This is a genomic window from Pseudomonas sp. BW16M2, from assembly GCF_014268865.1.
GTDB lineage: Bacteria > Pseudomonadota > Gammaproteobacteria > Pseudomonadales > Pseudomonadaceae > Aquipseudomonas > Aquipseudomonas peradeniyensis.
In genome coordinates, this window is record NZ_JABWRI010000006.1 from 170,659 (window position 1) to 227,102 (window position 56,444).

Here is a 56,444-nt window from a genome sequence, read left to right on the forward strand (position 1 = left end):
GGTCGAAGCTGTCCGGCAACAGCAGCCAGCGGCCGATCAGGCCGTCCACATAGGCAAACATGGCCACCGCCGCCCGGTCGATATCGAGCTCGGCAGGCAACTGGCCACGACGTACCGCATTGCCCAAGGCCAGGGCAACGCTCTGATGGCAGTCCAGCACCGCGCCCTGGCGTTGCTGGCGAATCTCACACATGTCGTCGGTGAACTCGCACTTGTGATGCAGGATTTCATTGATACGCCGGGTACGGGCATCGAGCACCAGCTCGTTGAACACTTGCAGCAACAGCTTGCGCATGCAGCCGAGCGGGTCGAGTTCGTCCTCGCTTTCACTGGCCCGGGCCAGGTGATCATGGGTCTCGTGCAAGCTGTCGAGCAGCGCCTGCACCAGCTCCGCCTTGTTGCTGAAATGCCAATAGATCGCACCGCGGGTCACCCCCGCGAGCTCGGCGATGTCGGCCAGGGTGGTACGCGCGACCCCGCGCTTGTAGAAGGCCTTTTCCGCCGCCTCGATGATCTGGGCACGGGTTTCCTGGGCTTCTTCTTTGGTTCGACGGACCATGGCAGTACAACCTCATCAGGCCCCGCCCGCTCAGCTGGCGGACGGGAATCGGGCCGGGGCGAGCGCTTCATGGGCCACTCCCGGGTGCATGTGGACGATCCGCGGCGACTCACCGACGGTATTTACAAACAACCATGAATGTAAGTATATTCCTTAGCAAGCTATTTATCCACCGGATAGCGTTTTTCTCTTAAGACTCTTCCACTATATTCTTGAGCTCCCTTGCTCCTGCGACCCGAGGATCCTCATGCAATTCAAGCCAGCCGTAACCGCCCTGGTTTCCGCCGTGGCCCTGGCAACCCTGCTCAGTGGCTGTAAGAAAGAGGAAGCAGCGCCTGCGCCGCAGGCTCCTCAGGTCGGCGTCGTGACCGTGCAACCGCAAGCCTTCACCCTGACCTCGGAACTGCCGGGGCGCACCAGCGCCTACCGTGTGGCCGAGGTTCGCCCGCAGGTGAACGGCATCATTCTCAAGCGCCTGTTCAAGGAAGGCACCGACGTCAAGGAAGGGCAGCAGCTCTACCAGATCGACCCGGCCGTCTACGAGGCGACCCTGGCCAACGCCCAGGCCAACCTGCAGGCTACCCGCTCGCTGGCCGAACGCTACAAGCAACTGATCGACGAGCAGGCCGTCTCCAAGCAGGAATACGACGACGCCAATGCCAAACGATTGCAGGCCGAGGCATCGCTCAAGAGCGCCCAGATCGACCTGCGCTACACCAAGGTGCTGGCGCCGATCAGTGGCCGCATCGGTCGATCCTCGGTCACCGAAGGCGCCCTGGTGAACAACGGCCAGACCAACGCCATGGCCACCATCCAGCAGCTCGACCCGATCTATGTCGACGTCACCCAGTCCACCGCCGAGCTGCTCAAGCTGCGCCGTGACCTGGAAGGCGGCCAACTGCAGAAGGCCGGCGACAACGCCGCCCAGGTGCAGCTGGTGCTGGAAGACGGCAGCCTGTTCAAGCAACAGGGTCGCCTGGAGTTCTCCGAAGTCGCGGTCGACGAGACCACAGGCTCCGTCACCCTGCGCGCGATCTTCCCCAACCCCGACCACACCCTGCTGCCCGGCATGTTCGTCCATGCGCGGCTCAAGGCCGGGATCAACGCCAACGCCATCCTGGCCCCGCAACAGGGCGTGACCCGCGACCTCAAGGGCGCGCCGACCGCATTGGTGGTCAACCAGGAGAACAAGGTCGAACTGCGCCAGCTCAAGGCCAGCCGCACCCTGGGCAGTGACTGGCTGATCGAGGAAGGCCTGAACCCGGGCGACCGTCTGATCACCGAAGGGCTGCAGTTCGTGCGCCCGGGTGTCGAGGTCAAGGTCAGCGAAGCCACCAACGTCAAGAAGCCGGCCGGCCCTGCTCAGGCCAACACGGCCAAAGCCGACGCCAAAGCGGAGTAAACCATGTCGAAGTTCTTTATCGATCGCCCGATCTTCGCCTGGGTGATCGCCCTGGTGATCATGCTGGTCGGCGCCCTGTCGATCCTGAAGCTGCCGATCAACCAGTATCCGAGCATCGCCCCGCCGGCCATCGCCATCTCCGTGACCTACCCGGGCGCCTCGGCGCAGACCGTGCAGGACACCGTGGTGCAGGTGATCGAGCAGCAGCTCAACGGTATCGACAACCTGCGTTATGTGTCGTCGGAAAGTAACTCCGACGGCAGCATGACCATCACCGCCACCTTCGAGCAGGGCACCAACTCCGACACCGCGCAGGTCCAGGTACAGAACAAGCTGAACCTGGCCACCCCGCTGTTGCCGCAGGAAGTGCAACAGCAAGGTATCCGCGTCACCAAGGCAGTGAAGAACTTCCTGCTGGTGATCGGCCTGGTGTCCGAAGACGGCAGCATGACCAAGGACGACCTGGCCAACTACATCGTCTCCAACATGCAGGACCCGATCTCGCGGACCGCGGGCGTCGGTGACTTCCAGGTGTTCGGTGCGCAGTACGCCATGCGCATCTGGCTGGATCCAGCCAAGCTGAACAAGTTCCAGCTGACCCCGGTCGATGTGCGCACCGCCGTGGCCGCGCAGAACGTCCAGGTCTCGTCCGGCCAGCTCGGCGGCCTGCCGGCACTGCCGGGTACCCAGCTCAACGCCACCATCATCGGCAAGACCCGCCTGCAGACCGCCGAGCAGTTCGAAAAGATCCTGCTCAAGGTCAACAACGACGGTTCCCAGGTACGCCTGGGCGACGTCGCCACGGTCGGCCTGGGCGGCGAGAACTACGCCATCAGCGCCCAGTACAACGGCATGCCGGCCTCGGGCCTGGCGGTAAAGCTGGCCACCGGTGCCAACGCCCTGGATACCGCCAAGGCGCTACGCACCACCATCAGCGACCTGGAGCCGTTCTTCCCGCCTGGCGTGAAGGCCGTGTTCCCGTATGACACCACCCCGGTGGTCACCGAATCGATCAGCGGCGTGATCCACACCCTGATCGAGGCCGTGGTCCTGGTGTTCCTGGTGATGTACCTGTTCCTGCAGAACTTCCGCGCCACCATCATCACCACCATGACCGTGCCGGTGGTGTTGCTGGGTACCTTCGGCATCCTTGCCGCCGCCGGTTTCAGCATCAACACCCTGACCATGTTCGCCATGGTCCTGGCCATCGGCCTGCTGGTGGACGATGCCATCGTCGTGGTGGAGAACGTCGAGCGGGTGATGTCCGAGGAAGGGTTGCCGCCCAAGGAGGCAACCAAACGCTCCATGGAGCAGATCCAGGGCGCCCTGGTGGGTATCGCCCTGGTCCTGTCGGCGGTACTGCTGCCGATGGCCTTCTTCGGCGGTTCCACCGGTGTGATCTATCGCCAGTTCTCCATCACCATCGTCTCGGCCATGGGCCTGTCGGTGCTGGTGGCGCTGATCTTCACCCCGGCCCTGTGCGCCACCATGCTCAAGCCGCTGAAGAAGGGCGAGCACCATGTGGCCAAGCGCGGCTTCTTCGGCTGGTTCAACCGCAACTTCGACCGCAGCGTCGTCGGCTACGAGCGCAGCGTCGGCACCATCCTGCGCAACAAGATCCCGTTCCTGCTGGCCTACGCCCTGATCGTGGTCGGCATGATCTGGCTGTTTGCCCGTATCCCCACCGCGTTCCTGCCGGAAGAAGACCAGGGCGTGCTGTTCGCCCAGGTGCAGACCCCGGCCGGCTCCAGTGCCGAGCGCACCCAGGTGGTGGTCGACCAGATGCGTGAGTACCTGCTCGACAAGGAAGCCGACACCGTGGCATCGGTGTTCACCGTCAACGGTTTCAACTTCGCCGGCCGTGGCCAGAGCTCGGGCATGGCGTTCATCATGCTCAAGCCGTGGGACGAGCGTTCGAAGGAGAACAGCGTGTTCGCCCTCGCCCAGCGCGCGCAGATGCACTTCTTCAGCTTCCGCGACGCGATGGTGTTCGCCTTCGCCCCGCCGGCGGTACTCGAACTGGGTAACGCCACCGGCTTCGACGTGTTCCTCCAGGACCGCGCCGGCGTCGGCCACGCGAAACTGATGGAAGCGCGCAACCAGTTCCTGGCCAAGGCCGCGCAGAGCAAGATCCTCAGCGCCGTGCGTCCGAACGGCCTGAACGACGAGCCGCAGTACCAGCTGACCATCGACGACGAACGCGCCAGTGCCTTGGGCGTGACCATCGCCGACATCAACAACACCCTGTCGATCGCCCTGGGCGGTAGCTACGTCAACGACTTCATCGACCGCGGTCGGGTCAAGAAGGTCTACATCCAGGGCGAGCCGAACTCGCGGATGAGCCCGGAAGACCTGCAGAAGTGGTACGTGCGCAACGGCAAGGGCGAGATGGTGCCGTTCTCCTCCTTCGCCAAGGGCGAATGGAGCTACGGCTCGCCGAAGCTGTCGCGCTACAACGGCGTGGAAGCGGTCGAGATCCTCGGTACCCCGGCCCCGGGCTACAGTACCGGTGAGGCCATGGCCGAAGTCGAGCGCATCGCTGGCGAACTGCCAACCGGTATCGGCTACTCCTGGACCGGAATGTCCTACGAGGAAAAACTCTCCGGCTCGCAGATGCCGGCGCTGTTCGCCCTCTCGGTACTGTTCGTGTTCCTGTGCCTGGCGGCGCTGTACGAAAGCTGGTCGATCCCGATCGCGGTCGTGCTCGTGGTACCGCTGGGCATCATCGGTGCCCTGCTCGCCACCAGCCTGCGCGGGTTGTCCAACGACGTGTACTTCCTGGTCGGCCTGCTGACCACGATCGGCCTGGCGGCGAAGAACGCCATCCTGATCGTCGAGTTCGCCAAGGAGCTGCACGAGCAAGGCCGCAGCCTGTACGACGCTGCGATCGAGGCGTGCCGCATGCGTCTGCGCCCGATCATCATGACCTCGCTGGCGTTCATCCTCGGCGTGGTACCGTTGACCATCGCCAGCGGCGCCGGCGCCGGCAGCCAGCACGCCATCGGTACCGGCGTGATCGGCGGCATGATCAGTGCGACCGTGCTGGCCATCTTCTGGGTACCGCTATTCTTCGTCGCAGTGTCGTCGCTGTTCGGCAGCAAAGAGCCGAAAGAACACGCCACCCCTGAAACTCCACGTTATGAGGCTGGGCAATGACCAAGTCTTTGTTGTCCCTGGCGGTAACCGCCTTCATCCTCGGCGGCTGCTCGCTGATCCCCGACTACCAGACGCCCGAGGCGCCGGTGGCCGCGCAGTGGCCGCAAGGTCCTGCGTACTCGCCGACCGAGTCGGCCAACGTTGCCGCGGCCGAGCAGGGTTGGCGCCAGTTCTTCCACGATCCGGCACTGCAGCAACTGATCCAGACCTCGCTGGAAAACAACCGCGACCTGCGCGTCGCGGCGTTGAACATCGACGCCTACCGCGCCCAGTACCGTATCCAGCGCGCCGACCTGCTGCCGGCCGTGTCGGCCAATGGCAGCGGCAGCCGCCAGCGGATGCCGGCGAACATGTCGCAGACCGGCGAATCCACCATCAGCAGCCAGTACTCGGCCACCCTGGGTGTCAGCTCCTATGAGCTGGACCTGTTCGGTCGCGTGCGCAGCCTGACCGAGCAGGCCCTGGAAACCTACCTGTCCAGCGAGCAGGCGCGTCGCTCCACGCAGATCAGCCTGGTGGCCAGCGTGGCCAACGCCTACTACACCTGGCAGGCCGACCAGGCGCTGCTGAAGCTGACCGAAGAAACGCTCAAGACGTACGAAGAGAGCTACAACCTGACCCGCCGCAGCAATGAGGTGGGCGTGGCTTCGGCACTGGATCTGAGCCAGGCCCGCACCGCCGTCGAAGGCGCGCGGGTCAAGCTGTCGCAGTACCAGCGCCTGGTCGCCCAGGACCTGAACAGCCTGACTGTGCTGGTGGGTACCGGCGTGCCGGCCACCCTGCCCAAGCCGCTGGAGCTCAATGCCGACCAGCTGGCCGAAGTGCCGGCGGGCCTGCCGTCCGACATCCTGCAGCGCCGTCCGGACATCCAGGAAGCCGAGCACCTGCTCAAGGCCGCCAACGCCAACATCGGCGCCGCCCGCGCCGCGTTCTTCCCGAGCATCAGCCTGACCGCCAACGCCGGTACCCTGAGCCCGGACATGGGCGGGCTGTTCAAGGGTGGCTCGGGCACCTGGCTGTTCCAGCCGCAGATCAACCTGCCGATCTTCAATGCCGGTAGCCTCAAAGCCAGCCTGGACTACTCGAAGATCCAGAAGGACATCAACGTCGCCAAGTACGAAAAGACCATCCAGACCGCCTTCCAGGAAGTCGCCGATGGCCTGGCCGCACGCAAGACGTTCGAAGAGCAGCTGCAGGCGCAACGCGACCTGGTGGCGGCGAACCAGGACTACTACCGCCTGGCCGAGCGCCGCTACCGCATCGGTATCGACAGCAACCTGACCTTCCTCGACGCCCAGCGCAACCTGTTCAGCGCCCAGCAGTCGCTGATCGGCGATCGCCTGTCGCAGCTGGTCAGCGAGGTCAACCTGTACAAGGCCCTTGGTGGCGGCTGGTACGAGCAGACCCAGCAGCAGGCCTCGATCCAGACGCCGAAAGGCTGATTGGAGCGGTAACGCATCAAGCCCACCCTTGCGGTGGGCTTTTTGTTGCCGGTACGGGCCTCATCGCGGGGCAAGCCCGCGATACCGGTCGGCCAACATTACGTTCGATAATCGCCCCATTCCGCGTTCCACGAATTGCCTCGCCCCCACCCTCCCCCGCACCATCGCCCACGCAACGTTGCACAAGCTCTCTCTAAAGACGCCCGATCCTGCGGCCCGCACCCGCAGCGCACCGGCTCGCCCAATAAAAACAAGAGATCCACGACAGATGAGCACTTTGCAACCCGCACGCCAGCTGCTGCCGGGCCTGTTGGCCCTGTCCTGCGCCTTGCCCGCCGTCGCCGCCGAAAGCGGTTTCCTGGAGGACGCCAAGGCCAGCCTCAACCTGCGCAACTTCTACATCAACCGCAACTTCGTCGACCCGGCCAACCCCCAGGGCAAGGCCGAGGAATGGACCCAGAGCTTCATCCTCGACGCCCGTTCCGGCTTCACCCAGGGCACCGTCGGCTTCGGTGTGGACGTGCTGGGGCTGTACTCGGTCAAGCTCGACGGTGGCAAGGGCACGGCCGGCACCCACCTGCTGCCGGTGCATGACGATGGCCGCCCGGCCGATGATTTCGGCCGCCTGGGCGTGGCGTTCAAGGCGCGCCTGTCGCAGACCGAACTCAAGGTCGGCGAGTGGATGCCGGTACTGCCGGTCCTGCGTTCGGACGATGGCCGCTCGCTGCCGCAGACATTCCGCGGCGGCCAGCTCACCTCGAAGGAGATCGACGGCCTGACCCTCTATGCCGGCCAGTTCCGCGGCAACAGCCCGCGCAACGACGCGAGCATGGAAGACATGTTCATGCAGGGGCGCGCCGGCATCACCTCCGACCGCTTCAACTTCGCCGGTGGCGAATACAGCTTCAACGACAAGCGCACGATGGTCGGCCTGTGGGACGCCCGCCTCAAGGACATCTACCGCCAGCAGTACCTGAACCTGGTGCACAGCCAGCCCCTGGGCGACTGGACCCTAGGCGCCAACCTGGGCTACTTCCTCGGCAAGGAAGACGGCAGCGCCCGCGCCGGCGACCTCGACAACCGCACCGCCTCGGCCATGCTCTCGGCGCGCTACCAGGGCCACACCTTCTTCGTCGGCCTGCAGAAGGTCAGCGGCGACGATGCCTGGATGCGGGTCAACGGCACCAGCGGTGGCACCCTGGCCAACGACAGCTACAATGCCAGCTTCGATAATGCCAAGGAGCGCTCCTGGCAGGTGCGCCATGACTTCAACTTCGTCACCGTGGGCATCCCCGGGCTGACCCTGATGAACCGCTACATCAAGGGTGACAACGTGCATGCGGGCGGGGTGGACGATGGCAAGGAGTGGGCCCGGGAGACCGAGCTGGCCTATGTGGTGCAGGCCGGGACGTTCAAGGACCTGTCGGTGAAATGGCGCAACTCGACCATGCGCAGGGATTTCAGCAGCAATGCGTTCGACGAGAACCGCTTGATCGTCAGTTACCCGCTCAATCTTCTTTGATGCCATCGCGGGGCAAGCCCGCTCCCACGCCGCCCGCCGAAACCAGTAATGGCGTGGGAGCAACGTGGGAGCGGGCTTGCCCCGCGATTAGGCCTGCCACCTGACAAATAACTAAAAGACATATTCAAATTAATTAACATTCTTTGACGCTATATGTAACAAGTCGCTAAAACCAAGCTCCGCCCCCCGCACCAGAGCCCGAGCATGGACCTCCGCCAACTGCGCTATTTCATCGCCCTCACCGAATACCGCAGTTTCGTCCGCGCCGCCGAAGCCATGGGCATCACTCAACCCGCCTTCAGCCGCGCCATCCAGAACCTCGAACAGGCCTTCGGCTGCGCCCTGGTCGATCGCGCCAACAAATCGCTGCCCCCCACCCCCGAGGGACAGGTTGTACTGCAACACGCCCGCCGCCTGGTACAAGGCGCGGCGCAGTTGAACAACGAGGTGCTGCAGATGACCAAGCTCGATGCCGGCGAACTGCATTTCGGCAGCGGCCCGGCCCTGGCCGTGCGCCTGGTGCCCCAGGCCCTGCAACACTTCATCGAGCGCCATCCGGGCATCCGCACCGCGCTGCTGGTGGACAACGCCGAACGCCTGGGCCAGGCCCTGCGGCGCGAGCAGATCGAGTTCTTCGTCGATGACGTGCGCCCGTTCGAGGCCGACCCGAACTTCCACACCGAAGCGCTCACCCCGCGCCCCGGCCTGTTCTTCTGCCGCCCCGGGCACCCGCTGCTGGCCAAGGACAGCCTGTCAACCAACGACCTGTTCGCCTACCCACTGGCCAGCGCGTTGCTGGCGCCGGGCGTGCGCAAGCGCCTGGCCAACCTCAGTGGACGCAGCGACTTCACCCCGCACCTGCAGACCGAGCACCTGGCGGTGCTGCGCAGCGTGGTGCTGGCCAGCGATGCCATCGGCACGGCCAGCGAGGAAGCGGTGGCCGAAGACCTGGCCGTCGGCGATCTGGTACGCCTGCACTGGCGCAACCTGCCGCCGGGCCTGGAAGTGCTCAGCGTGCGCTGCGGGGTGATCAGTCGCAGCGGCTATCGCCTGTCACCGGCGGCGCGGGCGATGATCGACACCCTGGTCAGCCTGGATGCTGCCCCATCGCCCGCAGACGCCGGGCATCGACAATCTCCACCTCGCCATAGCCCAGGCGTACCACGCCGGACTGTTCGAGGCTCCTGAGGATCTGGTTGATGGTCTGGCGCGACAACGACAACATCAGGGCAAGCTGTTCCTGGGACACCTGCAGCCGCCACTGGGCGACATCGCGCTCACCGTAGCCTTCGGCCATCTGCAGCAGACGCTGGGCCACCCGCGGCGCGGCGGCCAGCAGGCTCTGCTGCTCCAGGGCGACGAACACCCAGCGCAACTTGTGGCTCATCAGCAAGGCCAGCTCACGCCAATGCACAGGCTCGCGCGCCAGCCACTCGAGCAGCGGCGCCTGGGGGATCCACAGCAGGCGCGTCGGCCCTTCGGCATAGGCGTCGTGGGTACGCGGCTGACCGTCGAACAGGCTGATCTCGCCAAACCAGTGGGGCGACTCGACCAGCGTCAGCAGTGCCTCCTTGCCCTCGCTGCTGACCGCGCCGACCCGCATCGCCCCCTCCAGCACCGCATACAGGCCACAGGGCGCATCGCCGCGCTGGAACAGGCATTGCCCCGGCGCCAGCTCGCGCGCACGGCCCAGGGCCAGCAGGCTATCCTGAACGGTAGCGGGCAATTGCCGGAACCACTGGCCATGCAGCAGCTGGGTACGCGAATCGTGCATGGTGCCTCGCAAAACGAACTCTGTCGGCCAGGCGACAGACGACGGTGACTGAACAGGGGCAAGCTGCGCTCACCCCTGATGGAGGAACAACAATGAAAAACCTCGTCGAGCACCTGAGTCAATACGCGGCCTACCACCGCGATCCGCGCAACATCGCCACCCACTTCATCGGCATTCCGCTGATCGTGCTGGCCGTGGCCATCCTGCTGTCGCGCCCCGGCTGGGACCTGGCCGGCATCTGGCTGTCGCCGGCGCTGTTGCTGGCGGGCTGGTCGGTGTGGTTCTACCTGCGCCTGGACCTGCGCTTCGGGCTGCTGATGGGCCTGCTGCTGGGGCTGTGCCTGTGGGCCGGCCAGGCACTGGCCGTGCAGAGCACCGGACTGTGGCTGAGCGCCGGGCTGGGGGCGTTCGTGGTGGGCTGGATCATCCAGTTCGTCGGCCACTGGTACGAAGGGCGAAAGCCGGCGTTCGTCGATGACCTGAGCGGGCTGATCATCGGGCCGCTGTTCGTGGTGGCGGAGCTGGCGTTCATGGCCGGGCTGTGCCCTGAGCTGAAAAAAGCCGTGGAGGCCAATGCCGGGCCGGTGGCCATCCGCCAGAAGAAAGCGGCGATCTGACCCCACCTCGAGGCATGCGCAGTCCCTGTAGGAGCGGCCTTGTGTCGCGATGGGCTGCGCAGCAGCCCCGGCAATCTCTCAAGTCACCTGGGTGCGCGACTCCACCCCCAGCTCATCCCACACAGACTCGGCCAGGTGGAACGTGGCATTGGCCGCCGGGATCCCGCAGTAGATCGCGCTCTGCATGATCACCTCCTTGATCTCCTCCCGCGTCACGCCATTATTGGCGGCGGCGCGCAGATGCAGCTTGAGCTCTTCATTGCGGTTCATGCCGATCAACATGGCGATGGTGATCAGGCTGCGGGTATGCCGCGGCAACCCCGGACGCGTCCAGATATCGCCCCAGGCATGCCGGGTGATCATCTCCTGGAACTCGCCGTTGAAGTCATTGAGTTTCTCCAGGCTGCGGTCGACATGGGCGTCGCCCAGTACCGCGCGACGCACCTGCATGCCCGCCTCGTAACGTTGTTTCTCGTCCACGGTGTACTCCTCAGCGGCTCGACAGGAAGTCGAGCACACGGCGGCTGAACGGCGCGCCGATCTCGACATTGGACAGGTGCGCCGCCGCAAACTCGACGTACTCGGCGCCGAGGATCCCGGCCTGCATGAAGCGACCGTGCTCGGGGGTGGTCACCGCATCGGCGGTGCCGGCGACAACCAGGGTCGGCACCTGGATACGGTTGAGCTGGTCACGGAAATCGGCATCGCGCACCGCGGCGCAATTGGCCGCGTAGCCCTCCGGCGAGGTCTGCGCCAGCATCTGGCAGATGCGCAGGGTACGCTCCGGCTCGGCGGCGGCGAACGCCGGGGTGAACCAGCGGGCGATGGAGGCATCGCGCAAATCGGCCATGGCCTGCCGGCCGCCCGCAAGCACGGTGTCGATGCGAGTATTCCACACCTCATCGTTGGCGATCTTCGCCGCGGTATTGCACAGGGTCAGGCTGAGCAGACGGCTGCCCGCGTTGATGCCCAGCCACTGACCGATCAGCCCCCCCATGGACAGGCCGATGAAATGGGCCTTCTCGATATCCAGGGCATCGAGCAGGGCCAGCACGTCGCCTGCCAGTTGCTCGATGCTGTAGGGGCCCTCGGTGACCAGCGAACCGCCATGCCCCCGGGTGTCGTAGCGCAGCACGCGGTAATGCTCGGCCCATGCCGGGATCTGCGCATCCCACATGTGCAGGTCGGTGCCCAGCGAGTTGGACAGGACCAGCACCGGCGCATCGGCCGGACCGTCGAGTTGGTAATGCAATGCGCCATCGGCCAGTTGCAGGTGCGCCACAGCGGTCTCCTTTCAGGCAGTGAATCGTTGATGTTCGGCCACGGCCCGTGCCACCCAGACACGGGCCTGGCCGAGGTAATGGGCAGGGTCGAGCAGACGGTCGAGTTCGTCAGCGGACAGTTCGGCGCTGACCTGCGGTTCGTCGCCGAGCACGGCACGCAGGTGGCGCCCCTCGGCCACGGCGCGCTGGCAGCATTGCTCCAGCAGGTGATGGGCACGCTCGCGCCCCAGGCGCTGGGCGAGCACGATACTGACCGCCTCGGCCAGCACCAGGCCCTGGGTCAGGTCCAGGTTGCGGCGCATACGGACGGCGTCCACCTCCATGCCCTCGGCGATCAGCTGCGCCTGGCGCAGGGCGCCGGAGACCAGGCAGCAGATTTCCGGCAGGGTTTCCCATTCGGCGTGCCACAGGCCAAGGCTGCGCTCGTGCTCCTGGGGCATCGCGGCGAACAGTGTCGAGACCAGTCCCGGCACGCGGGTGGCGGCACCGATCAGCACCGCCGCGCCCACCGGGTTGCGCTTGTGCGGCATGGTCGAAGACCCGCCCTTGCCCGGCGCGCCGGGCTCGAACAGCTCGCCCGCCTCGGTCTGCATCAACAGGCTGACATCCCGGCCGAACTTGCCCAGGCTGCCGGCGACCAGGCCCAGTACCGAGGCGAATTCCACCAGGCGGTCCCGCTGGGTGTGCCACGGCTGTTCGGGCAAAGACAGTTTCAACTGCGCGGCCAGGGCCTCGGCCACCGGCAAGGCCTTGCTGCCCAGCGCCGCCAGGCTGCCGGAGGCGCCGCCAAACTGCAGCACCAGCAGGCGCGGGCGCAGCTCCTTGAGGCGCTGGCGATGACGAGTCAGGGCGCCGAGCACACCGGCCAGCTTCATCCCCAGCGTCACTGGCGTCGCATGCTGCAGCCAGGTACGCCCCACCAGCGGCGTGTCGGCATGCTGCAGCGCCTGGCGGGCCAGGGTGTCGGCCAGCTTGCCGAGGTCGCCGTCGATCAGCGCCAGGGCGTCACGCAGCTGCAGCACCAGGCCACTGTCCATCGCATCCTGGCTGGTAGCGCCCAGGTGCACGTAGCGCTCGGCCTCGGGCACGCCGCTGGCAACCACCTTGCCCAAGGCCTTGACCAGCGGAATCGCCGAGTTGCCAGCGGTGGCGATGGCATCGGCCAAGGCACGCACGTCATAGCGCTCGGCCTTACAGGCCGTCTCGATGGCGCTCACCGCCGTGTGCGGCACCAGCCCGGCACCCGCCTCGGCGCGGGCCAGGGCGGCCTCGAAATCGAGCATGCCCTGCAACCGGCCACGGTCGGAGAAGATCTCGCGCATCGCCGGCGCGGTGAAGTAGGCATCGAACAGTTGGTTGCTCATGCAACGTCCTTAATGATCGTGGTGCAGGTACGCCGCCTGCTTGGGCAGGCGCAGGCTGAACAGGAAGGCCACCGCCATCATCGCGGTCACGTACCAGTAGAAGGTGTTCTCCATGCCTAAGGTTTTCAAGCCCAGCGCCACGTATTCGGCGGAGCCGCCGAACACCGCGTTGGCCACCGCGTAGGCCAGCCCCACCCCCAGCGCACGGACCTGCGGGGGGAACATCTCGGCCTTCACCAGGCCGCTGATGGAGGTGTAGAAGCTGACGATGCACAGCGCCAGGGTCACCAGCACGAAGGCCATGAACGGGCTGCTCACGGTCTTCAGCGCCATCAGCAGCGGCACGGTGAAGAGCGTCCCGAGGGCGCCGAACAGCAGCATCGAATTGCGTCGGCCAATGCGGTCGGAGAGCATGCCGAACACCGGCTGCAGGATCATGAACAGGAACAGCGCGCCGGTCATGACGAAACTGGCGCTCTTGGCGTTCATCCCGGCGGTGTTGACCAGGTATTTCTGCATGTAGGTGGTGAAGGTGTAGAAGATCAGCGAGCCACCGGCGGTGTAGCCCAATACCGTGACAAAGGCGGCGGCATGGTTGCGGAACAGGCCGCGGATGGTACCGGCGTCCTTGTCCTGGCGGGTCTCGGCGCTGCTGGTCTCCTTCAGCGAGCGGCGCAGCATCAGCGAGATCAGCGCGGCGATGGCGCCGACCACGAACGGGATGCGCCAGCCGTATGCCCGCAGCTCCTCCTCGCTGAGCAGCTGTTGCAGGATCACCACCACCAGCACCGCCAGCAACTGGCCGCCGATCAGGGTGACGTACTGGAACGAGGCGAAGAAGCCGCGCTGGCCGCGCAAGGCCACTTCGCTCATGTAGGTGGCGGTGGTGCCGTACTCGCCGCCCACCGACAGGCCCTGGATCAGCCGCGCCAGGAGCAGCAGCGCCGGCGCCCAGGCGCCGATGCTGGCGTAGGTGGGCAGGCAGGCGATGATCAGCGAGCCGCCGCACATCATCAGCACCGAGATCATCAGCGAATTCTTGCGCCCGTGGCGATCGGCCAGGCGGCCGAAGATCCAGCCACCGATGGGGCGCATCAGGAAGCCCGCGGCGAACACGCCGGCGGTGTTGAGCAACTGCACGGTGGGGTCGTCGGAGGGGAAGAAGGCCGGGGCGAAGTAGATCGCGCAGAAGGCGTAGACATAGAAGTCGAACCATTCCACCAGGTTGCCCGACGAGGCGCCGACGATGGCGAAGATCCGCTTGCTGCGCTCTTCGCCGGTGTAATAGCTGGAAGTCATGGTGTTTTTACTCCTGGGAGGTCACTGCAAAGTCTAGACATACCCAGTAACAATCTCGTTCCGCTGTCGCCCCAATCGCGGGGCAAGCCCGCTCCCACGATTGCCCCAGCAATTGCCTGGAAACAGCGTGGGAGCGGGCTTGTCCCGCGATTGGGGCGGTGCCGGTCAAACCCGCTCGATGGCCAACGCCAGGCCCTGACCGACGCCCACGCACATGGTCGCCAGCCCCTTGCGCCCGCCACTCTTCTCCAGCTGATGCAACGCCGTCAGCACCAACCGCGCCCCGCTCATCCCCAGCGGGTGCCCCAGGGCGATCGCACCGCCGTTGGGATTGACCTGCGGCGCATCATCCGCCACGCCCAGCTCGCGCAGCACCGCCAGCCCCTGGCTGGCAAACGCCTCGTTGAGCTCGATGACATCGAAATCCGCCACCGCCACACCCAGCCGTTCGGTCAGCTTGCGCACCGCCGGCACCGGGCCGATACCCATTACCCGTGGCGCCACACCGGCACTGGCCATGCCCAGCACCCGGGCCCGTGGGGTCAGGCCATGCTTTTTCACCGCCTCGGCCGATGCCAGGATCAATGCGGCGGCGCCATCGTTGACGCCCGAGGCATTGCCTGCGGTAACCGTCTTGTCAGGGCCATTGACCGGTTTGAGCCTGTTCAGCGCCTCCAGCGTGGTGTCCGGGCGCAGGTGCTCATCCTGCTCGACCACGGTCTCACCTTTTTTGTGGGCGATACGCACCGGCACGATCTCTTCGGCGAAGAAACCGGCAGCCTGCGCGGCGGCGGCCTTCTGCTGGCTGCGCAGGGCAAAGGCGTCCTGATCGGCGCGCGACACCCGGTAATCGTCAGCGACGTTGTCGGCGGTCTCGGGCATGGAGTCCACGCCATGTTGCGCCTTCATCAACGGATTGACGAAGCGCCAGCCGATGGTGGTGTCCTCGAGCTTCATATTTCGCGAGTAGCCGCTCTCGGCCTTGCCCATCACGAACGGCGCGCGGGACATCGACTCGACGCCACCGGCAATGGCCAATTCCATCTCGCCACTGGCGATGGCGCGAAACGCGCTGCCGATGGCGTCCATGCCCGAGGCGCACAGGCGGTTGAGGGTCACACCGGGAATATTTTGCGGCAGGCCGGCCAGCAGCAGCGCCATGCGCGCCACGTTGCGGTTGTCCTCGCCGGCCTGGTTGGCGCAGCCAAGGAACACTTCGTCGAGCAGCTCCCACTGCACCTGCGGATTGCGCTCGACCAGCGCCTTGAGCGGCACCGCCGCCAGGTCGTCGGCGCGCACACTGGCCAAGGCGCCGCCAAAGCGGCCAATGGGGGTACGGATAGCGTCGCAGATAAAGACGTCACGCATCAGGCTTCTCCTGCCGTCTGGCCATGGGCGGCGGCGGTGCGCGCTTCGAGGTCGCGCAGGGCGGACAGCTCGACGTCGCTGGGTGTCGCGGTCTGCTGCACGTCGTCGGCGAAGCGAATCGCCCAGCCAGTGGCGGCAACGATCTGCTCGCGGGTCACGCCCGGGTGGATCGACGTGACCACGAATTCATGGGTGTCCGCTTCCGGCTCCATGATGCACAGGTCGGTGATGATGCCGACCGGCCCGTCGCCAGGCAGGCCCAGGCGCTTGCGCGAGTCACCGCCTTCGCCGTGGCCGACCGAGGTGATGAAATCGAGCTTGTCGACAAAGGCGCGCGGCGACTGCTTGAGGATGATCAGCACCTGCTTCGCGGAACCGGCAATCTCCGGCGCGCCGCCGGCACCCGGCAGGCGAGTCTTCGGCGCGTGGTAGTCGCCGACCACCGTGGTGTTGATGTTGCCAAAACGGTCGACCTGGGCCGCGCCGAGGAAGCCGACATCGATGCGCCCGCCCTGCAGCCAGTAGCGGAAGATCTCGCCGGTCGGCACCACGGTGTCGGCAGTCTCGGCCAGCTCGCCGTCACCGATGGACAGCGGCAGCACGCTCGGCTTGGCGCCGATCGGGCCGGACTCGTAGATCAGCACGACATCGGGCGAGGAGGTCAGGCGCGCCAGGTTGGCGGCCTTCGACGGCAAGCCGATGCCGACGAAGCACACGGCACCGTTGCGCAGACGGCGGGCCGCCGCGACGGTCATCATTTCGGAAGTGGAGTAGCTCATTGCGCGGCCTCCGCGGTGCTGGCCAGCTTGGCCTGGAATTCGGTGAAGTCCCGGGTGCCACGGATGAAGGTGTCGATCCAGGCGGTGAACGACTCGCGGTTGCGGGCGATCGGGTCCCAGGCCTGATAGAAGCGGTTGTCGCGCTCGTAGTAGCCGTGGGCGTAGGACGGGTGGGCGCCGCCGGGCACCAGGCACACCGCGCTGAGCGCCCAGGTCGGCAACACGCAGGCATTCATCGGCGCATTCAGGTCATCGACGATCTCCTCGACGGTGACGATGCAGCGCTTGGCCGCCAGGGCCGCTTCCTTCTGCACGCCGAGGATGCCCCACAGCAGCACGTTGCCCTTGCGGTCGGCCTTCTGCGCGTGGATCACGGTGACGTCCGGGCGCACCGACGGCACGGCGGCGAGGACCTCGCCGGTGAACGGGCAGGTGACGCTCTTGATCAGCGGGTTGACCTTGGGCAGGTCGGAGCCGGCATAGGCACGCAACACCGCAAACGGCAGGCCGGAGGCGCCGGCGACATAGGCGTTGGCCAGGTCGGCATGGCTGTGCTCCTCGATCTCGATGGCGTGCGGCCACTGCTTCTCCACCGCGTCGCGCAGACGGTGCAGTGAACCGACGCCGGGGTTGCCGCCCCAGGAGAAGATCAGCTTGCGCGCGCAACCGGCCCCGATCAGCTGGTCGTAGATCAGGTCCGGGGTCATGCGCACCAGGGTCAGGTCGCGCTTGCCCTGGCGGATGATCTCGTGACCGGCCGCCGTCGGGATCAGGTGGGTGAAACCTTCAAGGGCGACGCTGTCGCCATCCTGGATGAACTGCTTCACGGCCTCGTGAAGCGAGAGGATTGCTGCCATTGGAGACTCCTGGTCAGGTCGAGTCGAGTCAGTGAGCAGCGGGCCTTTGCGTCGCTGCGATGGGCCCAGATTACGGTGGCTGTCGGGGTGGTAACAATCCGATAATCGCACTTTCGTGCGATTATCGAACCATTTGTTACTCTGCTATCTAACGCGTCCCTATCGCCTCAGGTCGCGTCGGCGTGGCTTACCAGCCCCTTCACCACCACGCCGATGGTGGCCAGCGCCGCCGGCACCAGCAGTGCGGTCAACACCTGCTCGAAGGTCCACCCCAGACCCAGCAGCGTCGCCCCGCTCCAGGCACCGAGGATTGCGCCGAAGCGACCGATCCCGAGCATCCACGACACCCCGGTGGCACGCCCCTGGGTTGGGTAGAACCGCGCCGCCAACGACGGCATGGCCGATTGCGCGCCGTTCACGCACATGCCGGCGACCAGCACCAGCGTGGCCAGCAAGGTGATGTTGCCCAGGCTCTGCCCCACGGCATAGGCGAACACCCCCGCCAGCAGGTAGAAGACGCCGATCACCTTGTGCGGGTTGAACCGGTCCATCGCCCAACCCACGGCCACCGCGCTGAGCACGCCGCCGAACTGGAACAACGCGCCGATGAAGGCGGCCTGCTCCATGCTCGCGCCGCTGTCACGCATCAGGGTCGGCAGCCAGCTGGTCAGCAGGTAGACGATCACCAGGCCCATGAAGTAGGTCAGCCACAGCAGTACAGTGCCCAGGCCATAGGTGCCCGAGAAGATCACCGCGAACACGTTGCGCGCCGCCACCGCCTTCTGTTCCGGCACACTGAAGCTCGCGGCCTGGGCCACCAGCGCCGGGGCGATCGGCGCCAGGGTCCGGCGTACCTTCTCGGTGCCGCGGTTGCGCACCACCAGGAACCGCGCCGACTCCGGCAGCCAGACCAGCAGCACCAGCGCCAGCAGCAATGGCAGCACCCCGCCGATTACCAGCAGACTGTGCCAACCGTAGGCCGGGATCAGCTTGGCCGAGATGAAACCGCCCCCGGCCATGCCCAGGTTGAAGCCACAGAACATGCTGGTCACCAGCAGCGACTTGAGCCGCTCCGGGGTGTACTCGGAGAGCAAGGTGGTGGCATTGGGCATGCCCGCCCCCAGGCCCAGGCCGGTCAGAAAGCGCAGCACCAGCAACTGGTCGACATTGGTGGCGTAGGCCGAGGCCAGGCTGAAACCGCCGAACACCAGCACCGCCCCGACCAGCACGCCCTTGCGTCCGAAACGGTCGGCCAGAGGCCCGGAGCCAAGGGCGCCGAACACCATGCCTATCAGCGCGGCGCTCATCACCGGGCCGAGGCTGGCACGGTCGATGCCCCATTCCTGGGACAGCGCCGGGGCGATGAAACCCATGGCGGCAGTGTCCAGGCCATCGAGGAAGACGATCAGGAAGCACAGGATCACCACCCGCCATTGATAGCGCGACAGCGGTTGGTCGTTGATGAGGGACTGGACATCGAGGCAGTTGCCGACAGCGGATTGTGGCTTGTTCATTGTTGTTATCCGGGAGTTGGGCACAGGCAGGCTACCGCGCATCGCTGATGCGCAGGAACAGGAAACGGTGGATACGACGGCTTGGGATCAGCCGGCGTGAAGCAGCACTGCGCGCGGGTGCGGCCGCGACAGCGAAGGGATGGTCTTCATGGGGATGCCCTCGGGCCTATTGTTATTGTCCGGTCGGCGAAGCCGACTCGTGCGACAGACATTAATCAGCAGGCGTGGGCGGCGCAATTCGTCGGGAACGACACTGTGCGTTTATCGAACAGGAAACGGCAGCCTGTGTTCGACGGCCATGGTGTGGGAGCCACTGCCGGTGTCACATGCACCGGCCTCATCGCTGGCAAGCCAGCTCCCACAGGGATCGAGTGTTCAGCCAAACAACTGATGACACAGGTCCCGGCTGGCCGCCAGCAGGATCGGCAGGAAGCGCTGCTCCAGCTCCCCACGGCTGACCCGACCGACATGGGTACTCACGTTCAACGCCGCCAGCACCTGCCCCGAGGCGTCATAGATCGGCACGGCAATCGAACGCAACCCCTGTTCCAGCTCCTGGTCGACCACGCACCAGCCCTGCTCGCGCACCTGTTGGATACAGGCGAACAGCGATGCCGGGTCGTGCAGGGTACGGCTGGTCCGCGCCTTGAGGTCCGCCCGCTCCAGGTACTCGTGCAGGCTGGCGTCGTCCAGCGCCGCCAACAAGATGCGCCCCATCGACGTGCAATAGGCCGGTAACCGCCCGCCGACCGACAGGTCGACCGAGATCAACCGTTCGACCGTGGCCGAGCGCGCTATATAAAGGATGTCGTCGCCTTCCAGCGTGGCCATGTTGGCCGCTTCATGGAGCTGGTCGCTGATCCGGTCGAGGTAGGGCTGGGCCGACACCGCCAGCGGTGTGGACGACAGGTAGGCATGGCCAAGGGTCAGCACCTTGGGCAACAGCGAATAGGTGCGACCGTCGGTGGTGGCGTAACCCAGTTTCATCAAGGTATGCAGGCAACGCCGCACCGCCGCCCGAGGGATTTCCGTGCGGTGGCTGATCTGGGCAATGGTCAGGTGCCGCTTGCGCTCCTGGAACGCTTGGATCACCGCCAGGCCACGAGCCAGGGAGGTCATGAAATCCGGATCACCGGTGAAGGCCTGGATGCGCTTGGCCGCGGACGCCACGATCGGTGGTGCCAGGGTGGGGCTGGTATTGCGCGCGGGCTCGTTCGCTGGCGGGCCGCTGGTTTCTTCGCTCATGGACATGCCTCAAAAAAATCGCTACCTCGTTCGATTATCGAACGAACGGCCGATAATCGCAATTGACCGCTGACACTTTTGCTTATACCTTTCCCCTGCCACATGTGGCTTCTTTGGAGAGACTGGTCAGGTACCCACCGTAGAAGTCCCAGGCAACGGCCTCGCCTCCCAGCGAGGCCGTTTTCATTTCCGACATCCACCGGCAAACTTGCCTACCACAACAACTTGAACTTTCAGCAGTCTGCTCGGACAAAGCCTCTGTCTGCAAAGAATAACTTCAGGTCTATTGTCAATGGCGGGTAAAGAACGATAGCCTTCGAATTGCCGATTGCTATAATCGGCTCATGTTGATTGTCTGCGCGGTATAACGGATCCAATCGACAAACTTTCGTTGCCTTCCTGACGCCTGCCCGCTGCCTGAGCAGTGGCTTGTCGTGTGGTGCGCCGCAGGTCGCCCTCCCACACCCTGTCCTTGCAGTGCAACGATGTGTTCGCGTTGCCGAATTTCCACATCCTGCGTGTGTATTTAACGGCTGACGCCCAACTTCAACCTATTCAGGTATTACTGTGACGAAAGAAGAACTGCGCGCGGAACTCGAGCGCCAGGCCGAACGTTACAAGGATGTATACGGTGGTGAAGTCACCACCTATGCCGCACAACCCGACCCGGAACGCAAACCCTGGCGTAAACGCGCCAGCATTCTCGACCAGGCCTTCGCCCAGGAAATCGAGAAGATCGAAAAGGAACTGCGCAGCGACGGCGAGTGAAGTCAGCGATGCCATAGCGCCACTATCGAGCAACGGTTGCGGCAAGGCATCCTGGGTGAAAATGCTCGATATGAAATGGAATCACACAAATTTCATACAAGCGTTTAAATTGCGGACTCTCTACGAAAATCGTCTCAAATCGCTGATTTTTCTGAAATTTATCGATTTTTTACGACGTTTTTGCGCGAAAGCTCACCTGCGCCATGCAGGTGCAGGGTCGCCATTCCCCTGCCATCGGTCAGTGGCGGGTGCATCGATTGCCATGGTTTTCTGGCATAATCCGCCCCCCCTAAGACCGCCAGACAACCTTCATGATCGATTTATTCAGCGGACTGGATGCCTGGGTTATCGTGAGCCTGACGCTCGCTCTGACCTTCGTGCTCGCATTCGAGTTCATCAATGGCTTTCATGACACCGCCAACGCGGTAGCCACTGTCATCTATACCAAGGCCATGCCACCGCACCTGGCCGTGTTCTTCTCCGGTGTGTTCAACTTCCTCGGGGTTCTGCTCGGTGGTGTCGGGGTGGCCTACGCCATCGTCCACCTGCTGCCGGTCGAACTGCTGATCAATGTGAACACCGGTCACGGCCTGGCCATGGTCTTCTCGCTGCTGGCCGCGGCCATCACCTGGAACCTCGGCACTTGGTACTTCGGTATCCCGGCCTCCAGCTCGCACACCCTGATCGGTTCGATCCTCGGCGTCGGCCTGGCCAATGCCCTGCTCAGCGACATTCCGCTGGGCGACGGCGTCAACTGGCAGAAGGCGATCGACATCGGCATGTCCCTGGTGCTCTCGCCCATGGCCGGCTTCGCTGTCGCCGCCCTGCTGCTGATCGGCCTGAAATGGTGGCGTCCGCTGTCGAAGATGCACAAGACCCCGGACCAGCGCCGCAAGCTCGACGACAAGAAGCACCCACCGTTCTGGAACCGCCTGGTGCTGGTGATCTCGGCCATGGGCGTGAGCTTCGTGCACGGCTCCAACGATGGCCAGAAAGGCATCGGCCTGATCATGCTGGTGCTGATCGGCATCGTCCCGGCCAAGTTCGTTCTCGACCTGAACAGCACCACCTACCAGATCGAACGCACCCGCGACGCCACCCTGCACCTGAGCCAGTTCTACCAGCGCAACGCCGCCACCCTGGGCGAGTTCCTGGCGCTGGGCAAGGCGCAGGCGAGCGACCTGCCGGAACAGTTCAGCTGCAACCCGCAGCAGACCGAGCCGACCATCGCCGCACTGCAATCGTCGCTCGCCGGGGTGACCGACTACCGCGCCCTGAGCGCCGAGAAGCGCGTCGAAGTGCGTCGCTACCTGCTGTGCCTGGACGACACGGCGAAGAAGGTCGGCAAGCTGCCGGGCCTGCAGGCCCGTGAAAAGGCTGACCTGGAGAAGCTGCGCAAGGACCTGACCGCCACCACCGAGTACGCACCGTTCTGGGTGATCGTCGCCGTCGCCCTGGCCCTGGGCCTGGGCACCATGGTCGGCTGGAAGCGCGTGGTGCTGACCGTCGGCGAGAAGATCGGCAAGCAGGGCATGACCTACGCCCAGGGCATGTCGGCACAGATCACCGCAGCCTGCGCCATCGGCATGGCCAACGTGTTCAGCCTGCCGGTGTCCACCACCCACGTGCTGTCGTCGGGCGTCGCCGGTACCATGGTCGCCAACAAGAGCGGCCTGCAGGGCGGCACCGTGAAGACCATCCTGCTGGCCTGGGTGCTCACCCTGCCGGCAACGATGGGCCTGGCCGCCGGCCTGTTCTGGCTGGCCACCAAGGCCATCGGCTGATTGCTGATGCAGTACTGAAAAAGGCGCCCCTTGCAGGGCGCCTTTTTTGTATCCGTTGTCCCGTCCTGAATAAGGTTTACACATGGGAGCGGGCTTGCCCCGCGACAGGGGCCAGGACGGGCCTAGCGTTTCTTTCCTCCCAACAACGACCCCATCAACCCACGCACCAACTGCCGCCCCAATTGATTGGCCGCCTGGCGTACCGCCGACTTGATGGCCTGCCCCGCCGCGCTCTGCAGGAACTCACCGGCCTTGTCGGCGAAGCTGTCCTCATCGGCCTTGGCCTGGGGCGCCGGCTCCACCGGTTCGCCCTTGCGCTGGGTAAGCATTTCATAGGCCGACTCACGGTCCACCGGCTTGTCATAGCGCCCGGCCAGCGGCGATGCCGCGATCAGGGCCTGCCGCTCGACTGCGCTCAACGGCCCGATCCGCGACTGCGGTGGCGCGATCAGCACCCGCTGGACCATGGCAGGCGTGCCTTTCTCTTCCAACGTCCCGACCAGAGCCTCACCAATGCCCAGCTCAGTCAGCACCGCCAGGCTGTCGAACGTCGGGTTGGGGCGGAAACCATCGGCCACCGCGCGCAGCGACTTCTGCTCCTTGGCGGTGAATGCCCGCAGGCCGTGCTGGATGCGCAGCCCCAACTGAGCCAGTACCGCATCCGGCAGGTCGCCCGGCGACTGGGTGACGAAATACACCCCAACGCCCTTGGAGCGGATCAGCCGCACCACCTGCTCCAGACGATCCTGCAACGCCTTGGGCGTACCGTTGAACAGCAGGTGCGCCTCATCGAAGAACAGCGCCAGCACCGGCTTGTCGGCATCGCCGCGCTCCGGCAGCTGCTCGAACAGTTCAGCCAGCAGCCACAGCAGGAAGGTCGCATAGACCTTGGGCGCGTCATGCACCAGGCGGCTGGCGTCGAGCAGGTGGATACGCCCGCGACCGTCGCCTTCCGGACGCAGCAGATCCTCCAACTGCAGCGCCGGCTCGCCGAACAGCGCCTCGGCGCCCTGCTGTTCCAGGGTCGCCAGTCGGCGCAGCAAGGCCTGCGTGGAAGCGCTGGTCATCAAGGCGCTGTCTTCGCCCAGCAGCTGGGGGTTGTCCTTCAGGTGCGCGAGCAGGGCCTTGAGGTCCTTCAGGTCGAGCAGCAGCAGACCTTCGCGATCGGCCACCTTGAACGCCGCATACAAGGCAGCCTGCTGGCTGTCGGTGAGTTCCAGCAGGTTGCCGAGCAGCAACGGTCCCATTTCGCTCAGGGTGGTGCGCAACGGATGCCCCGATTGCCCGGCGATATCCCAAAGACTCACCGGATAAGCCTGGGGCTTGTGGTTCAGCCAGGGCATGCCGGCGATCCGCTCGGCCACCTTGCCCTGGGGCGCCCCGGCCGCGCCCAGGCCGCACAGGTCGCCCTTCACATCCGCGGCGAATACCGCGACCCCGGCATCGCTGAACAGCTCGGCCAGGTGTTGCAGGGTGACCGTCTTGCCAGTGCCGGTGGCGCCGGCCACCAAGCCGTGCCGGTTGGCCAGGCGCATGGACTGGGATACCGGCTGACCATCAGGACCTGCTCCTACTACCATTCGTAAGGAATCTGACATCTTCTTTCATCCCCTGCTCAAGTTCCGTCGCGTGACAGCCGATATTTCAAAATGATTCTACCCAGAAAGACAGTAACAACCCGAAAAGGACCCACGGGAATTGTTGCACTGTTTTCCAACCGTGCTTTGTGCGAACGACCCGATAAAAAACCTTAGCGGACACGATCACGTTATGAATAAAAGCCTTCGTTTCAGCCACAAGATTCTTCTGGCGGCATCACTGATCGTGATACTCGCCTTCAGCCTCTTCACCCTCTACAACGACTACCTCCAGCGTAACGCCATTCGCGAAGACCTGGAGAACTACCTGGCTGAGATGGGCGAGTCCACCTCCACCAATATCCGCAACCTGTTCGAAGGGCGCATAAAGCTGGTCGAAAACGTCGCCCAGAACATTGCCCAATACCCACAGAACACCGGCACCCTGCTGGGCCAGAACGCGCTGACTTCGAGCTTCCAGACCATCTACCTGGGCCAGCCCGACGGCACCTTCACCGTGCGCCCGGACACCAAGATGCCCGACGGCTACGACCCGCGTGTGCGCCCCTGGTACAAGGACGGCCTGAACGCCAACGGCCCGATCCTCACCGAACCCTATATCGACATGGCCACCAACGAGCTGGTCATCTCGATCATCAGCACCGCCTCGCGCTCGGTCGGCGTGGTCGGCGGCGACCTGGCCCTCGACGGCCTGGTGCAGATCATCAACTCGCTGGATTTCGGCGGCATGGGTTACGCCTTCCTGGTCAACGACCAGGGCAAGATCCTGGTGCATCCGGACAAGAACCTGGTAATGAAATCGCTGTCGGACCTGTTCCCGCAGAACACACCCAGGCTGTCCGGCAACCTGACCGAAGTGACGCTTGACGGTGAAACCCGCCTGTTGACCTTCACCCCGGTCAAGGGCCTGCCCTCGGCCAACTGGTACATCGGCCTGTCGGTGGACAAGGACAAGGCCTTCTCGATGCTCAGCACCTTCCGCACTTCGGCTGTGATCGCCACCCTGGTGGCGGTGGTGATCATCATCGCCTTGCTCGGCCTGCTGATCCGCGTGCTGATGCAGCCGCTGCACACCATGACCCGCGCCATGTCGAACATCGCCGAGGGTGAAGGCGACCTGACCCGTCGCCTGGAAATCCACAACCACGACGAGTTCGGCATCCTCGGTACCGCCTTCAACCGCTTCGTCGAGCGCATCCACGGGTCGATCCGCGAGGTGTCCTCGGCCACCGAGCAGGTCAACGAAGTAGCACTGCGGGTGATCAGCGCCTCGAACTCGTCGATGAGCAACTCCGACGAGCAGTCCAACCGCACCAACAGCGTCGCCGCCGCCATCAACCAGCTCGGCGCCGCCGCCCAGGAGATCGCCGGCAACGCCGCCCAGGCCTCGCAGCATGCCAGCTCGGCGCGACTGCTGGCCGAGGAAGGCCAGCAGGTGGTGCAGCGCAACATCGATGCGATGAACCGCCTGTCGGACCTGATCGTCACCTCCAGCGAGCATATCGAGACGCTGAACAACAAGACCGTCAACATCGGCCAGATCCTCGAGGTGATCACCAGCATTTCCCAGCAGACCAACCTGCTCGCCCTCAACGCCGCCATCGAGGCTGCCCGAGCCGGCGAGGCTGGACGTGGTTTTGCCGTGGTCGCCGACGAAGTGCGTAACCTGGCGCACCGCACCCAGGAGTCGGCGCAGCAGGTGCAGACCATGATCGAGGAGCTGCAGGTCGGCGCCCGCGAATCGGTCGATACCATGGGCCAGAGCCAGCGTCACAGCCAGGACAGCATGGACATCGCCAACCAGGCCGGCGAACGCCTGGGCAGCGTCACCCAGCGCATCGGCGAGATCGACGGCATGAACCAGTCGGTGGCCACCGCCACCGAAGAGCAGACCGCCGTGGTCGACTCGATCAACATGGACATCAACGAGATCAACATGCTCAACCAGGAAGGCGTCGAGAACCTGCAGGCCACCCTGCGCGCCTGCTCGGACCTCGAGCAGCAGGCCGGCCGCCTCAAGCAACTGGTCGGCAGCTTCCGCATCTGACCCGCCGCCCGCTCCCCTCGCGGGAGCGGGCTTGCCCCGCGACAGGGCGCCCCGCCAAACCCCGATCGAACAAACTATCCTTCTAGTAGGTCAACCCTCAGGCGCGTCATCGCCGGTTCATAACCGCCGAATGACTCACCCGAGGACGATCCCGGAGGGATGCTGATCGTGCACATCGCCGACATCACCATGTTCTATGCCCCGGCCAGCGGCGGCGTGCGAACCTACCTTGATGCCAAGCACCGCCGCCTCGACGCCATGCCCGGCGTTCGCCACAGCCTGCTGATTCCCGGTGCCAATGCCAGCCAGGTCAATGGTGTCTATCACGTACCCGCCCCACCCCTGCCCTTCGGCAACGGCTACCGCTTCCCGGTGCGCCTGGCGCCCTGGTGCAAGGAACTGCGCCGCCTGCGGCCCGACCTGATCGAGGTCGGCGACCCCTACCTCACCGCCTGGGCGGCCCTGGAGGCGCGGCGCAAGCTCGATGTGCCGGTGATCGGTTTCTATCACTCCGACCTGCCCCTGCTGGTGAGCAACCGCATGGGTAACTGGTTCACCCCCAATGTCGAGGCCTATGTCAGCAAGCTCTACGGGCATTTCGACCGGGTCCTGGCACCCAGCCAGGTGATGGCTGACAAGTTGCGCAGGCTGGGCGTGGAGAACGTGCACGTGCAGCGCCTGGGCGTGGACCTGGCGCTGTTCAACCCAGACCGGCACGACCCCGGCCTGCGCGCCGAGCTGGGCATCGCCGATACCAGCCGCCTGCTGGTGTTCGCCGGCCGCGGCTCGCGGGAAAAGAACCTGCCGGTGCTGCTTGACTGCATGCACGCGCTCGGCCAGCCCTACCACCTGCTGCTGGTGGGCTCGAACATGCCGGCCAGCGTGCCGGGCAATGTCAGCGTGATCGATCACTTCTGCCCGCCCACACAAATCGCCCGTCTGCTGGCCAGCGCCGACTTGCTGGTGCATGCCGGCGACCAGGAAACCTTCGGTCTGGTGATCCTTGAGGCCATGGCCAGTGCCACGCCCGTGGTGGCCGTGCGTGCCGGCGCCTTCAGCGAAATCGTCGACGAACGCTGCGGCCGGCTGTGCCCGCCCAACGATGGCCAAGCCATGGCCGAAGCCGTGCGCGAAGCGTTCGACAGCGGTGTGGACCAACTGGGCCGTCAGGCACGCCAACACGTGGAGCGCCATTACAGCTGGGACATCGTGGTCAATGGCCTGCTCCAGCATTACCAGGCGGTGCTCGGCCACCCGCTGCCGGTGCGCGCCCATGGCTGAGGGCCAGGCTGACACGCGCAGCCTGATGCTGGTGCTGCACGATATCGCGCCGCAAACCTGGCCGGACTACCAGCCCTTCGTCCAGGCCATCGACGCACTGGGCGGGGTGCCCATGACCTGGCTGGTGGTACCGGACTTCCACCACCGCAACCCGCTGACCCGTTCCCCCACCTTCTGTCGCCTGCTCGAGCGGCGCCTGGCCCTGGGCGACGAGCTGGCCTTGCATGGCTACTACCACGCCGACGATGGCCCGCCACCGCGCGGACCGGGCGAATATTTCATGCGCCGGATCTATACCCACGAAGGCGAGTTCCATGGGCTGGACCAGGCAGATGCCCTGCAACGCCTGCAGGTCGGGCTGGCCCTGTTCGAGAAGCAGGGCTGGCCAGTGGCGGGCTTCGTTGCCCCCGCCTGGCTGATGAGCGCAGGTACGCGCCAGGCACTGAGGCAGTTGCCACTGCGCTATACCAGCTCACCGCGTCACCTGTACCGGCTGCCGGACTTCACCGCCTTCGAGGCCCCGGGACTGGTGTGGAGTGCCCGCAGCGCCTGGCGCCGCGGCCTGTCGAGGGTGGTCAGCGACTGGCAGTGCCGCCGCTGGCGCGAAGCCGACACCCTGCGGCTGGGTCTGCATCCGGTCGACATGCGCCACGCCAGCGCACGCAATTACTGGCTCGATACCCTGCACCAGTTGCTGGCCCAAGGCCGTGAGCCACTGACCAAGTCCGCCTGGCTGGCGCGCCAGCCAGGCCCGTGAAGCGCCCGAGCTGGCGGACCGCCGGCGCGCGGTTACCTGTTGTTTCTATCTGCCGGCGGACGGGCTGGTGTTCCTGTACCTGCTGGCGCGTCCTCGACTGAAGCGTCGTCGCCAGACGGGCTGAGTCGCCCCCAGAGTTCGGCGGCACCGGGAAACTCGGTGCCGTCCTCATCGCTCAACGCCTCGGGGTCGAAGCGGGCCAGGCAGCCTTCGCCCAAGGTCGGTGGCGCCGAGGCGCCGGCCTTGTCACGCGGGTCTGCCATGCCATGGCCCTCGACTCAGTTGAACACCACGGTCTTGTTGCCATGCACCAGCACGCGGTCTTCCAGGTGATAGCGCAGGCCGCGGGCCAGGACCATCTTTTCCACGTCACGGCCGAAGCGCACCATGTCCTCGATGCTGTCGGCGTGGCTGACACGCACCACGTCCTGCTCGATGATCGGGCCGGCGTCCAGTTCCTCGGTCACGTAGTGGCAGGTCGCGCCGATCAGCTTCACGCCGCGCAGTGCCGCCTGGTGGTACGGCTTGGCACCCACGAACGAGGGCAGGAAGCTGTGGTGGATGTTGATGACCTTTTCCGCGTATGCCTGGCACAGCTGCGGCGGCAGGATCTGCATGTAGCGCGCCAGCACCACGGCGTCGGCGCCGTACTCGGCGACCAGGCGCGAGACCTCGGCGAACGCCGGCTGCTTGTCCTTGGGATCGACCGGCACATGGTGGAACGGAATGCCGTGCCACTCGACCATGCTGCGCAGGTCATTGTGGTTGGAGATCACGCAGGGAATCTCGCAGTCCAGCTCGTCGGTGTGCCAGCGGTGCAGCAGGTCGGCCAGGCAGTGCGACTCACGGCTGGCCATCAGCACCACGCGCTTCTTCTGCGCCGAGTCGGTGATTCGCCAGGTCATGGAGAACTCTTCGGCGATCGGGGCGAACGCCTCGCGGAAAGCCTCGATACCGAACGGCAGGGACTCGGCGCGGATCTCATGGCGCATGAAGAACCAACCGCTCTGCTCGTCGGAGTGGTGGCTGGCTTCGTTGATCCAGCCATTGTAGAGGGCCAGGAAATTACTGACTTTTGCCACGATGCCGACGCGGTCGGGGCAGGCAATCACCAGTCGATAGGTGCGCATGAGGGAGACTCCAGAACTTCGCAAAGGCGCATATTCTAGCGGCCTGCCAGGAAAAACGCAGTAAGCATCTACACCCTCGCATCAGCAAGCTCAAGGACACAGTCGCACAGGCCTATTCCCTTCTTCCCAAGGGGAAATGGCCAGTGGCCCAGACAAATTGTAAATTTTTCTTAACCTAATGACTGCGCAGTCAGTGCCTACTATTAAATGAGTGATCAATATTAAATTGTTTACTTGAGAGTTTCGCCTGTCTATTATTGCCCCACTGTCTCTCTCTGAACATGCATTAAGGAACACACCATGTCCCTGATCAACGAATACCGCGCCACCGAAGAAGCCATCAAGGAACTTCAAGCCCGCCTGGCCAACCTGTCGCAAGACGGCAAGCTGCAAAAAGAGCTGGAGTTCGAAAAGAAGCTGCGCGAACTGATGGCCGAAAACGGCAAGTCGCTGCGTGACGTGATCGCCCTGCTCGATCCGGAAAGCAAACTGAGCAAAGCCCCGCGCGGCGCAGTCAAGGCCACCGGCACCAAGCGTGCACGCAAGGTCAAGCAATACAAGAACCCGCACAACGGCGAGGTTATTGAAACCAAGGGTGGCAACCACAAGACCCTGAAAGAGTGGAAAGCCAAGTGGGGCGGCGACGTCGTCGAAAGCTGGGCTACCCTGCTGGACTGATTCGCCTGACAGGCGCATTGGTTTCAACATGAAAAACGCCGGCACTTGCCGGCGTTTTTTGTTTATCTGCACATTTCAAAGCTGGTACTGCACTTTCAGTTGCCGGACATGGGTTTGCCAGGCCTCCAGCACCTGCCGTCCCGCTTCGCTGGCGTCGGCCCAACTGCTCTGGCATGCCTGCTCGAAGTCCGCCAGGGTATTAGGCGCACCGTAAGTAGGATCAGTAAGCCGCTGCTGACAGAACGCATGCCAACGGGCGCGCTCTTGTTCATCAAGGGTGTCGGAAAAGTTTCGCGCGCGATAGCGGAACAACAGTTCCGGCAGTCGCGGGTCATCGAACATCCATTGTCCATGAGCCAATTGCGCCGGATCCACACGCCGCACTTGTTCGCTCAGGCGCTTGTCCCGGTCGCCGAGAAAACCGTCATACAACTGTTGCTCCGGGTCTTCGCTGGGGGCAAAGCCTTCTTCCTGATAAATGATGTCCAGCTTGTCTGCCCAAATGGCCTGCTGATTGGCCAATTGCTCCGCCCGGCCCTGCAATGCCGACAACTCGAGCCCCAGGCGTTGTTGGTCGGCCGGGCGCAATACCGACAGTGGCGCCAATACCGGGCAGCGGTTGATATGCACCAACTTCAGCGGTACCGGTAGTTCGCCCTGGGCCATGTCTTCGTGCCGCGTATACAGGCGCTGGCGCAATGCTTCTGCACTTTCCTGGAGCAGCGGCGAAGCATCTTGTTGCAAGTCGCAGACAATCAGCGCGTTGCGGTTGCGCGGATGCCAGGCCAAAGGCAGTACCACGCCGATATAATTGCGCTGGGCCGAGAAACGTCCGGATACATGTACCAGCGGCTGCAATAGCCGAACCTGTTCCATGACCCTGTGCTTGCTGCGCAACTGGAACAGCCAGTCATATAACCGCGGCTGCTTCTCGCGAATCAAGCGGGCCAGGGCAATGGTCGCCCGCACGTCGGAAAGCGCCTCGTGGGCATGGCCGTGGTCGATGCCATTAGCCTTGCTCAGCAGTTCCAGGCGCAGACTGGTGCGCCCATCCTGCTGTGGCCAGACGATCCCCTCGGGGCGCAGCGCATAGGCGGTGCGGACCACATCGATCAGGTCCCAGCGGCTGTTGCCGCCCTGCCATTCCCGGGCGTAGGGGTCGAAGAAGTTGCGGTAGAGGCTGTAGCGGGTGACCTCATCGTCGAAACGCAGGGTGTTGTAGCCCGCAGCGCAGGTGCCGGGGCGGGCCAACTGATCGTGCACCCGGGTCATGAACTCGGCTTCGCACAGGCCCTGGTCGGCCAGTTGCCGGGGGGTGATGCCGGTCACCAGGCAAGCCGCCGGATGCGGCAGGATATCGTCGGAGGGGCGGCAGTAGAGGCTGATCGGCGCCTCGATCTCGTTGAGGTCGAGGTCGGTGCGCACGCCGGCCACCTGCAGCGGGCGGTCGCTACGCGGATTGATGCCGGTGGTTTCGTAGTCGTGCCAGAAAATGCTGGAGCTCACGGGGTCTTCCTGTATCGAGGTCGACCAGAGTCTAACGGCACGTGGGAGGGCTGGGCCAGCCTCAGGCGGAGGCGTTCATGGGGCGGAAGCTGAAGAAGTCACGCAGGGAGCGGACAAACTCATCGTATTCCTGCGGTGCCTGCAGCAGCATGAAGCCGGCATCGAAATGCCCCGGCGTCTCATCCTCGCGGCACCACAGGCAACTGGCCGTCAGGTTGATAAATTGCAGGCCGCCGCCGGCGAGGGGCACCCGTAGCTGCAGTTCGAAGTCCGGCCCCACCAGCACCGGCAACTGGCTGATCAGCATCAGGCCGTCTTCCGAGGCGTTGCCCAGATAGCCGATCTGCTGGTCGGTGCAGCGGTTGAACACCTTGAGCACGCAAGGCAGTTGATGACGTTGTATGTGTCGCTCGATAAACATGATCGCAGTGAAATCCTGTACCTGGGGCCAGGAAGACAAGGTACTGGCGATGATCGTGACAACTCTCTAACAGATTAGCCCAGTCCGACGGACGGACTACATGAAATCATCGACACATTAGGATTAACGCCAAGGTGTAGTGTTCACGGGACTCGCCACCGTCGCCTCGCTGCCGCGCAGGTGCCCGAGCTTTTCCAGCGTCTGCAGGCGGGCCTGGGCACGGTAGGCGTACTCGTTGCGCGGGTACTGCTGGATCAGGTACTGGTAGGTCTGCGCCGCGTCGACGAAGAGCTTCTGCCGCTCCAGGCACTGGCCACGCAGCAGCGACACCTCCGGGTGGATGAACGGACGGGCGCGGCTGGTGCGGTCGACCTGCGACAGTTCCAGCATGACTTTCGCGCAATCGCCACGGTCGTAGGCGCGGTAGGCGTTGTTCAGGTGGTGGTCCATGGACCAGCGGGTGCAGCCGACGACACTGGCCGCCATGGTCAAAACGATCAGGGTGCGCATGGGAATTCTCCTTTGATGGGCAGTGTATCGGCCTTTCACGACAAATCTTCACCGCCATTTGCAAGCATACCCGTACCGTTCAAACGCAACCCTGCTTCATGTGCGGGTAGTGCAACGGAACAATGACTACAGCGCAATTGAGGAGTAGCCTTTCGCTGCGCTTCACTATAGGAGTCTGTGCATGACCATCCGCCGTACCAAAATCGTCGCCACCCTTGGCCCCGCCAGCAATTCGCCGGAAGTGATCGAACAGCTGATCCTCGCCGGCCTGGACGTGGCACGCCTGAACTTCTCCCACGGCACCCCGGACGAGCACAAGGCCCGCGCCCGCCTGATCCGTGACATCGCCGCCAAGAACGGCCGCCATGTCGCGCTGCTGGGCGATCTGCAGGGTCCGAAGATTCGCATCGCCAAATTCGCCAACAAGCGCATCGAACTGAAAGTCGGTGACAAGTTCACCTTCTCCACCGCTCACCCGCTGACCGAAGGCAACCAGGATATCGTCGGCATCGACTACCCCGACCTGGTCAAGGACTGCGGCGTCGGTGACGAACTGCTGCTCGACGACGGCCGCGTGGTCATGCGCGTCGAAACCGCCACCGCCGATGCCCTGCACTGCGTGGTGATCATCGGTGGCCCGCTGTCCGATCACAAAGGCATCAACCGCAAAGGGGGCGGCCTGACCGCGCCGGCCCTGACCGAAAAAGACAAGGCCGACATCAAGCTGGCCGCGGAAATGGACCTGGACTACCTGGCCGTGTCGTTCCCGCGTGACGCCAGCGACATGGAATACGCGCGCAAGCTGCGTGACGAAGCCGGCGGCAGCGCCTGGCTGGTGGCCAAGATCGAACGCGCCGAAGCGGTCGCCGACGACGAGACCCTCGACCAGCTGATCCTCGCTTCCGACGCCGTCATGGTTGCCCGTGGCGACCTGGGCGTGGAAATCGGCGACGCCGAGCTGATCGCCATCCAGAAGAAGATCATCCAGCACGCCCGCCGCAACAACAAGGCGGTGATCGTGGCGACCCAGATGATGGAGTCGATGATCCAGAACCCGATGCCGACCCGCGCCGAAGTGTCCGACGTGGCCAACGCCGTGCTCGACAACACCGACGCGGTGATGCTGTCGGCCGAAAGCGCCGCCGGCGCCTACCCGATCGAAGCCGTACAGGCCATGGCCCGTATCTGCTCGGGCGCCGAGAAGCACCCGACCAGCCAGAAGTCCAGCCACCGCCTGCACACCACCTTCGAGCGCTGCGACGAGTCCATCGCCCTGGCGGCCATGTACACCGCCAACCACTTCCCCGGTGTCAAGGCGATCATCGCCCTCACCGAAAGTGGCTACACCCCGCTGATCATGTCGCGCCTGCGCTCGCACGTGCCGATCTTCGCCCTGTCGCCGCACCGTGCTACCCAGGCCCGTGCCAACATGTTCCGCGGCGTCTACCCGATCGCCTTCGACCCGGCCTCGCTGCCGGCCGACAAGGTGAGCCAGGCGGCGGTCGACGAGCTGCTCAAGCGCGGTCTGGTCGAGCAAGGTGACTGGGTGATCCTGACCAAGGGCGACAGCTACCACACCATCGGTGGCACCAACGGCATGAAGATCCTGCATGTCGGTGATCCGCTGGTCGGCTGATCCCTCGGCAGTCCCTATCGCGGGGCAAGCCCGCTCCCACGCCGGTGTCGGCATTGTGGGAGCGGGCTTGCCCCGCGATGCTTTTCAGCCCTCAAACATGCTCGGTAAATACGTCCGCAAAGATCTGATTACGTGGCACCCCGGCAATGAACAGCCGTCGGGCAAAGCGCTCCACGCTCCCAGGCGACCCGCACACCAGCGCCATGGTCTGACGCGACATCAGCTTCAACCCAGCCAGCGCTTCATCCAGCTGCGCCGCCAACACCCATTCGACCGTCACTCCGTCCAGCGCCTGTAACGACTGCGCCAGATAGTGCCCCTCAGCGGTGTGTGCCACGTGCAGCACCCGAATTTCCCCCTGATGCCCCTGTCGCAACGCCTCGCGCAGGATGCCCCACAACGGCGCCAGCCCGGTGCCCGCCGCCAGCAGCCAGAGCGGCCGCGCCTGCCAGTCCGGGTCGTAGTGCAACGCACCGCCTCGCAGTTCGCCGAGCCTCAGCACATCCCCCAGGCGAAGCTGCCTTGCCTGGTCGCAGAACGCACCGGGACGGCGACAGTCCAGGTGAAACTCGAGGAAGTCGTCCTCGCCCGGCAGGCTCGCCAGCGAATAGGGCCGCGCAACGCCGCCGCTCCACAACACCAGGTGCTGCCCGGCCTGGTAGCGCAATGGCCGCTCCGCTCGCAGCCTGAGGCGCAGCACATCGGCGAACCAGTCCAGGCCGATCACCGTGGCTGGCAGGCCATCGCTTCGGGGGTCGAACAGCGCCACCCGCAAGTCACTGGCGACCGAGCACTGGCAAGCCAGGCGCCAGCCCTGCTCGCGCTTGTCCGCCGCCAGCGCTTCGGGTTTCGCGTCGAGGGGGATACCGTCCAGACAGCGCACCAGGCAGGCGTGGCAGCTGCCGGCGCGGCAGCTGTAGGGCACACTAAGGCCTGCCTCGTTGAGGGCATCCAGTAGGTTGCTGCCGCCTGGCACTGTCCATTGGCGTTCGCCCACGCAAAGTTCGGGCATCCTCGGCTGGTCTCCGCATACAGAGGGATTGTCGGGGGCGCTTCGCACCCCTTTCGCGGCACAAGGCCGCTCCTACAAGGGTACGCGATCTTCTGCGGGAATGGCCTGGTGCGGCGAAAACGGCTGGGGCTTTGCAGCAAAAAGGATGCCCACACCCTGCCGACCTTGGTCCAGACCACGTGCAGGTGTTTCCGAAGGCGCGGCACGGTATACTGCCGCGCCTTTTTGTGCCGGCCCGACCAGCCGGCGCCTTGCCAGGCGTTCCTGACATACCGGTGTGCACTGTCGGAATGCCTTTTCGAATGTTCCCGTCTTTAAGAGGAGCGCGCTGCATGACCGTGATCAAGCAAGACGACCTGATTCAGAGCGTCGCCGACGCCCTGCAATTCATCTCGTACTACCACCCCGTCGACTTCATCCAGGCGATGCACGAAGCCTACCTGCGTGAAGAGTCGCCAGCCGCGCGTGACTCGATCGCCCAGATCCTGATCAACTCGCGCATGTGCGCCACCGGCCACCGCCCGATCTGCCAGGACACCGGTATCGTCACCGTGTTCATCCGCGTCGGCATGGACGTACGCTGGGACGGCGCCACCCTGAGCGTCGACGACATGATCAACGAAGGTGTGCGCCGCGCCTACAACCTGCCCGAGAACGTCCTGCGCGCCTCGATCCTGGCCGACCCGGCCGGTGCCCGCAAGAACACCAAGGACAACACCCCGGCCGTCATCCACTACTCCATCGTCCCCGGCGACAAGGTCGAGGTCGATGTCGCGGCCAAGGGCGGCGGCTCGGAGAACAAGTCGAAGATGGCCATGCTCAACCCGTCCGACTCGATCGTCGACTGGGTGCTGAAGACCGTCCCGACCATGGGCGCCGGCTGGTGCCCGCCTGGCATGCTCGGCATCGGCATCGGCGGCACCGCCGAGAAAGCCGCGGTCATGGCCAAGGAAGTGTTGATGGAATCCATCGACATCCATGAGCTGAAGGCCCGTGGCCCGCAGAACCGCCTCGAGGAAATCCGCCTGGAGCTGTTCGACAAGGTCAACCAGCTGGGCATCGGCGCCCAGGGCCTGGGCGGCCTGACCACCGTGCTCGATGTCAAGATCATGGACTACCCGACCCACGCCGCCTCGCTGCCGGTGTGCATGATCCCCAACTGCGCCGCCACCCGTCACGCCCACTTCGTGCTGGACGGTTCCGGCCCGGCCGAGCTGGAAGCGCCGTCGCTGGACGCCTACCCGGAAATCGTCTGGGAAGCCGGCCCGAGCGCCCGTCGCGTCAACCTCGACGACATCACCCCGGAAGAAGTCGCCAGCTGGAAGCCGGGCGAAACCATCCTGCTCAACGGCAAGATGCTCACCGGCCGCGACGCCGCGCACAAGCGCATGGTCGAGATGCTCAACCGTGGCGAAGAGCTGCCGGTCGACCTCAAGGGCCGCTTCATCTACTACGTCGGCCCGGTCGACCCGGTCGGTGACGAAGTGGTGGGCCCGGCCGGTCCGACCACTGCTACCCGCATGGACAAGTTCACCCGCCAGATCCTCGAGCAGACCGGTCTGCTGGGCATGATCGGCAAGTCCGAGCGCGGCCCGACCGCCATCGAGGCGATCAAGGACAACAAGGCCGTGTACCTGATGGCCGTCGGCGGCGCCGCCTACCTGGTGGCCCAGGCCATCCGCAAGTCGAAGGTCCTGGCCTTCGCCGAGCTGGGCATGGAAGCGATCTACGAGTTCGACGTGAAGGACATGCCGGTCACCGTCGCGGTGGACAGCAAGGGCGAGTCGGTGCACATCACCGGTCCCGCGCTGTGGCAGGGCAAGATCGCCGAAAGTCTGGCGGTGGAAGTGAAGTAAAGCACCGTTCGCTGTCAACGAAACGCCCGGCCCACGCCGGGCGTTTTCGTTTACGGCGCTCGCTTGAGCGACTCAGGCAAGATCATGCAGGCAGCGCCTTGAGCCAGAACGACATGATCTTGGCCGATTGCGCCTGCTCGTCCAGGTCCCGCCAACGGTAGGCGGTACGCAGCGACGGCTCGTGCAGAAAGCCGCGATTGCGCCAGAAGCCCTGCAATGGCTTGTAGTCCGCCGGACGACGTGGGTGTCCGGAGGGACGCTCCACCGCACAGAACGCACAGCAATCGAACTCGGCCAGCTTGTGCGCATAGGACTCGCGCTCGATGAAAAAGCGCACGCCGAGCCCCTGTCCACGGTAAGCCGGCAGCAGCACCGACTCGCCGAAGTAGTAGACCGACGCCGGATCACGCCCCTGGGCGAGGAACGGTTGCTGCAACTCGGGATCGACATCCACCAGCGGCAGGCCGGTGGCGGCGCCCACCACCTGGCTGCCGTCCAGCGCCAGCACTACCAAGCTGCGACCGGACTCGGCGTAGCTGGACAGGTAATCGGCCTGGTGGCTCAGGGAGCTGTCCAGGAGATAGGGAAACTCGCGAAACAGCGTCAGACGCAGGCGCGCGAGGTCATCGATGTAAGGCGCGATGGCGGCGCCATGGAGCAGACGTATTTCCATGCGGGGCGGTCGTCCTGTCGATGGGCATGACTGAGACCCACCCTAGCATCCCCCCTACCCCGCAGCCTTTCCCCTGCGCGACAGGTATTTCTCCATGACCGCTACCAAAGCTCCTACAGTTCAGCGTGACAATCAGGAGATACGGGTGCCCAGCACTTTCAGGAACGCTGCCAGCCACGCCGGATGCGCAGGCCAGGCCGGCGCCGTCACCAAATTGCCGTCGACATGCGCCTGGTCCACCGCGATATCGATGAACCGCCCACCCGCCAGCCGCACCTCGGGCGCACAGGCTGGATAGGCGCTGCACTCACGCCCTTCGAGCACGCCCGCCGCCGCCAGCAACTGCGCACCATGGCACACCGCCGCGATAGGCTTGCCAGCCTGGTCGAAGGCCTTGACCAGCTCCAGCACCCTGTCGTTCAGGCGCAGGTATTCCGGGGCGCGGCCACCGGGGATCAGCAACGCGTCGTAGCTTTCGGCGCGCACCTGGACGAAGTCGTAGTTCAGGGCGAAATTGTGCCCCGGCTTCTCGCTGTAGGTCTGCTCGCCCTCGAAATCGTGGATCGCCGTGCGCACCGTCTGCCCGGCAATCTTCTCCGGGCACACGGCATGGACGGTATGGCCGACCATGGCCAGGGCCTGGAATGGCACCATGACCTCGTAGTCCTCGACGTAGTCGCCTACCAGCATGAGAATCTTCTTCGCCGTCATCGCATCCACTCCTTCGGTTGTCTGGGAACAATCCCTGCACGATAGTCCGCTTTGCCCGACGGCGATATACGACGCTAGTTTCTGCGATCCAACAGGTTGGCCACCACCCGGTCAAGCCAGCCCCACAGGCGCTGCTGCACCCGCCGCCACAACGGCCGCGCATGCCAGCGCGCCAGATCGACTTCCAGGCTCTGGGCGAAATCACGTTCGAAACTGGCGGCCACGGCAGCGGTCAGCAGCGGGTCGAGGGCCTCGACGTTGGCTTCGAGGTTGAAGCGCAGGTTCCAGTGATCGAAGTTGCACGACCCCACGCTGACCCAGTCATCCACCAGCACCATCTTCAGGTGCAGGAAGCACGGCTGGTACTCGAAGATCCGCACCCCGGCGCGCAGCAGTCGCGGATAGTAGCGATGCCCGGCATAGCGCACCGCCGGGTGGTCGGTGCGCGGCCCGGTCAGCAGCAGGCGCACATCGATGCCCTTCTGCGCGGCGCGGCGCAGCGAGCGGCGCACGCTGAAGGTCGGCAGGAAGTACGGCGTGGCCAGCCAGATACGGCGCTGGCCGCTGTTCAGGGCGCGCACCAGCGCATGCAGGATGTCCTTGTGCTGGCGGGCGTCGGCGTAGGCCACCCGGCCCATGCCCTGGCCCTGGGCCGGGACCTGGGGCAGACGCGGCAGGCCGAAGCCCTCGGGTGGACGCCAGGCAGTGCGGCGCTGGTTGGCGTGCCACTGGCGATCGAACAACAGCTGCCAGTCGGTGACGATCGGCCCCTGCATGCGCACCATCACCTCGTGCCATTCGCTGGCCTCTTCGCCCGGCGTCCAGAACTCATCGGTGACCCCGGTACCACCGACCACCGCCAACCGTTCATCCACCAGCAGCAGCTTGCGATGATCGCGATAGAGGTTGCGTAGGCCCCGGCGCCAGCGCAGGCGGTTGTACCAGCGCAGGTAGACACCCGCCGCCAGCAGACGCTCGCGCAGGGCCGTGGGGAAGGCCAGCGAACCGTAGTCGTCGAACAGGCAGCGCACCCGCACGCCGCGTCTCGCCGCCTGCTCCAGGGCCTCGACCACCGCCTCGGCGCAGGCGCCGCCCTCGACCAGATACAGCTCCAGGTCGACCTGGAACTCGGCGCGCACGATCGCCAGCAGCATGCGCGGAAAGAACTCGGGGCCGTCGATCAGCAGTTCGAACTGGTTGCCATCCCGCCAGGGGAAGACCGGCCCCGGCATGTCAGCGGGCGGTGAAGATCAGCACCGCGCTCACCGGCACCGAGGGGTTGATCGACTTGAGCCCGGCCAGCTTGCGCAGGCGTTCCAGGCCCGGCAGCAGGCCGAAGTCCGAGGCGCGCAGGATCAGCGGCTCGAGGGTCACCACCTGGAAACGTCGCTCGTCCAGGCGCGTGGCCAGCAGCAGGGTGTTGTAGCTGCGGGTCTGGCCATGCAGGGTGACGCTGACCGGCAGGCGCAGCTCCAGCTGCGCGCCACTGGCCAGGTCGTTGATCGGACGCAGGTCGATTTGTGCCTGTACCGTGGCCTCGGGGAACTGCTCGAAGGCGAACAGGTTGTCGCGCATGCGCTCGTCGCGCAACGGGATACCGCTGCTGATCGAGTCCATCTCGATGCTCACCTCGGCCGCGCCCTTGCGGTCGACCTTGCCGTGCAGCACCAGGAATCGGTTGACCTCGGCGATATTGCCGTTCTTGCCGGTGACGAAGGACAGGCGCGAGGACTCGCCGTCCAGGTGCCAGTTGGCATGAGCGGGCAGGCACAGGGCGAGCAGGAGGGCGGGCAGCAGGCGGGACGGCTTGAACATGTGAAATCCTGTAAATCAAGGCCGTCAACCTTACCCGCACGGTTTCACGGCAGCAAGCGGCAACCCTCGCGCACGCCCTGCCAGACGGCCTGGTTGCGCCGGCCCAGGCCCTCGGCGGTTACCAGGCGCCGGGCGCCGTCCTCCTCCAGCAGGCTCAAGGGCAGGTACTGCTGTACATAGCCTCGGCAGTAGGTTTCAGCAAAGCCCATGACGAAGCGGCACGAGCAGTACTCCTTCGCCGAATAGGCCGAGAGAATGCCCGGGAAGTCCGCCAGCGCCTGGCGCTCATGCCAGGCCCAGGCCAACCCGGCCAGCAACAGCACGAGCACGACCCGCTTCATGCCCCCTCCCCGGCCACGGCGGCCAGCACCCGCTTGAGCAGTTCGTTGTGGCTGAAGCTGGCGTCGCGGTCATCGGCGTAGCGCACGATCACCAGCTTGCGCGAGGGCAGCACATAGAGCGCCTGGCCCCAATGGCCGAGCGCGGCGAAGGTGTCCGTTGGCGCATCCGGCCACGGCGCCGGCTGCCCGGGCAGCGGCTGGTTGAGCCACCAGTGGCCGCCGGGGTTGGCTTCGCCCGGCACCGGCCGGGCGGCGTTGAACAGGGTGCGGTTGAACGCCACCCACTCGGCCGGCAGCAACCGGTCCTCGCGCCAGCGACCGTCGCGCTGCATCAGCAGGCCGATGCGCGCCAGGTCGCGTGCATCGAGATAAAGATAGGAGGAACCGACATAGGTACCCACGCCATCCCGTTCCCAGACCGCGCTATCGATCCCCAGCGGAGTGAACAGGGCCTGCCAGGGGTAGTCGGCATAGCGCGCGGGGTCGAGCATGCCGCGCAGGCTGGCGGCGAGCAGGTTGCTGTCGCCGCTGGAGTAGGCGAAATGCGTGCCGGGCGCACTGGTGGCGGGCATGGCCGCCGTGTAGGCCGCCATGTCGGCACGGCCGCGGGTATAAAGCATGGCCACCACCGACGACTTCAAGGGCGCGTATTCATAATCCTCCTGCCAGGCCAGGCCGCTGGCCCAGTGCAGCAGGTCGATCAGGCGCAGTCCGGGATGTCCCTGCAGGGCCGGGTAGTAGCGAGCGGCCGGGTCATCGAGCTTGAAGCGCCCCTCGCCGTAGGCCACCCCCATGACCGTGGCCAGCACGCTCTTGCTTACCGACCAGGTCAGGTGCGGCGTGTCGGCGCGGGTTGGTTCGGTATAGCGCTCATGGAGAATACGGCCATCGCGGATAATCAACAGCGCGTCGGTGCGAATGCCTCCGCGTTCGGCAGCGCGCGGCGCGAAGGCATAGGTGTCGACGGCCTGCCAGTCGATGACGGCATTATCGACTGGCCACTGCGTCGAGGGCCAGTCTTCGGCCAAGGCCGAGGCAGCGGTCATGGCCAGGGCAAGCATCACTGCCTTCATGGGGAGTCCTACAAAGAGCTGCTGAGCAGCCCAGGTTCAAAGATTCCCCCAGCCTCTCAGGCTTTCATGACAGTCCGGCGGCACTCCACGCCTTGGCCAGGCGTTTGTCACGGGCCACGCCGGCCAGCGCCAGCAGGCCCTGGTCGCGCTGCCACAATTGCGCCCAATGCTCGGGCCCTGCGGCCAACGCCTGGTCGATCTCCCCTCGCAAACCCTGGAACTGGGCAAACAGGCCACCCAGCAGCAAGTGGCAGGCCACACTGTCCGGGCATTGCCGGCTGCCCTCGGCACAACCGGCCAGCAGCCCGATCAGCCGCAGCCGCAGGTCCTGCGGCCAGGCGCATTCCTGGGCCACGCCGTGCAGCCAGGCCACCAGCGCGGCGAGCACATAAAGATCTTCAAGGGAGCGGAACGGTTTGACGTAGGCGTCCCAGCCATCGCCGGCGAGCAACTCGCACGCTGCCTCCTTGAGCAGCAGCCGGCCATGGCCGACTTCGGGCATCAACGGCAGGGTCGGCAAGGCCTCGAGGCTGACACCGGGCTCCCCCGGATAGACCACCGCCAGTTGCAACCGCGGCGCCTCGCCCGGCCCTTCATGACGCGCCGCCACCAACAGCCATTCAGCATCCAGCCCGGCGGTGACGAAGTCCTTGCTGCCGGTCAGGCGCAAGCCATCGAGACGGGTGTGCATGTCCGCCGGGCGCACGCTGCGCCGCTCGGTGGCGCACAACGCCCCCAGGCTGGCGGGCGCGCTGGGCCAGAGCACGCGCAGCGCCGCCTGGTAACCGAGCAGGAACGCCAGGCCCGGCGTGGCCATGGCGCGCCCACCCAGCACCGCCAGCTCGAACGGCGCGACGGCACCCAGGCGCTCGAGCACCACCGCGTAGGTTTCCCCCAGGGTCGCCGCCAGCGGGTGGCGCAAGGGGTCGTTGAGTCGTTGCAACCAGGCCATCGCAAGCTCCTTGTGGGGTGTCACGCAAGCATCACCAAAGATTCACAGGGGTGACACCGGGCGTACCTAGGCTGACTTTGCACAACAAAGCCGACCGGCCGCAACCCTTTGGCTGGCTTATGGAGACTCGCAATGACTCGGATCGCTCGCTCTGGCGACAACAGCACTGAACGCCGTCTGCAAGCCGAACGCCTGGTCGGCGCCGCGGCCCTGCAGGAAGCACAGGCCCTGCGCTTCAAGGTGTTCAGCGCCGAATTCAAGGCCAAGCTCAAGGGCGCCGAACACGGCCTGGACATGGACGACTACGACATCCACTGCCGCCATATCGGCGTACGCGACCTGGCCACCGGCCAGCTGGTCGCCACCACCCGCCTGCTCGACCACCAGGCCGCCAGCAGCCTGGGCCGCTTCTACAGTGAAGAAGAATTCAGCCTGCACGGACTGTTGCAGCTGCAGGGCCCGATCCTCGAACTGGGCCGCACCTGCGTCGACCCGGCCTACCGCAACGGCGGCACCATCGCCGTGCTCTGGAGCGAGCTGGCCGAAGTGCTCAACGAAGGCCGCTACAGCTACCTGATGGGTTGCGCCAGCATCCCCATGCAGGACGGCGGCGTGCAGGCCCACGCGATCATGCAACGCCTGCGCGAACGCTACCTGTGCACCGAGCACCTGCGCGCCGAACCGAAGAACCCACTGCCGAGCCTGCCGCTGCCGAACAACGTCATCGCCGAGATGCCGCCGCTGCTCAAGGCCTACATGCGCCTGGGCGCGAAGATCTGCGGCGAGCCTTGCTGGGACGAGGACTTCCAGGTCGCCGACGTGTTCATCCTGCTCAAACGCGACGACCTCTGCCCGCGCTACGCCCGTCACTTCAAGGCGGCGGTCTGATGCCGCGCCTGCGGGCCACTGCCCGCCTGCTGCGGTTGTTCCTGGTACTGGCGCTGGGGCTGGCAATGGCCAGCATCATCGCCCTTGGCGAACGCCTGGGCCTGAAGGCCTCGATCGAACGCCGCCAGCGCTGGACACGCCTGTTCATGGGCCGCCTGGTTGCCGCCCTGCCCTTCGAGGTAAAGGTCAGGGGTGAACTGCCACAACGGCCGATGCTGTGGGTCTGCAACCATGTCTCATGGACCGACATCCCGCTGCTCGGCATGCTCACGCCGCTGTCGTTCCTGTCCAAGGCCGAGGTGCGGCACTGGCCGGTGGCCGGCTGGCTGGCCGAGAAGGCCGGGACCCTGTTCATCCGCCGTGGCGGTGGCGATGCCCAGCGCCTGCGCCAGCAGATCAGCGATCAACTGGGCGAGCAATGTCCCCTGCTGATCTTCCCGGAGGGCACCACCACCGACGGTCGCACCCTGCGCACCTTCCATGGCCGCCTGCTGGCCGGTGCCATCGACCAGGGCACGCCGCTGCAGCCAGTGGCGATCCAGTATCTGCGCGCAGGCCAACCCGATCCAATTGCGCCGTTCATTGGCGAGGACGATCTGGTGTCCCATCTGATGCGGCTGTTCGGGCGAGACCGGGGCGAGGTGGTGATCCACCTGTTAGCGCCGATCGGCAGCGAAGGCCAGGAGCGCGCGGCGCTGGCGTTTCAGGCACAGCAGGCGGTGCGTCTGGCGTTGTTCGGCATCGAGGATGTCGAGCCGCGTCGCCAAGCCAAGGCAGCCTGAACAGTTGATGTCAGCTGGACCGGCCTCGTCGCGCTGCCGCAAATGCCTGCAACTGCGGATAGAACTCGCGAAAATCCGCCAGCAGTAGCTCGTACAGACGCTCCAGCTCCCCCATCACCCCATCCATCCCCTCGGGCCGCGACAAGCGCCGGGCAATACCGCCAAACACCTGCTCCAGGGTGGCGAAGTCGCCATAGGCGCCCAGCCAGTCATCCGCCGCCATGAACGGCGCGATCCGCGCCAGCCGGCCCGGCAGCTGCGGCTCGGCCAGCAGCACCTTGTAGAAGTCGCCGGTGAACTGCGCCAGCGGCTGCTCTGCGTACTCCCCCCAGTGCCTGGCCAGGCAATGATCGAAGAACACATCCAGCACGATCCCGGCGAAGCGTCGCCGCTCGCGCGGGAACCGCGCCAGCGCCGCCAGTACCAGCGGGTGGCTGTCGGTGTAGCTGTCGATATGCCGGTGCAGCCGGATCGAAGCCTCCAGCGCCGGCGGAAAACGCCCCTCCAGCGTGCCTTTGACGAAGTCGCCATACAGGCTGCCCAGCAGTTGTTGCGGCGCGGGGCCGCCCAGGTGAAGGTGCGCGAGGTAGTTCATGGCGCCAGTCTAGCACCGCCAGCACCTATATCGTCATGAGCCGATATAGCCAATGACGCTTGCCTCAGAACCCTTTCATATTTGTATATCGCGATGCAGCGATTTATATTTCGCTCCATCGCGATATACCGCTGTACACCACGAGCCAACCATGCCCCTCGATCTCGACGAAATCATAAAAGCCCTGGCCCACCCGGTCCGGCGAGACATCCTCAACTGGCTGAAAGATCCGGCCGCGCAGTTTCCCGAGCAGCACCACAGCACCGAACACGGTGTGTGTGCCGGGCAGATCGACCAACGCTGCGGCCTGTCGCAGTCGACCGTCTCCGCCCACCTGGCCACCCTGCAGCGCGCCGGCCTGATCAGCAGCCAGAAGATCGGCCAATGGCATTTCTTCAAACGCAACGAGGCGACCATCAAGGCGTTCCTCGAGCAAATGAGCCAAGAGCTCTGACCTGATCCACGCGAGGCTTTGCACATGACTACGCTGTTCGACCCGATCACCCTGGGCGACCTGGAACTGCCCAACCGCATCATCATGGCCCCGCTGACCCGCTGCCGCGCCGACGAAGGCCGCGTGCCCAACGCGCTGATGGCCGAGTACTACGTGCAACGCGCCAGCGCCGGCCTGATCCTCAGCGAGGCGACCTCGGTCACGCCGATGGGCGTCGGCTATCCGGACACCCCCGGGATCTGGAACGATCAGCAGGTGCGTGGCTGGCACAACGTGACCAAGGCCATCCATGGCGCCGGCGGGCGGATCTTCCTGCAGTTGTGGCATGTCGGGCGCATCTCCCACCCGTCGTACCTGAACGGCGAGCTGCCGGTGGCCCCCAGCGCGATCCAGCCCAAGGGCCATGTCAGCCTGGTGCGCCCACTGAGCGACTATCCGACCCCACGAGCCCTGGAAACCGAAGAGATCGCCGACATCGTCGAGGCCTACCGCAGCGGCGCCGAGAACGCCAAGGCCGCCGGCTTCGACGGCGTGGAGATCCACGGCGCCAACGGCTACCTACTTGACCAGTTCCTGCAGAGCAGCACCAACCAGCGCACCGACCGCTATGGCGGCTCGTTGGAGAACCGCGCGCGGTTGCTGCTGGAGGTCACCGACGCCGCCATCGAGGTATGGGGCCCGGGCCGCGTGGGCGTGCACCTGGCGCCACGGGCCGATGCCCACGACATGGGCGACGCCGACCGCGCCGAGACTTTCAGCTACGTGGCACGAGAGCTGGGCAAGCGCGGCATCGCCTTCATCTGCTCACGGGAGAAAGAGGCCGACGACAGCATTGGCCCGCTGATCAAGGCGGCGTTCGCTGGCCCGTACATTGTCAACGAGCGCTTCGACAAGGCCAGCGCCAACACGGCCCTGGCCAGCGGCAAGGCCGATGCGGTGGCCTTCGGCATTCCGTTCATCGCCAATCCCGACCTGCCCGCGCGCCTGGCCGCCGACGCGCCGCTCAATGCGCCGCGTCCGGAAACCTTCTATGCCAAGGGGCCCGTGGGCTACATCGACTATCCACGGATGTGAGTGAAACGAACGTAGGGCAGGCCCGTCGTCGTGAGAGCGGGCTTGCCCCGCGATCCCCCAAGGACTCAGGGCCGAGCGTTGATCTGCTGCTGCAGGTTCTGGATCTGGCTCTGCAGGGTGCTGATATTGCGCGTCACCTGCCCGCGGAAGGCATCGAACTCCTGTACCGAGGCACCGCCGGCCGATGTGGCCGGGCGGTTGTCCACCTGGCTCTTGAGCACCAGCACATCCTGCTCCAGGCTCTCGATGGCCGCGCTCGGGTTGCCCTGTTTCTTCAGCGCCGCCACTTCATTGCTCAGGCTCTTGAGCTGACCATCCAGCTTGCCGCCATCCACCTGGCCCGACTTGAGCGCCGCAAGCTCCGCGTTGACCGCCTTGAGCTGCGCCTGCAACTGGCCCTGCAACTCGGTCACCGCCTTCTGCTGTTCGCGGGTGTCGGCCAGCACCTGCTCCAGACGCTTGCCCAGGTCGCCGGCCTGGCCGGCGACGCCTTGTTGCTGCTTGCCCTGCTCGGCCAGCGAGGCCTGCAACTGGCGAATCTGCAGCTTCAACGCCTCGCTGCCGGTGCTGTTGCTGGACTCGCTGGCATCGACCTTGCCGCTGATCGCCTGCAGACGCCCGGCCGCTTCCTCGCTGATGCGGGCAAAGCTCTCCTGGGTCGCCACCAGTTGCTGCTCCATCAGGGTGATCTGCTGGAAGCTCCACCAGCCAAGCCCGCCCAGGGCGATGAACGAGGCGCCGAGCAAGGCCCACAGCGGGCCGTTATTGCGCGGACGTACCGCCTTCTGGCGACTGCGGACCACATGGGCGGGCAGCAGTTCTTCGTCATCGGGGGTGCCGGCACGCAGGGTGGGCACATCGTCAAAATCATCGTGGGCGTCATTACGCATGGGTGCATTCAACCGCGGTGGTAGCAAAGAGACATGAGTATAAACCGCCTGGGCGGCGCACTGATGACCATCATCCCGCCCACAGGTTCAGCGTTGCCCTGCCTGCGCCTGCCACCAGGCACAGAATTCATCCAGCGCGGACCACACATCGGCCTTGGGTCGATAGTCCAGGTACTGCCGGGCGCGACTGATATCGAGGGTGAAATCGGTGCTCATCACTCGTACCGCCGTGCGGCTCAGGGTCGGCTGCGGGCGCCCGGGCCAGAGCAGGCAGGCCGCCTCGTTGAGCGCCGCCAGGCCGTAGGCCAGGCTGGGGGAGCGGTAGCGGGTGACCTGCGGCAGTTGCATGCGACGCATCACGTAGTTGACCACATCCCACAGTGGCAGGGGCTGGCCGTTGCTGATGTTGTAGGCCTGGCCGAGCGCCTGCTCCTCGGCGAACAACGCGCCGAGCAATGCCTCATTGAGGTTGTGCACGCTGGTGAAGTCGACCTTGTTCAGGCCATTGCCGATGATCGCCACGCGCCCCTTGGCCTGCATGCGCATCAGCCGTGGGAAAATGCTCGCGTCGCCGGCGCCGGTGACGAAACGCGGTCGCAGCGCCAGCACTTCCAGGCCGAACTCCTGGGCGCCGAACACTTTCTGCTCGGCCAGGTGCTTGGTCAGCGCGTAATGGTCATGGAAGCGGCGTGGTACCTGGTCCTCGCGGATATCCAGGCGCGAACGGCCAGTGAAGTAGATCGACGGCGACGACAGGTGCACCAGGCGCCGCACATGCTCCTTGATGCAGCCCTCGACCACGTTTTCGGTCAGCACCACATTGCCCTGGTGGAAGTCCTGGTAGCGGCCCCAGGTGCCCACGGCGCCAGCGCAATGCACCACCGCATCCACACCCTGGCACAGGCGCCGGGCCAATTCGGCGTCGCCCAGGTCGCCCGGGATGAACTGCGCCCCGCGCTTGACCAGGTGTTCCACGCCCTCCGCCCGCCGGCCGTTGACCCGCACCTCCAGGCCCTGCTCCAGGGCGAAACGCGCGAAGCGCCCGCCAATGAAGCCGCTCGCGCCGGTGACCAGAATTCGCATGTAAGACTCCGCCTTGCCAGATTTCGGATGCAACTGACGCCCGATGTGCCTACAAGGGCACCAGCCACTGCCGCGCCGAATGGCGCAGATGGTCGGTCAGTTGGGCGAGCAACTGCCCGCCATTGCGCCAATGATGCCAGTACAGCGGCACATCGATGGGAGTATCGGCGCAGATTTCCACCAGCTCGCCACGGGCCAGCTGCTCGGCCACCTGCCGCTCCGGCACCAGCCCCCAGCCCAGGCCAGCCTCGGTCATGCGCAGGAAACCTTCGGACGAGGGACACAGGTGATGCAGGAAACCTTCCTGCACGCCCAGCGACGCCAGGTAGCGATGCTGGAGAAAGTCGTCCGGCCCGAACACGATTGCCGGGGCACGGGCCAGCCGCTCGACTGCGAAACCCTGGGGGAAATAGCGCGCCATGAACGCGGGGCTGGCCAGCGCTCGATAGCGCATCGACCCCAGCGGCAGGCTGCGCGCCCCCGCCACGGGACGTTCGCTGCCGCACAGGCAGGCCGCGACCTCGCCGGCACGCATGCGCTTGAGGCCGACCTCCTGGTCCTCGACCACCAGGTCGAGCAACACCTGCTGCTGCGCGCAGAAGGCCCCCACCGCACCGGCCCACCAGGTCGCCAGGCTGTCGGCGTTGAGGGCGATGCGCAGGCGCTCGGGCATGCCCTCCTCGTCCAGCGCCGGCACCTGTCGTTGCAAGTCGCGTTCGAGCAGGCGCACCTGCTGCACATGGTTGAGCAACTGCCGGCCGACCTCGGTCGGGCTCGGTGGCGTGGCACGCACCAGCACCGGCTGGCCGACCCGCGCTTCGAGCAGCTTGATGCGTTGCGAGATGGCCGACTGCGACAGCCCCAGCACCTGGGCGGCGCGCTCGAAACCGCCTTGTTCGATCACCGCGGCGAGGGCGGCGAGCAGCTTGTAGTCGAACATCGATTTCTCTAATGACTGATCAGCTCTATTTGTTTTTCTTATACCGCTGCAGCCGCCACAATGGCCACATCTTTCTTGTTGATCCGCGCCGATGCCCGCATTGGTGCCCGTGGAGTGTTCCCGCTATGTGGCAAAGCTATCTCAACGGCATGCTGGTGGCCTTCGGCCTGATCATGGCCATCGGCGCGCAGAACGCCTTCGTCCTGGCGCAGAGCCTGCGCCGGGAGCATCACCTGCCGGTGGCGGCGCTGTGCGTGGTCTGCGACGCGCTGCTGGTCGCCGCCGGGGTTTTCGGCCTGGCCACGGTGCTGGCGCACAATCCCACGCTGCTGGCCGTGGCGCGCTGGGGTGGCGCGGTGTTCCTGATCTGGTACGGCGCCAAGGCGCTGCGCAGCGCGTTTTCCAAGCAGAGCCTGCAGCACCAGCAAGGCCAGGGTGTGCGCTCGCGCCGCGCGGTGCTGCTGAGCGCGCTGGCGGTGACCCTGCTCAACCCCCATGTGTACCTGGACACCGTGCTGCTGATCGGCTCCCTCGGTGCCCAGCAGACCGTGCCCGGCGCCTACGTGGCCGGCGCCGCCAGTGCCTCGCTGGTGTGGTTCTCGACCCTGGCGATCGGCGCCGCCTGGCTGGCGCCATGGCTGGCACGCCCGGCGACCTGGCGCATGCTCGACCTGATGGTGGCGGTGATGATGTTCGCGGTGGCGGCGCAGTTGATCTTCAACTGAACCAGAGCGAATACGCACGTCCCTGTAGGAGCGGCCTTGTGCCGCGAAAGAGCCGCAGCGCGGCCCCGGCGACCTTTGCATGCACGCTGAAATCCTGGGGCCGCTACGCAGCCCTATCGCGGCACAAGGCCGCTCCTACAAGGATTGCACATCGCTGGAAGGGTCCGCCTGTCGGCCCCCGCCAACCGCTCTGGAACCTCTATTCCCCACAGATGTTGCGTGGTTAAGCGCCCGGGCCGGTGCTATGATCCAGCCCTTGCGTCGCAAAGGGTACAAACTCGCCGACGCTCATCAGGCCACCCGTGAGGCCTGGCGCAAACCGCAAACAGACCTGAATCAGGAGATCCACCATGGCTTTTGAATTGCCGCCGCTGCCGTATGCCCACGATGCCCTGCAGCCGCACATCTCCAAGGAAACCCTGGAGTTCCACCACGACAAGCACCACAACACCTATGTCGTGAACCTGAACAACCTGGTCCCAGGCACCGAATTCGAAGGCAAGACCCTGGAAGAGATCGTCAAGAGCTCTTCGGGCGGCATCTTCAACAACGCAGCCCAAGTCTGGAACCACACCTTCTACTGGAACTGCCTGTCGCCAAACGGCGGCGGCCAGCCGACCGGCGCCCTGGCCGAGGCCATCACCGCCGCCTTCGGTTCGTTCGACAAGTTCAAGGAAGAGTTCACCAAGACTTCGGTCGGCACCTTCGGTTCCGGCTGGGGCTGGCTGGTGAAGAAGGCCGACGGCTCCCTGGCCCTGGCCAGCACCATCGGCGCCGGCTGCCCGCTGACCAGCGGCGACACCCCGCTGCTGACCTGCGACGTCTGGGAACACGCCTACTACATCGACTACCGCAACCTGCGTCCGAAGTACGTCGAGGCGTTCTGGAACCTGGTCAACTGGACCTTCGTTGCCGAGCAGTTCGAAGGCAAGACCTTCAAGGCCTGATTGTTCGCCTTGAATGCAAAAGACCCGGCCTGAGTGCCGGGTTTTTTGTTGCCTGGCATGACACCGTTGCATTCGGCAACGACATACCTGACAGAAATGTTTGCAACCGATCCGCGCGCTCTTGCTCAGACCGCATAGCGCGCTAACATCAACCTTCTGGAAAGTTGACGCAGCGCACTCAAGTCGCATGACCGTTCGACCGATACAGAGCCAAGGGCAATTCCGTCGACGGACGGGTTGCCTGCCGGGGTATCAGGTCGATAGTCTCCCGCCATGGTTGATGGCAAAATAATGGCATGCGCATGGATTAAGGAAACCCCATTGAAGCTGGAATTTCGAAACAGCTTATCGGTCAAGCTGCTGAGGGTCGTACTGCTCTCGGCGCTGGCTGTCGGCGTCGTACTCAGCTGTGCGCAGATCGTCTATGACGCCTACAAGACCCGCCAGTCCGTGAACAACGATGCCCAGCGCATCCTCGACATGTTCCGCGACCCATCGACCCAGGCGGTGTACAGCCTCGACCGGGAAATGGGCATGCAGGTGATGGAGGGCCTGTTCCAGGACGAGTCGGTGCGCATGGCCTCCATCGGCCACCCCAACGAAACCATGCTGGCGGAAAAATCCCGGCCGCTACAGGACATGTCCATGCGCTGGCTGACCGACCTGATCCTCGACCAGGAGCGTACCTACACCACGCAGCTGGTCGGTCGCGGCCCGTACAGCGAGTATTACGGCGACCTGAGCATCACCCTCGACACCTCCTCCTACGGCGAGGACTTCCTGATCAACGCCGTGATCATCTTCATCTCCGGCGTGCTCAGGGCACTGGCCATGGGCCTGGTGCTGTACCTGGTGTACCACTGGCTGCTGACCAAGCCACTGTCGAAGATCATCGACCACCTGACCCAGATAAACCCAGACCGCCCCAGCCAGCACCAGATTCCGCAGCTCAAGGGCCACGAGCGCAACGAGCTGGGTCTCTGGGTCAACACCGCCAACCAGCTGCTGGCCTCCATCGAACGCAACACCCACCTGCGCCACGAGGCCGAGAACAGCCTGCAGCGCATGGCCCAGTACGACTTCCTCACCGGCCTGCCCAACCGCCAGCAGTTGCAGCAACAACTGGACAAGATCCTCGACGACGGTGGCCGCCTGCAACGCCGCGTCGCGGTCTTGTGCGTGGGCCTGGACGATTTCAAGGGCATCAACGAGCAGTTCAGCTATCAGGTCGGCGACCAGTTGCTGCTGGCCCTGGCCGACCGCCTGCGCGCCCACAGCGGCCGCCTCGGCGCCCTGGCCCGGCTGGGCGGCGATCAGTTCGCCCTGGTCCAGGCCAACATCGAACAGCCCTACGAAGCCGCCGAACTGGCCCAGAGCATCCTCGACGATCTCGAGGCGCCCTTCGACCTCGACCACCAGCAGATTCGCCTGCGCGCCACCATCGGCATCACCCTGTTCCCCGAGGATGGTGACAGCACCGAAAAGCTGCTGCAGAAGGCCGAGCAGACCATGACCCTGGCCAAGGCCCGCTCGCGCAACCGCTACCAGTTCTACATCGCCAGCGTCGACAGCGAGATGCGCCGCCGCCGCGAGCTGGAGAAAGACCTGCGCGAAGCCCTGCCACGCAACCAGCTGTACCTGGTGTACCAACCGCAGATCAGCTACCGCGACCACCGCGTGGTCGGCGTCGAGGCGCTGCTGCGCTGGCAGCACCCGGAGCTGGGCATGGTCCCGCCCGACCAGTTCATCCCCCTGGCCGAGCAGAACGGCAGCATCATCAGCATCGGCGAATGGGTGCTCGACCAGGCCTGCCGGCAACTGCGCGAATGGCATGACCAGGGCTTCAGCGAGCTGCGCATGGCAGTCAACCTGTCCACCGTGCAACTGCACCACAACGAGCTGCCGCGGGTGGTCAACAACCTGCTGCAGGCCTACCGCCTGCCGCCGCGCAGCCTGGAGCTGGAAGTCACCGAGACCGGCCTGATGGAAGACATCAGCACCGCCGCCCAGCACCTGCTGAGCCTGCGCCGCTCAGGCGCCTTGATCGCCATCGACGACTTCGGCACCGGCTATTCCTCGCTCAGCTACCTGAAATCGCTGCCGCTGGACAAGATCAAGATCGACAAGAGCTTCGTCCAGGACCTGCTCGACGATGACGACGACGCCACCATCGTTCGCGCCATCATCCAGTTGGGCAAGAGCCTGGGCATGCAGGTGATCGCCGAAGGCGTCGAGACCGCCGAGCAGGAGAGCTACATCATCGCCCAGGGCTGCCACGAGGGTCAGGGCTACCACTACAGCAAGCCGTTGTCCGCGCGCGAACTGACCAGTTTCCTCAAGCAGGCGCAACGCAACCAGGTTTCCGCCCTGTAAGCCCCGCCGATCTTGGCGATGCACCGCGAACGGGCGTTTGCATGAAATGCGCGCCCGACTCTTTACAGCAAATGCAAATCTTTCGCATGATGTGGCGGTTTCGCGTGCCACGGCGCACGGTCCACCCTTGGTCCAACCACACGACGCAGGAAACCAACAATGATTCGAATGCCTCTGGCCTCCGCCAGTCTGCTGGCCATCGCCATCGCTCTCGCCGGTTGCGGCGAAGGCAAGGACGACAAGGCCGCCGCACCGCAAGCCCAGGCACCTGCCGCCGCCAGCACCACCGCCGCGGCGCCGGGGGCTGTCGATGAAGCGGCCGCCAAGGCCGTGGTCAAGCACTACGCCGACATGGTCCATGCCGTGTACAGCGACTCGCTGAGCACCGCCAAGCAACTGCAGACCGCCGTCGACGCGTTCCTGGCCAAGCCCAACGACCAGACCCTGAAGGCCGCGCGTGACGCCTGGGTCGCCTCGCGCGTGCCGTACCTGCAGAGCGAAGTGTTCCGCTTCGGCAACACCATCATCGACGACTGGGAAGGCCAGGTGAACGCCTGGCCCCTGGACGAAGGCCTGATCGACTACGTCGACAAGAGCTACGAGCACGCCCTGGGCAACCCGGCGGCCAACGCCAACATCATCGCCAACACCGAGATCCAGGTTGGCGAAGACAAGATCGACGTCAAGGACATCACCCCCGAGAAGCTCGCCACCCTCAACGAGCTGGGCGGCTCGGAGGCCAACGTCGCCACCGGCTACCACGCCATCGAGTTCCTGCTCTGGGGCCAGGACCTCAATGGCACCGGCCCGGGCGCGGGCAACCGTCCGGCTTCCGACTACCTGGAGGGCAAGGGCGCCACGGGCGGCCACAACGACCGTCGTCGTGCCTACCTGAAAGCGGTCACCGACCTGCTGGTCAAGGACCTCGAAGAGATGGTCGGCAACTGGGCGCCGAACGTCGCCGACAACTACCGCGCCACCCTCGAAGGCGAGCCAGCCAACGACGGCCTGCGCAAGATGCTGTTCGGCATGGGCAGCCTGTCCCTTGGTGAACTGGCCGGCGAGCGCATGAAGGTCTCGCTGGAAGCCAACTCGCCGGAAGACGAGCACGATTGCTTCAGCGACAACACCCACTACTCGCACTTCTACGACGCCAAGGGCATCCGCAACGTCTACCTGGGCGAGTACACCCGTGTCGACGGCACCAAGCTGAGCGGCCCGAGCCTGTCGTCGCTGGTGGCCAAGGCCGACCCGGCCACCGACGCCACCCTCAAGGCCGACCTGGAAGCCACCGAGGCCAAGATCCAGGTGATCGTCGACCACGCCCTCAAGGGCGAGCACTACGACCAGCTGATCGCCGCCGACAACGCCGCCGGCAACCAGATCGTGCGTGACGCCATCGCCTCGCTGGTCAAGCAGACCGGCGCGATCGAGCAGGCCGCGGGCAAGCTGGGCATCGACAACCTGAACCCGGATACCGCCGATCACGAGTTCTGATCAGCGTCGCGGTTCAGCAGAGGCGGCCTTCGGGCCGCCTTTTTTGTTTTTCAGCAACACCACCGCTCCTACCGATAGGCCAACTGACACCGATTTCATCCAGCAATTGCAAATTGCTCTTATTCAATCCCCCCCGGCCTGATAAGCTTGCACGCCGGTTTTTCGCCCATGCCCAGGATCCTCGATGTCCTTGCTCCGCCTAAGCCCCCTGCTGCTGGCCCTCGCCCTCGCCGCCTGTGACGACGCTCCGCGTTTCACCCAGGCCGAGCCCGGCGAAGCCCTCTCCGGCGGCAAGGCGACGGTGCAACGCAGCGACCGCAACGCCTATTCACTGCCCTCGGCCAACCTCACCCCCGAGCGGCGCCTGGATTTCGCCGTGGGCAACAGCTTCTTTCGCAACCCCTGGGTGATCGCCCCCTCCACCACCACCGCCCGCGATGGCCTCGGCCCGTTGTTCAACACCAACGCCTGCCAGAACTGCCACGTGCGCGACGGTCGCGGCCATCCGCCGGAGCCGGACGACAGCAACGCGGTGTCGATGCTGGTGCGCCTGTCGATCCCCGACCAGCCCTACTACGCCCGCGAGATCGAGCGCCTGGGCGTGGTCCCCGAACCGGTCTACGGCACCCAGCTGCAGGACATGGCCATCCCCGGCGTGGCCCCGGAAGGCAAGGTACGGGTGAGTTACGACAACCACAGCGTCACCTTCAAGGACGGCCACCAGGTCGAACTGCGCCGCCCGACCCTGCAGATCACCCAGCTCGGCTACGGCCCGCTGCACCCGGACACCCGTTTCTCGGCCCGGGTCGCCCCGCCGATGATCGGCCTGGGCCTGCTCGAAGCCATCCCCGAGGCCGACCTGCTGGCCAACGAAGACCCGGACGACCTCAACCGCGACGGTATTCGCGGCCGCGCCAACCGGGTCTGGGACGACGCCCAGGGCAAGACCGTGATCGGCCGCTTCGGCTGGAAGGCCGGGCAGCCCAACGTCAACCAGCAGAACGTGCACGCCTTCGCCGGCGACATGGGCCTGACCACCACCCTGCTGCCAAAGGACGACTGCACCGCGGCGCAGGTCGATTGCCTGGCCGCGCCCAACGGCGACGGTCAGGGTGGCGAGAAGGAAGTCAGCGACAACATCCTGCGCCTGGTCACCTTCTACACCCGCAACCTCGCCGTGCCGGCCCGGCGCAACGTCGATGCGCCGCAGGTGCTGGCGGGCAAGAACCTGTTCTACCAGGCCGGCTGCCAGGGCTGCCACACCCCGCAGTTCACCACCGCCGCCGATGCGCCCGAGCCGGAACTGGCCGGCCAGGTGATCCGCCCCTACAGCGACCTGCTGCTGCACGACATGGGCCCGGGCCTGAGCGACGAGCGCACCGAGTTCGCCGCCAATGGCCAGGACTGGCGCACCCCGCCACTGTGGGGCATCGGCCTGAGCGAAACCGTCAGCGGCCACAGCCAGT

General features: G+C 65.2%; 52 protein-coding genes (2 of these 52 only partly in view). 23 read left to right on the plus strand and 29 right to left on the minus strand.

Annotated features, from left to right (window positions below):
- Positions 1-559: the 5' portion of an efflux transport transcriptional regulator TtgR gene (gene ttgR / locus HU735_RS08400; protein WP_186713121.1), read on the minus strand. It extends 74 nt beyond the left edge of the window; the window shows 559 of its 633 coding nt (coding positions 1-559); its start codon is at positions 557-559; its stop codon lies off the left edge, out of view.
- Between the two features lie 247 nt (positions 560-806).
- Here ttgR and ttgA point away from each other — a divergent pair, with 247 nt between their 5' ends.
- From ttgA to HU735_RS08425, 5 genes are all read left to right on the plus strand, one after another.
- Positions 807-1,961: a toluene efflux RND transporter periplasmic adaptor subunit TtgA gene (ttgA, locus tag HU735_RS08405; protein ID WP_186713122.1), complete on the plus strand. Its 1,155-nt coding sequence runs from the start codon at positions 807-809 to the stop codon at positions 1,959-1,961.
- Between the two features lie 3 nt (positions 1,962-1,964).
- Positions 1,965-5,117, plus strand: a complete 3,153-nt coding sequence (ttgB, locus tag HU735_RS08410; RefSeq protein ID WP_186713123.1) for a multidrug efflux RND transporter permease subunit TtgB — start codon at positions 1,965-1,967, stop codon at positions 5,115-5,117.
- Entirely contained in the window at positions 5,114-6,559 is a 1,446-nt protein-coding gene (locus HU735_RS08415; protein WP_186713124.1) for an AdeC/AdeK/OprM family multidrug efflux complex outer membrane factor, read from the plus strand. Before ttgB ends, HU735_RS08415 begins: the two co-directional genes overlap by 4 nt.
- Before the next feature lie 268 nt (positions 6,560-6,827).
- On the plus strand, positions 6,828-8,081 hold the full coding sequence (locus HU735_RS08420) for an OprD family porin (protein WP_186713125.1): 1,254 nt from the start codon (positions 6,828-6,830) through the stop codon (positions 8,079-8,081).
- A 204-nt stretch (positions 8,082-8,285) separates the two neighbouring features.
- Positions 8,286-9,269 carry a LysR family transcriptional regulator gene (locus tag HU735_RS08425; RefSeq protein WP_186713126.1) on the plus strand — a complete coding sequence of 328 codons (984 nt, stop codon included), beginning with the start codon at positions 8,286-8,288 and terminating at the stop codon, positions 9,267-9,269.
- On the opposite strand, the gene HU735_RS08430 is transcribed toward HU735_RS08425, so the two are convergent.
- The gene (locus tag HU735_RS08430) at positions 9,169-9,855 is read right to left on the minus strand and encodes a Crp/Fnr family transcriptional regulator (protein ID WP_186713127.1); all 687 of its coding nucleotides are present in this window, start codon (positions 9,853-9,855) and stop codon (positions 9,169-9,171) included. The genes HU735_RS08425 and HU735_RS08430 overlap by 101 nt on opposite strands.
- 92 nt (positions 9,856-9,947) lie before the next feature.
- On the opposite strand from HU735_RS08430, the gene HU735_RS08435 reads away from it, so the two are divergent.
- Positions 9,948-10,472: an Mpo1-like protein gene (locus HU735_RS08435; protein ID WP_186713128.1), complete on the plus strand. Its 525-nt coding sequence runs from the start codon at positions 9,948-9,950 to the stop codon at positions 10,470-10,472.
- A gap of 78 nt (positions 10,473-10,550) precedes the next feature.
- Here HU735_RS08435 and pcaC read toward each other — a convergent pair whose 3' ends face one another.
- The 9 genes from pcaC to pcaR form a co-directional block, all read right to left on the minus strand.
- Positions 10,551-10,952, minus strand: coding sequence for a 4-carboxymuconolactone decarboxylase (pcaC, locus tag HU735_RS08440; protein ID WP_186713129.1), 402 nt, complete (start codon positions 10,950-10,952; stop codon positions 10,551-10,553).
- A gap of 10 nt (positions 10,953-10,962) precedes the next feature.
- The gene (gene pcaD, locus HU735_RS08445; RefSeq protein WP_186713130.1) at positions 10,963-11,754 is read right to left on the minus strand and encodes a 3-oxoadipate enol-lactonase; all 792 of its coding nucleotides are present in this window, start codon (positions 11,752-11,754) and stop codon (positions 10,963-10,965) included.
- Between the two features lie 12 nt (positions 11,755-11,766).
- Positions 11,767-13,119, minus strand: a complete 1,353-nt coding sequence (locus HU735_RS08450) for a 3-carboxy-cis,cis-muconate cycloisomerase (protein WP_186713131.1) — start codon at positions 13,117-13,119, stop codon at positions 11,767-11,769.
- Between the two features lie 9 nt (positions 13,120-13,128).
- Complete coding sequence (locus HU735_RS08455) at positions 13,129-14,418, minus strand: MFS family transporter (protein ID WP_186713132.1); 1,290 nt, start codon at positions 14,416-14,418, stop codon at positions 13,129-13,131.
- Positions 14,419-14,583: 165 nt separating this feature from the next.
- Positions 14,584-15,789, minus strand: coding sequence for a 3-oxoadipyl-CoA thiolase (gene pcaF, locus HU735_RS08460; RefSeq protein ID WP_186713162.1), 1,206 nt, complete (start codon positions 15,787-15,789; stop codon positions 14,584-14,586).
- Positions 15,786-16,565: a CoA-transferase subunit beta gene (locus HU735_RS08465; RefSeq protein ID WP_186713133.1), complete on the minus strand. Its 780-nt coding sequence runs from the start codon at positions 16,563-16,565 to the stop codon at positions 15,786-15,788. Before HU735_RS08465 ends, pcaF begins: the two co-directional genes overlap by 4 nt.
- Positions 16,562-17,422, minus strand: coding sequence for a CoA transferase subunit A (locus tag HU735_RS08470; RefSeq protein ID WP_028690217.1), 861 nt, complete (start codon positions 17,420-17,422; stop codon positions 16,562-16,564). Before HU735_RS08470 ends, HU735_RS08465 begins: the two co-directional genes overlap by 4 nt.
- Before the next feature lie 167 nt (positions 17,423-17,589).
- On the minus strand, positions 17,590-18,936 hold the full coding sequence (locus HU735_RS08475) for an MFS transporter (RefSeq protein ID WP_050703908.1): 1,347 nt from the start codon (positions 18,934-18,936) through the stop codon (positions 17,590-17,592).
- Between the two features lie 375 nt (positions 18,937-19,311).
- On the minus strand, positions 19,312-20,181 hold the full coding sequence (gene pcaR, locus HU735_RS08480) for a pca regulon transcriptional regulator PcaR (protein WP_050703907.1): 870 nt from the start codon (positions 20,179-20,181) through the stop codon (positions 19,312-19,314).
- A 567-nt stretch (positions 20,182-20,748) separates the two neighbouring features.
- On the opposite strand from pcaR, the gene HU735_RS08485 reads away from it, so the two are divergent.
- Entirely contained in the window at positions 20,749-20,949 is a 201-nt protein-coding gene (locus tag HU735_RS08485) for a hypothetical protein (RefSeq protein WP_050703906.1), read from the plus strand.
- Positions 20,950-21,260: 311 nt separating this feature from the next.
- Positions 21,261-22,733 (plus strand): inorganic phosphate transporter, encoded by a 1,473-nt coding sequence (locus HU735_RS08490; protein WP_028690222.1) that lies wholly within the window; start codon positions 21,261-21,263, stop codon positions 22,731-22,733.
- A gap of 122 nt (positions 22,734-22,855) precedes the next feature.
- Here HU735_RS08490 and HU735_RS08495 read toward each other — a convergent pair whose 3' ends face one another.
- On the minus strand, positions 22,856-24,331 hold the full coding sequence (locus tag HU735_RS08495) for a helicase HerA-like domain-containing protein (RefSeq protein ID WP_186713134.1): 1,476 nt from the start codon (positions 24,329-24,331) through the stop codon (positions 22,856-22,858).
- A gap of 172 nt (positions 24,332-24,503) precedes the next feature.
- Between HU735_RS08495 and HU735_RS08500 the strand changes: the two genes are divergently transcribed.
- The 3 genes from HU735_RS08500 to HU735_RS08510 all read left to right on the plus strand — a co-directional run bounded on the left by HU735_RS08500 (position 24,504) and on the right by HU735_RS08510 (position 28,416).
- Positions 24,504-26,378, plus strand: coding sequence for a methyl-accepting chemotaxis protein (locus HU735_RS08500; protein WP_186713135.1), 1,875 nt, complete (start codon positions 24,504-24,506; stop codon positions 26,376-26,378).
- 159 nt (positions 26,379-26,537) lie between these two features.
- Positions 26,538-27,659, plus strand: a complete 1,122-nt coding sequence (locus HU735_RS08505) for a glycosyltransferase family 1 protein (protein WP_186713136.1) — start codon at positions 26,538-26,540, stop codon at positions 27,657-27,659.
- Positions 27,652-28,416 carry a DUF2334 domain-containing protein gene (locus tag HU735_RS08510; protein WP_186713137.1) on the plus strand — a complete coding sequence of 255 codons (765 nt, stop codon included), beginning with the start codon at positions 27,652-27,654 and terminating at the stop codon, positions 28,414-28,416. Before HU735_RS08505 ends, HU735_RS08510 begins: the two co-directional genes overlap by 8 nt.
- 32 nt (positions 28,417-28,448) lie before the next feature.
- On the opposite strand, the gene HU735_RS08515 is transcribed toward HU735_RS08510, so the two are convergent.
- Both HU735_RS08515 and purU read right to left on the minus strand, forming a co-directional pair.
- A complete protein-coding gene (locus HU735_RS08515; RefSeq protein WP_186713138.1) occupies positions 28,449-28,679 on the minus strand; it encodes a hypothetical protein in 231 nt (76 codons plus the stop codon).
- 15 nt (positions 28,680-28,694) lie between these two features.
- Entirely contained in the window at positions 28,695-29,546 is an 852-nt protein-coding gene (gene purU / locus HU735_RS08520; RefSeq protein ID WP_186713139.1) for a formyltetrahydrofolate deformylase, read from the minus strand.
- Positions 29,547-29,846: 300 nt separating this feature from the next.
- Here purU and mvaT point away from each other — a divergent pair, with 300 nt between their 5' ends.
- Positions 29,847-30,224, plus strand: coding sequence for a histone-like nucleoid-structuring protein MvaT (gene mvaT, locus HU735_RS08525; protein WP_050703899.1), 378 nt, complete (start codon positions 29,847-29,849; stop codon positions 30,222-30,224).
- Positions 30,225-30,299: 75 nt separating this feature from the next.
- On the opposite strand, the gene sbcB is transcribed toward mvaT, so the two are convergent.
- From sbcB to HU735_RS08540, 3 genes are all read right to left on the minus strand, one after another.
- Positions 30,300-31,730, minus strand: a complete 1,431-nt coding sequence (gene sbcB, locus HU735_RS08530; RefSeq protein WP_186713140.1) for an exodeoxyribonuclease I — start codon at positions 31,728-31,730, stop codon at positions 30,300-30,302.
- 61 nt (positions 31,731-31,791) lie between these two features.
- The gene (locus tag HU735_RS08535) at positions 31,792-32,151 is read right to left on the minus strand and encodes a PilZ domain-containing protein (protein ID WP_023631126.1); all 360 of its coding nucleotides are present in this window, start codon (positions 32,149-32,151) and stop codon (positions 31,792-31,794) included.
- Positions 32,152-32,274: 123 nt separating this feature from the next.
- Positions 32,275-32,661, minus strand: a complete 387-nt coding sequence (locus HU735_RS08540) for a hypothetical protein (RefSeq protein WP_050703897.1) — start codon at positions 32,659-32,661, stop codon at positions 32,275-32,277.
- Between the two features lie 181 nt (positions 32,662-32,842).
- On the opposite strand from HU735_RS08540, the gene pyk reads away from it, so the two are divergent.
- Positions 32,843-34,297: a pyruvate kinase gene (gene pyk / locus HU735_RS08545; protein WP_050703896.1), complete on the plus strand. Its 1,455-nt coding sequence runs from the start codon at positions 32,843-32,845 to the stop codon at positions 34,295-34,297.
- Positions 34,298-34,388: 91 nt separating this feature from the next.
- On the opposite strand, the gene HU735_RS08550 is transcribed toward pyk, so the two are convergent.
- The gene (locus HU735_RS08550; RefSeq protein ID WP_186713141.1) at positions 34,389-35,309 is read right to left on the minus strand and encodes an iron-sulfur-binding ferredoxin reductase; all 921 of its coding nucleotides are present in this window, start codon (positions 35,307-35,309) and stop codon (positions 34,389-34,391) included.
- A 332-nt stretch (positions 35,310-35,641) separates the two neighbouring features.
- Here HU735_RS08550 and HU735_RS08555 point away from each other — a divergent pair, with 332 nt between their 5' ends.
- Entirely contained in the window at positions 35,642-37,165 is a 1,524-nt protein-coding gene (locus tag HU735_RS08555; RefSeq protein WP_186713142.1) for a fumarate hydratase, read from the plus strand.
- 82 nt (positions 37,166-37,247) lie between these two features.
- Here HU735_RS08555 and HU735_RS08560 read toward each other — a convergent pair whose 3' ends face one another.
- The 7 genes from HU735_RS08560 to HU735_RS08590 all read right to left on the minus strand — a co-directional run bounded on the left by HU735_RS08560 (position 37,248) and on the right by HU735_RS08590 (position 42,730).
- Positions 37,248-37,838, minus strand: coding sequence for a GNAT family acetyltransferase (locus HU735_RS08560; RefSeq protein ID WP_186713143.1), 591 nt, complete (start codon positions 37,836-37,838; stop codon positions 37,248-37,250).
- Positions 37,839-37,970: 132 nt separating this feature from the next.
- Positions 37,971-38,549: a DJ-1/PfpI family protein gene (locus HU735_RS08565; RefSeq protein WP_062572944.1), complete on the minus strand. Its 579-nt coding sequence runs from the start codon at positions 38,547-38,549 to the stop codon at positions 37,971-37,973.
- Positions 38,550-38,623: 74 nt separating this feature from the next.
- Positions 38,624-39,781, minus strand: coding sequence for a phosphatidylserine/phosphatidylglycerophosphate/cardiolipin synthase family protein (locus HU735_RS08570; protein WP_186713144.1), 1,158 nt, complete (start codon positions 39,779-39,781; stop codon positions 38,624-38,626).
- Position 39,782: 1 nt separating this feature from the next.
- Positions 39,783-40,364 (minus strand): YceI family protein, encoded by a 582-nt coding sequence (locus tag HU735_RS08575; protein WP_186713145.1) that lies wholly within the window; start codon positions 40,362-40,364, stop codon positions 39,783-39,785.
- Positions 40,365-40,408: 44 nt separating this feature from the next.
- Positions 40,409-40,705, minus strand: a complete 297-nt coding sequence (locus tag HU735_RS08580; RefSeq protein ID WP_186713146.1) for an amidase — start codon at positions 40,703-40,705, stop codon at positions 40,409-40,411.
- Positions 40,702-41,778: a serine hydrolase gene (locus tag HU735_RS08585; protein WP_186713147.1), complete on the minus strand. Its 1,077-nt coding sequence runs from the start codon at positions 41,776-41,778 to the stop codon at positions 40,702-40,704. The genes HU735_RS08580 and HU735_RS08585 overlap by 4 nt, the downstream gene beginning before the upstream one ends.
- 64 nt (positions 41,779-41,842) lie before the next feature.
- Entirely contained in the window at positions 41,843-42,730 is an 888-nt protein-coding gene (locus tag HU735_RS08590) for an acyl-CoA dehydrogenase (protein WP_186713148.1), read from the minus strand.
- Positions 42,731-42,862: 132 nt separating this feature from the next.
- Here HU735_RS08590 and olsB point away from each other — a divergent pair, with 132 nt between their 5' ends.
- Entirely contained in the window at positions 42,863-43,618 is a 756-nt protein-coding gene (gene olsB / locus HU735_RS08595; RefSeq protein WP_028689712.1) for an L-ornithine N(alpha)-acyltransferase, read from the plus strand.
- Positions 43,618-44,400 carry a lysophospholipid acyltransferase family protein gene (locus HU735_RS08600; protein ID WP_186713149.1) on the plus strand — a complete coding sequence of 261 codons (783 nt, stop codon included), beginning with the start codon at positions 43,618-43,620 and terminating at the stop codon, positions 44,398-44,400. Before olsB ends, HU735_RS08600 begins: the two co-directional genes overlap by 1 nt.
- A 10-nt stretch (positions 44,401-44,410) precedes the next feature.
- On the opposite strand, the gene HU735_RS08605 is transcribed toward HU735_RS08600, so the two are convergent.
- A complete protein-coding gene (locus HU735_RS08605) occupies positions 44,411-44,995 on the minus strand; it encodes an ACP phosphodiesterase (RefSeq protein ID WP_186713150.1) in 585 nt (194 codons plus the stop codon).
- Positions 44,996-45,146: 151 nt separating this feature from the next.
- Between HU735_RS08605 and HU735_RS08610 the strand changes: the two genes are divergently transcribed.
- Both HU735_RS08610 and HU735_RS08615 read left to right on the plus strand, forming a co-directional pair.
- Positions 45,147-45,449, plus strand: a complete 303-nt coding sequence (locus HU735_RS08610) for a helix-turn-helix transcriptional regulator (RefSeq protein WP_023628827.1) — start codon at positions 45,147-45,149, stop codon at positions 45,447-45,449.
- Between the two features lie 24 nt (positions 45,450-45,473).
- Entirely contained in the window at positions 45,474-46,523 is a 1,050-nt protein-coding gene (locus HU735_RS08615; RefSeq protein ID WP_186713151.1) for an alkene reductase, read from the plus strand.
- 65 nt (positions 46,524-46,588) lie between these two features.
- On the opposite strand, the gene HU735_RS08620 is transcribed toward HU735_RS08615, so the two are convergent.
- From HU735_RS08620 to HU735_RS08630, 3 genes are all read right to left on the minus strand, one after another.
- Positions 46,589-47,413: an ATPase gene (locus HU735_RS08620; RefSeq protein ID WP_186713152.1), complete on the minus strand. Its 825-nt coding sequence runs from the start codon at positions 47,411-47,413 to the stop codon at positions 46,589-46,591.
- Between the two features lie 87 nt (positions 47,414-47,500).
- Positions 47,501-48,496 (minus strand): NAD(P)-dependent oxidoreductase, encoded by a 996-nt coding sequence (locus tag HU735_RS08625; protein ID WP_050703884.1) that lies wholly within the window; start codon positions 48,494-48,496, stop codon positions 47,501-47,503.
- Positions 48,497-48,545: 49 nt separating this feature from the next.
- Positions 48,546-49,436: a LysR family transcriptional regulator ArgP gene (locus tag HU735_RS08630; protein ID WP_186713153.1), complete on the minus strand. Its 891-nt coding sequence runs from the start codon at positions 49,434-49,436 to the stop codon at positions 48,546-48,548.
- A 125-nt stretch (positions 49,437-49,561) separates the two neighbouring features.
- Here HU735_RS08630 and HU735_RS08635 point away from each other — a divergent pair, with 125 nt between their 5' ends.
- The 5 genes from HU735_RS08635 to HU735_RS08655 all read left to right on the plus strand — a co-directional run.
- Positions 49,562-50,161 (plus strand): LysE/ArgO family amino acid transporter, encoded by a 600-nt coding sequence (locus HU735_RS08635; protein ID WP_186713154.1) that lies wholly within the window; start codon positions 49,562-49,564, stop codon positions 50,159-50,161.
- 350 nt (positions 50,162-50,511) lie between these two features.
- A complete protein-coding gene (locus tag HU735_RS08640) occupies positions 50,512-51,108 on the plus strand; it encodes a Fe-Mn family superoxide dismutase (protein WP_050703881.1) in 597 nt (198 codons plus the stop codon).
- Positions 51,109-51,429: 321 nt separating this feature from the next.
- Positions 51,430-53,481, plus strand: a complete 2,052-nt coding sequence (locus HU735_RS08645) for a GGDEF domain-containing phosphodiesterase (protein WP_186713155.1) — start codon at positions 51,430-51,432, stop codon at positions 53,479-53,481.
- Positions 53,482-53,640: 159 nt separating this feature from the next.
- Positions 53,641-54,978, plus strand: coding sequence for an imelysin family protein (locus HU735_RS08650; protein ID WP_050703879.1), 1,338 nt, complete (start codon positions 53,641-53,643; stop codon positions 54,976-54,978).
- A gap of 184 nt (positions 54,979-55,162) precedes the next feature.
- A protein-coding gene (locus tag HU735_RS08655) for a di-heme oxidoredictase family protein (RefSeq protein WP_186713156.1) crosses the window boundary here: on the plus strand, positions 55,163-56,444 show its 5' portion. It continues 140 nt past the right edge of the window; only the first 1,282 of its 1,422 coding nucleotides appear in the window; its start codon is at positions 55,163-55,165; the stop codon falls past the right edge of the window.

Excerpts from the sequence above, each read along its gene's own strand:
- ttgA (WP_186713122.1), top strand. The coding sequence starts at position 807 with ATGCAATTCAAGCCAGCCGTAACCGCCCTGGTTTCCGCCGTGGCCCTG.
- ttgB (WP_186713123.1), top strand. The coding sequence starts at position 1,965 with ATGTCGAAGTTCTTTATCGATCGCCCGATCTTCGCCTGGGTGATCGCC.
- HU735_RS08415 (WP_186713124.1), top strand. The coding sequence starts at position 5,114 with ATGACCAAGTCTTTGTTGTCCCTGGCGGTAACCGCCTTCATCCTCGGC.
- HU735_RS08420 (WP_186713125.1), top strand. The coding sequence starts at position 6,828 with ATGAGCACTTTGCAACCCGCACGCCAGCTGCTGCCGGGCCTGTTGGCC.
- HU735_RS08425 (WP_186713126.1), top strand. The coding sequence starts at position 8,286 with ATGGACCTCCGCCAACTGCGCTATTTCATCGCCCTCACCGAATACCGC.
- HU735_RS08430 (WP_186713127.1), bottom strand. The coding sequence starts at position 9,855 with ATGCACGATTCGCGTACCCAGCTGCTGCATGGCCAGTGGTTCCGGCAA.
- HU735_RS08435 (WP_186713128.1), top strand. The coding sequence starts at position 9,948 with ATGAAAAACCTCGTCGAGCACCTGAGTCAATACGCGGCCTACCACCGC.
- HU735_RS08450 (WP_186713131.1), bottom strand. The coding sequence starts at position 13,119 with ATGAGCAACCAACTGTTCGATGCCTACTTCACCGCGCCGGCGATGCGC.
- HU735_RS08455 (WP_186713132.1), bottom strand. The coding sequence starts at position 14,418 with ATGACTTCCAGCTATTACACCGGCGAAGAGCGCAGCAAGCGGATCTTC.
- HU735_RS08465 (WP_186713133.1), bottom strand. The coding sequence starts at position 16,565 with ATGAGCTACTCCACTTCCGAAATGATGACCGTCGCGGCGGCCCGCCGT.
- HU735_RS08470 (WP_028690217.1), bottom strand. The coding sequence starts at position 17,422 with ATGGCAGCAATCCTCTCGCTTCACGAGGCCGTGAAGCAGTTCATCCAG.
- HU735_RS08475 (WP_050703908.1), bottom strand. The coding sequence starts at position 18,936 with ATGAACAAGCCACAATCCGCTGTCGGCAACTGCCTCGATGTCCAGTCC.
- pcaR (WP_050703907.1), bottom strand. The coding sequence starts at position 20,181 with ATGAGCGAAGAAACCAGCGGCCCGCCAGCGAACGAGCCCGCGCGCAAT.
- HU735_RS08490 (WP_028690222.1), top strand. The coding sequence starts at position 21,261 with ATGATCGATTTATTCAGCGGACTGGATGCCTGGGTTATCGTGAGCCTG.
- HU735_RS08495 (WP_186713134.1), bottom strand. The coding sequence starts at position 24,331 with ATGTCAGATTCCTTACGAATGGTAGTAGGAGCAGGTCCTGATGGTCAG.
- HU735_RS08500 (WP_186713135.1), top strand. The coding sequence starts at position 24,504 with ATGAATAAAAGCCTTCGTTTCAGCCACAAGATTCTTCTGGCGGCATCA.
- HU735_RS08505 (WP_186713136.1), top strand. The coding sequence starts at position 26,538 with ATGCTGATCGTGCACATCGCCGACATCACCATGTTCTATGCCCCGGCC.
- HU735_RS08510 (WP_186713137.1), top strand. The coding sequence starts at position 27,652 with ATGGCTGAGGGCCAGGCTGACACGCGCAGCCTGATGCTGGTGCTGCAC.
- HU735_RS08515 (WP_186713138.1), bottom strand. The coding sequence starts at position 28,679 with ATGGCAGACCCGCGTGACAAGGCCGGCGCCTCGGCGCCACCGACCTTG.
- purU (WP_186713139.1), bottom strand. The coding sequence starts at position 29,546 with ATGCGCACCTATCGACTGGTGATTGCCTGCCCCGACCGCGTCGGCATC.
- mvaT (WP_050703899.1), top strand. The coding sequence starts at position 29,847 with ATGTCCCTGATCAACGAATACCGCGCCACCGAAGAAGCCATCAAGGAA.
- HU735_RS08535 (WP_023631126.1), bottom strand. The coding sequence starts at position 32,151 with ATGTTTATCGAGCGACACATACAACGTCATCAACTGCCTTGCGTGCTC.
- HU735_RS08540 (WP_050703897.1), bottom strand. The coding sequence starts at position 32,661 with ATGCGCACCCTGATCGTTTTGACCATGGCGGCCAGTGTCGTCGGCTGC.
- pyk (WP_050703896.1), top strand. The coding sequence starts at position 32,843 with ATGACCATCCGCCGTACCAAAATCGTCGCCACCCTTGGCCCCGCCAGC.
- HU735_RS08550 (WP_186713141.1), bottom strand. The coding sequence starts at position 35,309 with ATGCCCGAACTTTGCGTGGGCGAACGCCAATGGACAGTGCCAGGCGGC.
- HU735_RS08555 (WP_186713142.1), top strand. The coding sequence starts at position 35,642 with ATGACCGTGATCAAGCAAGACGACCTGATTCAGAGCGTCGCCGACGCC.
- HU735_RS08560 (WP_186713143.1), bottom strand. The coding sequence starts at position 37,838 with ATGGAAATACGTCTGCTCCATGGCGCCGCCATCGCGCCTTACATCGAT.
- HU735_RS08565 (WP_062572944.1), bottom strand. The coding sequence starts at position 38,549 with ATGACGGCGAAGAAGATTCTCATGCTGGTAGGCGACTACGTCGAGGAC.
- HU735_RS08570 (WP_186713144.1), bottom strand. The coding sequence starts at position 39,781 with ATGCCGGGGCCGGTCTTCCCCTGGCGGGATGGCAACCAGTTCGAACTG.
- HU735_RS08575 (WP_186713145.1), bottom strand. The coding sequence starts at position 40,364 with ATGTTCAAGCCGTCCCGCCTGCTGCCCGCCCTCCTGCTCGCCCTGTGC.
- HU735_RS08580 (WP_186713146.1), bottom strand. The coding sequence starts at position 40,705 with ATGAAGCGGGTCGTGCTCGTGCTGTTGCTGGCCGGGTTGGCCTGGGCC.
- HU735_RS08585 (WP_186713147.1), bottom strand. The coding sequence starts at position 41,778 with ATGAAGGCAGTGATGCTTGCCCTGGCCATGACCGCTGCCTCGGCCTTG.
- HU735_RS08590 (WP_186713148.1), bottom strand. The coding sequence starts at position 42,730 with ATGGCCTGGTTGCAACGACTCAACGACCCCTTGCGCCACCCGCTGGCG.
- olsB (WP_028689712.1), top strand. The coding sequence starts at position 42,863 with ATGACTCGGATCGCTCGCTCTGGCGACAACAGCACTGAACGCCGTCTG.
- HU735_RS08600 (WP_186713149.1), top strand. The coding sequence starts at position 43,618 with ATGCCGCGCCTGCGGGCCACTGCCCGCCTGCTGCGGTTGTTCCTGGTA.
- HU735_RS08605 (WP_186713150.1), bottom strand. The coding sequence starts at position 44,995 with ATGAACTACCTCGCGCACCTTCACCTGGGCGGCCCCGCGCCGCAACAA.
- HU735_RS08610 (WP_023628827.1), top strand. The coding sequence starts at position 45,147 with ATGCCCCTCGATCTCGACGAAATCATAAAAGCCCTGGCCCACCCGGTC.
- HU735_RS08615 (WP_186713151.1), top strand. The coding sequence starts at position 45,474 with ATGACTACGCTGTTCGACCCGATCACCCTGGGCGACCTGGAACTGCCC.
- HU735_RS08620 (WP_186713152.1), bottom strand. The coding sequence starts at position 47,413 with ATGCGTAATGACGCCCACGATGATTTTGACGATGTGCCCACCCTGCGT.
- HU735_RS08625 (WP_050703884.1), bottom strand. The coding sequence starts at position 48,496 with ATGCGAATTCTGGTCACCGGCGCGAGCGGCTTCATTGGCGGGCGCTTC.
- HU735_RS08630 (WP_186713153.1), bottom strand. The coding sequence starts at position 49,436 with ATGTTCGACTACAAGCTGCTCGCCGCCCTCGCCGCGGTGATCGAACAA.
- HU735_RS08635 (WP_186713154.1), top strand. The coding sequence starts at position 49,562 with ATGTGGCAAAGCTATCTCAACGGCATGCTGGTGGCCTTCGGCCTGATC.
- HU735_RS08640 (WP_050703881.1), top strand. The coding sequence starts at position 50,512 with ATGGCTTTTGAATTGCCGCCGCTGCCGTATGCCCACGATGCCCTGCAG.
- HU735_RS08650 (WP_050703879.1), top strand. The coding sequence starts at position 53,641 with ATGATTCGAATGCCTCTGGCCTCCGCCAGTCTGCTGGCCATCGCCATC.